The sequence below is a fragment of the Sphingomonas ginsengisoli An et al. 2013 genome (assembly GCF_009363895.1).
In the GTDB taxonomy this organism is placed as follows: domain Bacteria; phylum Pseudomonadota; class Alphaproteobacteria; order Sphingomonadales; family Sphingomonadaceae; genus Sphingomicrobium; species Sphingomicrobium ginsengisoli.
The window spans coordinates 1519361-1573751 of sequence record NZ_CP045434.1 but is presented as its reverse complement, the minus strand read 5'-3'; the positions used below and the strand labels follow the sequence as shown (position 1 = coordinate 1573751).

Here is a 54391-nt window from a genome sequence, read left to right as displayed (position 1 = left end):
ACGTCCAGCGCGCCGTGGCGGAAATCCGTGGGGAAATTAGATCGATGCTTCGCGCACGTATCGAGCGCGATAAGGAAATCGGGAAGATGCCTTCAACAGCGAACGCCTCAGCGCTTGCCGATCTCGTCGTTGCCGTCATTCAAGGCATGTCGGTACTGGCCCGCGATGGTGCCGCTTGTCCCGTCGTTCGCCGAGTAGCTGATGCAGCTCTGGAAGCATGGCCTCGAGCATGACTGTATCGGAAACTCCGGTAGCGTCTTCGGTCGCGGCCCCTGTCGACCCGCTGTCCAGAATGCAACCGAGAAGGAGGCAGATTCTCCGCGTCCTCTTTCAAATAGAAGGTTGGCGCAGTGTTGAAAGGTCCCTTTGCTCACCCCAGCTCGCCGACAAGTTGCTCAGTTGATCAAATGCCTCAACAAGGTGAGTGTCGAAACTGTGCTCGGGGTTGTCGACCCAGCTGGCGTAGGCGTGACCGAACGCCGCCATACCCGCTTCGGTTGCAAGCGCCGCCAGTCGAGCGCCAACGCCGCGTTGCTGCAGTGCCGCCGCCAGGGTTTTAGCCAGATACGCGCTCTTAGCCAGCTCGCGTTCCCTTAAAGCAGGGGCGGCCGATATCACCCGCTGTCTAACTCGCGCGTAGGCTCGATTTGCTTCAAAGAGTGGTTCGGCTGCGCCGAACGCAAGTCTGAGTGCTTCGAAGGGCGTAACGTCCAAACTGATATTCGTGAGCGCTTGAAGCATTACGTCACGCATTGTCGCGGCGCCGTCGAACAAAACCTCACGCTTATCAGGGAAATGCCGGAAAAATGTTCGCTCTGTAACTCCCGCGCGGATGGCGATGTCGGCTGCCGTTACCGCATCATATCCGTGCTCGCTCCAGAGCTCCAACGCCGCGCCTTGCAGTCTGCGCCTGGCATCCGCTCCGCTTCTAGGCACTCACCAACTCCCGTATTGTCAGTCACTGCCACTACGTGTAGTGTCAGCTTCTGACGCATAGACACACAACCGCGAAGCTAAGTCGATTGGGAGCTAATATGAAGCGCATTCAATACAGCCGTTATGGCGGTCCGGAGGAGCTCAGGCTCGACGAAGTAGAGCTTCGAGCGCCTGGTCGCCGCGAAGTCCGTGTTCGCGTTATCGCTGCGTCCGTGAATCCGATGGACTGGGTGATCCGAGGCGGCAACGTGAAGTCGATGAGCGGCAGGACATTTCCGCGTGGTCTTGGCCATGATTTCGCGGGAGTGATCGAAGAAGTTGGACCTGAGGTCACGAGATTGAAAGTGGGTGACGAAGTTTTCGGGGCCACCGACTTGAAAGAGGCAGGTGCTTTCGCCGAAGCCTTGGTGACCGATGAGAAGAATGTTTTCATCAAACCACCGGCTATCCCTTTCGATGTAGCTGGCGCTCTCCCGATCGTGAGTATGACTGCATGGACGGCGCTGTTCGACAAGGCCAAGCTTCGCACAGGTCAGTCAGTCTTCATCACGGGCTGCTTAGGGGGAGTTGGGCGTGCTGCCGTGCAGCTGGCTCTACGCCAAGGAGCTGTGGTTGCGGGAAGCTGTAGCGCGTCAGGGCGAGGCGAAGCGGTCGGCCTGGGTGTAAGCGAGATCTTCGACTATAAAGATTTCAGCGCCGAAGCCATTGGCAAGCGCTTTGATGTGCTCCTCGACACGGCGGGCGCGCTCCCGCTTAGGCAGTGTGAGAAACTTCTAAAGCGAGGAGGGGTGGCTCTGCATATCGTGATTACACCTGCAAAGCTGATACGAAGCCTGGTGTCATCTCGTCATAAGACAGTCTTTGGGACGGCAACTGCCGAGGGAATGGCGAATATTGTCGACGCGGCAGTCCATGGGAAACTCGCACCGAAAATCGCCCAAACCGTTCCGCTTTCGGAAGCAATACCTGCCATCATCAACCTGGAATTGACGGGCTTACCCAAGGGCAAGCTGCTTGTTGTTCCTGACGGTCATCGAAGACCCTAACCACCCTTCGTGAGAATGGCCGGGCGTTGCCCCTCAAGGCTGACTTAGTTCCTCGAGCTCCCAGTCACGCTCGAGGGCTCGTCATCTTAGAGCGCCTGCTTATGCTTCCGGATCAGGTTCTCCGTCTTCTCCGGGAGGTGCCTGCTCTAGGCTGGTGTTGGAAAGCAGCGGAAGGGCGCTGTCAGCCGAAGCAATCGCAAAGCCCGAGCGAATGTCTGCAATGGGTGGAAAGCGGGCATTCGTGCTTTAAGATTGGATAGGATTGATCGACTAGAGGCTTCCTTGGACACCCTCGATCTGATGCTCGTGGCTCCGCCGCTTGCGGCCGTGCCGCTCGCTGTGCTCATCGCCATCATACTTCAGCAGCGCGCGCCTGAGTTGGGGCCAATGAAGATAGCCAAGCGTGCAGCGCTGCCGGGAGCGATCTTTGTTTGCCTAAGTCACTGGGCTGTTTGGCTCATGCTGCCGAAGCCTACTTCAGTAACGGGGCCAGGCGATCAGCCAATGATGATGGCCGCACTGCTGATTGTAGGCGGACCCGTCAACGCATGGATCGTCTTCTACATTTGCTGGGCTTGGGCTCGCGGATCTATCTGGGTGCAGAGCTTTTTTCAGCGCCGTTGAATGTCCGCATTGGGTGGAAAGCGGGCTTTCAGCGGGGAAACCCGAAACTGAATTTAGCGACCAGATTATCCCTCAGCAGCAGGTCCACCTTGAACGACGCTTTGCCGCCGTCCGTACGCAGGCAGTCGTAATCGCCACCGACCTCAGTGAAGTGCCCCGCCAACATATGTACTTCCGGCGGAAGTCCTGCTGGCAGCGGCAGATCGACCATTCCCATCTGCCGCAGGGAGGTCAGGTGACAGGACGGAAGGAACCCTCGCTCGGTCTTTAGTGCCTTGAGAAGGTGCGCATACGGCCCGCCGAAGTCACCCATCACGAAGACAGCGTCTGACGTGACGAGGTGTTCGGTCAGCTGCACATTGCCAGCGAACGCGTCCAAGAACGACCGCGCAACTGGTACGGCATCGTGCGGGCGTTCCGCAGCTGTAGGGCTGCTGACTTGAGAGGCAAGGAGTGCACTGATTGCTAGCAACATGACTTGGTTGTGCACTTGGAGATATATGTCGGCAATGGGTCGAAAGCGGACATTCGGCCATTAACCTTGGATGCGGACACGGTCGGGAGCTTGCTTGCCGTCATCAAGTTGCCCTGAGCCTCTTGCGAAGTGCCGATTGCCACCCTGGAAGATGCGGGATTCTCACGACCGACGGATCGCGACGCCGGATCAATTCGGTCCGACTGAGCTGCGAAAGGGCTTCCCAATCGTCAGCGAAAACGTAGATTGCATTGCCGTACTCAAGGTTCTCGAGGGCCACGATCTTGCTGCCAAACTTGGCGCCGAAATAAGCCGCGAACCGACCTCGACCGACGACAAAGGCATCGGGGTTTAGCCGGTCCAGCGTCGTGAGTCGGCTCTGCGCAACTTCTAGCCGTCTCGGATCTACAAACCTTCGCGAACGGATTTGGGTCAAAACGCGATCGACGGCGCCTGGGGGGAGAAGCTCCCACTCGACGTGCTGCAGACGCGCAAACTCGCTGTCACTTAGGTCGGCCGGATAGATACCGGCCTCACCGACTGCCTCACGAAGCAGACGCAGGTTGAAATTGAGGTCTTGGGCAAAGTTTGCTGTGTGACGATCCAGCGGTTGGTCCACCCGGAAACGGACAATCGCCGCATCCTTGAGGTGTTCTAGGATGCTCGCCGATAAGGCGAGATTCTTGGCGGAGTGATGCGTCACCGGCCACGCCCGCATCGTACGCGATACGGGGTGATAGCCGCCGCCATTCCAGCTCGGCGCGTAGGTGCTAATCTCGCGATCTTCCTTGGGCAGATCCTTCCGCTTCTCATTCCAGCCATCGAGATTGCGAACAGCCCATTTGCCGCACGATCGAGGTGGCGGTGCGGGCATGTTAGCGGCGAACCTGCCATTCGAAACGGTGAGTCCGAGCTGGCTGTAGTTCGCTAACGCATCAATGACGATTGTCTTCACGGCGGCAACGACCACGCGGTCATCAGCGATCGCCTCAAGCTGGCGCAAGACTGCCTTTGTGAGCTTTGGCAATTTCATCGGGGCTGCTCCTCGCGCGAGAAGCCTTCACCATAGCCGCGGTCCTTCAGTTTCTTGCGGTAGCGGCGGGATAAGATGTTGTTGAGCCGATCGTAGCCGGCCTGCGCGCTTTGCCACATGGCCAGCCGGCGGGCTTTCATCTCGGCGTCGGCCTCATCTGCTTCGTGATAGAGCTTGGCGGTAATCGTCACGAAGTCTTGCTGCTCGTCACGGAACTCCAGCATCTCGTCCCAGCGCACCTTGTCCTCGGGCGTCATCGGACCGGCGTAACGCACCTCAGCCTTGCGCACGTCGATGATGACGTCCTCAGGGTGGGGGAGGGGTGTCGGCTCCGGCAAGCCGCGCTCGCGCGCAAGCTCGATGGCCTCTTGCCAGTCTCGCTTATATTCGATGGCCGCCCCCATGTGGTCTGAGCGCAGCTTGCGATCCTCTTCCTCGATGCCGCGGACGAACTCGGCCAGCGTCGCCTGAGCCAGGCGATTACCTTTGAGTGCCGATACTCCGAGCGCGCGAAACACCGCTTTGATCACCGGCAGTTCAATGACGTTGTCGCCTTCACGGACCGAGATCGTGCGATAGGCCTCTTCGAGCAGCATGCGGTTGGCGGGCTGCGTCCCGAAGTCGAGGCCTTGTCCCAGCGGGATGACGTTCTTCGAACCCTTGGGCCGGCCTTTGGGATTGCCAGAGGCGCCCTTCTGAAAGCGGTGCTGGACAGGAGGCTTGGCATAACCAACCTCATAGTCGCCCGTGCGTGCCGGGAGCTTGCTTCCCGCCATCACGCTGCCTCACTCGACAATGCGATACCCAGTCGTGCCTCGCTCGACATCTCGAACGTGTCGCCATTGCCAGCGAGCGTTGCGCACTTGCCGGTGAATTGCTCCCAGCGGCGAACGATGGTGTCGCAGTAGAGCGGGTCGTACTCGATCAGCCGCGCCGATCGCCCGGTCTTTTCTGCGGCGATCAGTGTGGAGCCCGACCCACCAAAAGCGTCGAGGACTATCTCACCCCTGCGCGAGCAGTCGCGAATAGCGTCCGCGATCATCGCGACCGGCTTGACCGTGGGATGCATGGCAAGCTCGTCGGAACGGGCAGCTCCGATGGAACTGATCCCGGCATAGTCCCAGACGTTTGTTCGATAGCGGCCGGTCTGGCCCAGCCCGAAGCTGTTGGTGTGCTCCGCCATACCCTGCTTGAAGACGAAGATCAGCTCGTGCTTGGAACGGTAGAAGGCGCCCATTCCACCGTTCGACTTGTTCCAGACCACGAGGTTCTTGAGCTCACTGAACGCTTCCTCGCCGGCCGCGAGCAGTTCACCCATGTGACGCCAGTCCATGCAGACAAAGGCGATCGCACCGTCGCGCATCACCTTAGCGACGTTACCCAGCGTCTGAGTCAGGAAGTTAATGAATTGAGCGCGGTTCATCTCGCCGCTCGCAAACGCAAACTCTCGGTGCCTGACGGTGCCAAGCCCACAGACGTTGCCGTCGATCTTCACGTTGTAGGGTGGATCGGTGAAAACGAGGTCAGCAGCCTTGCCGTCCAGCAAAGCCGTGAAGTCATCAGCGCTGCGGGCATCGCCGCACAGCAGCCGGTGGCGCCCCAAGAGCCAGATGTCGCCCTGGCGCGAGACAGCTGGACCGCTGGCGAGCTCGACGGCGTCTTCAGGTCCTTCGCTCCCGTCCGGGTCGGCGTCGCTCGCCTCGTCCAGCGCGAAGTCCACCTCGGCCAAGCTGAAGCCGGTCACCTCGATATCGAATTGCAGATCGACCAGCGCCTGCAGCTCGATGGCGAGCATCTCCTTGTCCCAGCCAGCATTGAGCGCGAGCTTGTTGTCAGCGAGGACATAAGCACGGCGCTCGGTCTCCGATAAATGCGACAGCGCAATTGTCGGCACAGCCTTCCAGCCCAGGAGCTTCGCCGCCTCGACCCGGCCGTGGCCCGCAATGATCTCGCCATGGTCTGAAATGAGCACCGGGTTGGTGAACCCGAAACGCTCAATCGATTGGGCGATTTGCTTGATCTGCTTTTTCGAATGTGTCCGGGCGTTACGCTCGTACGGGCGCAGGGACTTGATCGCCCGCTCAATGATCTCAGTCTTGCTCACGCGTCACCCTCCGAATCGCTATGGACGTTATCGGTATAGTAGAGTGAACGGTTGCAAGTCGTCAATCCCGAGAGTATGCGTCCGTCATCCTCAAATGAACGGGTGATCCATGAGCTTCGCCAGCAAGCTTCAGCATCTCCGCCGCCAGCAGGGTCTGTCCCTGCAGGATGTCGCAACAGCGATCGGCGTGACCAAAGCCCACGTGTTCAACTTGGAAAAAGGCAACACCACCAATCCATCGATGGAGCTGGTGATGAAGTTGGCAAAGCTGTTCCGCGTTCGCATTACGGACCTGATGGGCGACAATCCGGATGCGGAGGATCAGTCGGCTGAGATGGTCGCCATGTTCCGGGATCTCAAAAGCTTGAGCGAAACCGATCGCGAGACCATTCGTCTGATGATGGAGACCCTGAAAAGGCAGCGGGAAAAAGCTAGTTGACGCTCAGCCGGATCGAACTTGACGGCTACGATACACCAGAAGCGCTTGCGGAGCGCATCCACGAACTCGCGCCCCACCTCTCGCTGGATTTCTCGATGGAGGACTTGGCGAGGCAGCTGGACATTTCCGAGATCAAATTGACCGACACGGCGGCGTATGAGGCCGCCATCATCATGGACGAGCTTAAGTCGACCGGCGCGATCCTTTTGGCCCGATCAAACAATGCGCGGCGGCGCCGCTTCTCCATCGGCCACGAGCTTGGGCACTTCTTGCTGCCTGATCACCATGCCTGCGGCGATCATGGTTTCACGTGCTCCACAACGGATATGGCGTTCCGGAATGTCGCGGCTAGCAACCAGCGCAAGCGGATCGAAGCTGAAGCTAATCGCTTCGCCGCGCAGCTTCTGATGCCCTCGGCTCGCATCCGTGCCAATCTTCGATCGACTGATCCCGACCTACAAGAGGTCCTCCGCTTGGCTGAGGCATTCAACGTCAGCAAAGCTGCCATGGCCCGCAGCTATATCGATGCCCACGCTGCCACTCTCGCGCTCGTCGTGATTGGTGATGGACTGATCGACCAAGTCTACCGCCCCGCTGGCTTCCCCTGGATCGAACCGAGCATCGGCGAGCCTGCACCGTGGGGTTCCATCACCAGCACTGGCAATCTTCAGGAGGGTACGCTCTCGCTGATGCAGATTTGCGAGCCGGAGACGTGGCTTGCGAAGGCGGCGGCACGCCCTATTCGCACGTTGCGCGAACAGGTCCTCGTCCAGCGCGACGGCTTCATGACGGTCCTACTTTTCGCTGAGTGACCTCGCCGCGAGTGGGCGTTTGCGGGCGAAGGCGCGTCGCGATCGCACCTACCCTGTTAAACCCCCGACTGTTCGCTGTTTGACGCAATTCAATTCGCTGATCGCACCCTGCCTTTTCCCTGTTTCTGGCCTAGGGAATTAAGCAGTAAGACCCCCAGAATTCCGGCGATTTTCACGGTCGGGTCGCGATGATGCGGCCGCAACAAATGCCATCTTCCCTGTAAATACCCCGAAAGCAGGGAAGTTCGGACAGAGATCGGTTCGCGCTCGACTGCTTGGCGCACGGCTAACCAACGGCCACCGTCACCTCGGACTTGATCCGCGGTCCCGCTCTTTTCTCAAGAATTCGATCCCTCAGTCCCACGCCGGGACGGCGGGAGCCGGCGCCTGTCGCTGCGCGTATTTGCCGAAATGGTAAATGCCGCGTTAGGAAGTTGCATGCGTCCACTCGTCCGTCTCGCTGCCCCCGCCCAGTTCGGCCGGGGTCGCGCGTTCATCCTCGCCCTGCCGCGCCCTGAGGCGCCGCTCCTTTCGGCCGATGCCAAGCTGTTCCTGACGGCTTATGCGGCGGCCTTCCTGGTGGTCTCGGCCTGGATCGCCTGACGGCTTAGTGACAGGCGCGGTGGAGCTTCCAGCCGAGCCAGGCGGAAACCACTGTCCCCGCTGACACCAGCAGCAGCGTCCCCGCAATCGAGACGCCGGCGAACGTCAGCCCGACGAACATTAGCGTCCCCGCTACCATCGCCCCGGCATTGACGATGTTGTTGGCGGCCACCGTCCGCGCGGTTTCCGACTGCGGCACGGTGGTGGTGAGGAAGGCGTAGAGCGGGACCACGAACATGCCACCCGCCACCGCTACGCCGAGCAATGCGGCGACCACGAGCCAGGCGCGCTTGTTCTCGAGGAAGCCCTTGATCCCGACCAGATGCTCGCTTGGGCTTGGCCATGACCGCGCGAGCAGGAAGAGGAAGAAGACGAATAGCCCCATCACCAGCGCCGAGGCCGGCGAATAGCGCGCCGAAACTTCGCCCTTGAGCAGACGGTTAATCGCGACCGATCCGACCGCCACCCCGACCGAGAAGATCGCCAGGAACAGCGTCGCCACGCCCTGGTTGCCGCCGAACACGTTCTTCACCAGCGGAGGGAATTGCGCGGCGAGCACCGCCCCCATCGCCCAGAAGAAGCTGATCGCCATGATCGCTAGGAACAGCCGCGGGATGTGCATCGTCGCGCGGACCAGCCGGACCGAGGCGCGCAATATGTGCCAGTCGAGCCCGCGTTCGGGGAAACCCTCGTCGTCGGGGCCGTCGACCGGCGGGGCAGGGGGTACGAATTGGCCCGCGATCCGCCCGAGCACCGCCACCACCAGCACGCCAACTGCCGCCAGCCCCGCATGATAGGTCCCGTCCGCTCGCTCGACGACCAGCAGCCCGCCGAGGATCGTTCCGCCGAGGATCGCGATGTAGGTTCCCGCCTCGACCAGCCCGGTCCCGCCGAGCACTTCGTCCGGCTCGAGGTGCTGGGGCAAAATCGCATATTTGATCGGCCCGAAGAAGGTCGAGTGGACCCCCATCGCGCCCAGCGCCACCAGCATCAGCGGCACGTTGTGGATGAGGAGGCCGAGCGCGCCGACCGCCATGATCCCGATCTCGGCGCTCTTCACGGCGCGGACAATGCGGGTCTTGTCGATCGCGTCGGCCAGCTGGCCCGACAACGCCGACAGGAGGAAGAAGGGGAGGATGAACAACCCGCCGGCGACCGCGCTGAAGGTCGCCTCCTCGGCTTCCGAGCGATAGACCCCGTAGATCACCAGCATGATCATCGCGGTGCGGAAAAGGTTGTCGTTGAAGGCGTTGCAGAACTGCGTGACGAACAGGGGCAGGAACCGTCGCGAGCGCAGCAGATGAGTGACGTTCTGCATCACGGCGGCAAGGTTACTCCAACGCGCGGCCGGGTGGCCGGGCGGTCGGGCATAGCCAGCTTTGCGGGTGCCGCCAAACGCTATAACAGGTGCCCGTGCTCTCGCTGCCCAACCTGCTGACGCTGTCGCGCATCCTGGCGGTGCCGATCCTCGTATTCCTGCTGTGGCGGCCAGAGCCGGTCGATTATCTCATCACCTTCGTGCTCTACTGCATCGTCGGCATCACCGACTATTTCGACGGCTACCTCGCCCGCGCCAACGGGCAGATCAGCCGGCTCGGCCAGTTCCTCGATCCGATCGCCGACAAGATCATGATCGCGGCGGTAATCGTGATGCTGATCTCGACCCGCCACGTCAGCGACGAGCCGCTGATTGCCGGCATCCACATCCTCCCCGCGCTGACCATCCTGCTGCGCGAGATCATCGTCTCGGGCCTGCGCGAGTTCCTCGCCCCGCTCCACGTCTCGGTCCCGGTCAGCCAGCTCGCCAAGTGGAAGACCACCTTCCAGCTCGTCGCCTTGGGCGCGCTGATCCTCGCCGGGGGCGTGCCGCATGCGCCGTGGGTGCACACGGTCGGCCTGTTCAGCTTGTGGGCGGCCGCGCTCCTGACGCTGATCACCGGCTGGGACTATTTGCGGCTCGGCCTCAAGCACATGGATTGAGGTCGGTCGACCTAGCGCAGCTTGGCCAATGCTTCGCGTTCGCCGGCGGCGTCCAGCGGCTCACCCGCCATCCGCTCGCTCACCATATCCATCAATTGCGGATTGCCGCCCGACGCCATGCGATAGTCGCCGCCCTTGTCCTCGCCGCCCCCGCGGAGCAGCGCGTCGACCCGCCAGCGGTCGCCGTCGCGGCAGGCGAGGCCGTCGTGGCCGGCGTCACGGAAGGTGCGGCACAAGGCGCCAGCCTTGTCGCGGAAGGTGAGGACCGGCTGCACGCCGTCATGAAGGTCGGCGCTGGCGAGCTTCTGCGACAAGCCGTCGGCCAGCGCGCCGGCCGCGACGATCTGCCCATGATCGGTCGCGATGGGGCCGGCGGCGGGGGCGATCAGGCGCCCGCCGACCAGCAATCCCAGCGTCAACGAAGCGGCCATCGCTGTCGCCGTTCCCAACCAGCGCGGGCGCTGGCGCTGCTCGCGCACCGCGGCAAGGTCGCTGACGTTCGGGTTTAGCGCGGCCAGCAGTTGCGGGGGAAGCGGCGCTTCGGCGACCGGAGCGAAGGCATTGCGAACCTGCGCGGTCAACGCGCGATGCGCGTCGGCCTGCGCCTGCAGCGCTGGGTCGGCGGCCACCCGCGCCGCGACGCGTGCCGCGTCGGCGGGGGCAAGCTCACCGTCGAGCCAGGCGAAGAATTCGGTCTCGTCGTTCATCACGCCTTACCTTCCCCGAGCAGTTCGAGCAGCGCGGTGCGCCCGCGCACCAATCTGCTCGACACGGTGCCGATCGGCAGGTCGAGCAGCTCGGCGGTTTCGCGATAGCCGAACCCTTCCACCAGGATCAGCGCGACCACTTCGCGTTGCTCGTCGGGCAGGCGGCCCATCGCGGCCATGACCCGCTGCAGATCGAGCGCCGCTTCGAGGCCGGGCCGCGGGTCCACCCCGACGTCGTTGGCGGCGTCGGGCGGGGCTTCCTGGCGCGCCTTGCGTTGGCGGCTGCGAATCTCGTCGATCCACACGTTGCGCGTGATCCGGAACAGCCAGCTGTCGAGCCGCGTGCCCGGCTGCCACTGGGTACGGGCCCGCAGCGCTCGTTCGATCGCCATCGCCGCGAGATCGTCGCCATCCGCCGGATGACGCGTCAGGGCGAAGGCGAAGCGGCGCAGCCGTGGCAGCAGCTGCGCAACCTGCGCCTCGAATGTGGCCTCCCCCGAACTGGTCATGTGTCCTCATGCGGATGAAACGACGACCGCTGCTCGTTTCATCCCTAACCGTTGCTGATTAAGAGGAAGAGTGATGTCCAGACCGTTTGTGCGTGCTGCTTTGGCGACTGCCGCATTGTTTGCGGGCACCGCCACCACTGCGCAATTGCTGCCTTCGCTGCCGAGCCTGCCGGTCGGGAACCTCGGCCATGCGGTCGGTCCGACAGCCACCGGGCTCCCAGTCGTGGGCTCGTTGTTGAGCGAGCGGGAGCGACGCCAGGTGGTGCAACCGACGCTCGACAGCCTCGGCGTGCCACTGGCGGTGGCCGATCTTCCGGCGGCCAGCCTGCTTGAGCTCCGCGGATTACGCCTCAGGCAATTGCTCGCCGATTATCGCGGCGAACTCGAGAGCGATGACCACCACCAGCCGGTGCGGCGCGGTGTCCTTCTCGCCGTCAGTGCGAGCCCAGCTGCGCTCTCGGCCGCGACCCGGCTCGGCTTCCGACCGCTCGGCGCGGTGGCCGAAGCGGGTGAATTGGGCCTGAGCGTCGTTCGTCTGGCCGTCCCGGCCAGGCTGAGCGCGGTCGCGGCCTATCGTGCGCTGCATCGCGCCGTGCCCGACCTCGCGCTCGATTACGACCACGTCTACGAGCCCGCCGGCGGGGCGCTGTTGCCCGTCGCGGGTGCGATTGCGATGCAAGGCGGTGGGAGCGGCCCGGCCATCGCGATGATCGATGGCGGCGTCGCCTCGCACCCGAGCCTCGCGGGGGCCAGCGTCACCCAGCGCGCCTTCGCGGGACCGGCCAAGGCGACGGGCCACGGCACGGCGGTCGCCTCGCTGCTGGTCGGTGACCAGGGCCCCTTTCGCGGCGCGGCGCGCGGCGCCCGCCTGTTCGTCGGCGACGTCTTCGGCGGAAGCCGCGCGGCAGGGTCGGCAAGCACGATCGTGCGCGCGCTCGGCTGGGCGGCGGCACAGCATCCGGCGGTGATCAGCATCAGCCTGGCGGGGCCGCCCAATCTGCTGCTCGCCCAGGCGATGCAGGCGCTCAGCACGCGCGGGATCAGGGTGGTGGCGGCTGTCGGCAACGACGGTCCGGCGGCCCCCGTGCAATATCCGGCCGCCTATCCGGGGGTGGTCGCGGTCACCGCCGTGGACGCGCATGACCGTGCGCTCCCCGAGGCCGGCCGCGCGAGCAAGCTCGATTTCGCGGCCCCCGGGGCCGACATGGCCGCCGCCTTGCCGGGACAAGGCTATGCGCGCGTTCGCGGCACCAGCTTTGCCGTCCCCCTCGTGGCCGCGCGCCTGGCCTTGCGGGGCAGCGCCGCCGCGCTCGTCGGGGAAGCCATGCCCGGCAAGGGCAAGGTCGGCCGCGGCATCGTCTGCCGGTCCTGCCGGACCGATCCGCAGGCCGTCGGCGCAAAATAATTTCGCGTCCGGGATGAAGCGCCCAAGCGCCGTCGTTCCCCTTGAGCAGACCCGGTGAGCGCCGGGTGCAAGACATCAAGGGAGAATATCCATGAAGACCATGTTCCTCCTCTCGGCTGCCCTGCTGGCGACCGCCGCTCCCGCCGAAGCGCAGTTGCTCGGCAACGCCGGCGGAGCCGTCGGCGGCGTCGTCAACGGCGCGCTGAATGGCTCGGGGTCGGTCGGCGGCAGCCTTGGTGGCGTGCTCGGCGGCACCGGCAACCTCACCGGGACTCTGAACGGGGTCACCGGCTCGGTCACCAACAGCGTCACCGGCAGCGTCGATGGCGCCGCCAGCGCCAGCGGCAGCCGCTCGGTCGACACCCGCAGCGGGTCGGCGAGCGGGAGCCTCGGACTCGCCGGCACCGTCACCTCGGCCGCCGATGCGGCGACCAGCGCCAGCGGGCTGGGCCAGACGGCCGGTCTCAACGGCGCTGCCACCGGTAGCGCGTCGGGAAGCAAGAGCGCCACGGTCGGCGCACAGGGGATCGGAACCGACCAGCTCGGCGCCGTTGCCAATGGCGCGGCGGGTGCCGCCGGCAACGCGGCAGGTCAGGTCCGTGGCCAGGCGCAGGGTGCGGCGAGCGGTGCCGGGCAGGCTGCCGGTCAGGCCGAGGCCGCGGGCCAGGGCCGGGCGACCGGGCTGATCGGCGGCCTGCGCGGGACCTCGCTGAGCGGTTCGGGCAGTGGTCCGGGCCAGGGCTCGGCCAGCGCCTCGGCGAACGGTTCGGGTCATGCGTCGGCGCACGGCTCGGCCAACGGGACGGCGTCGGCGGAAGCGTCGCGCGGCAACCAGTAAGCCAGCGCTCCGCCAGCGGCGAGGGCCCGTCGCCGAACCTCCCGGCGGCGGGCCCTCTTTCAATCGGTTTTGTCGCTCACTCCGGCGAAGATTGTTTGTTTCCGTCGATGAGAGAGCCGAGCTAGGGCCAATCTCACAAAACCCATCAGCGAGGAGTGAAAACGATGGACGCGAAGACCGGCGATCTTTCGGGCGGCTGCCCCATCCACCAGCCGGGCAAGGGGCGTTCGCTCCTCGGCCGCCAGAATCAGGATTGGTGGCCCGAGGCGCTGCCGGTCGACATCCTTCACCAGGGCGGCCGCTCGCCCGATCCGCTGGGCTCGGACTTCGATTATGCGGCGGCGTTCAACACCCTCGACTACAAGGCGCTGAAGGCCGACCTCACCGCGCTGATGACCGACAGCCAGCCGTGGTGGCCGGCCGACTACGGCCATTACGGGCCATTTTTCATCCGCATGGCGTGGCACGCCGCGGGCACCTACCGCACCGCCGACGGGCGCGGCGGCGCCAATAGCGGGCAGCAGCGCTTTGCGCCGCTCAACAGCTGGCCGGACAACGGCAACCTCGACAAGGCCCGCCGCCTGCTGTGGCCGATCAAGCAGAAGTACGGCAAGGCGATCAGCTGGGCCGACCTCTTCATTCTTACCGGCAACGTCGCGATCGAGAGCATGGGCGGGCCGGTGTTCGGCTTCGGCGGCGGCCGCCGCGACGTGTTCGAACCCGAGCGCGACATCTATTGGGGCGCCGAGGAGCAGTGGGTCGCGGCGGAAGAGACCCGCATCCAGCCCGACCGCGAGATGGAGCTCGAGAACCCGCTTGCCGCGATCCAGATGGGCCTCATCTACGTCAATCCCGAAGGCCCGGGCGGTAACCCCGACCCGCTCCAGTCGGCGCGCGACATCAAGATCACCTTCGAGCGCATGGCGATGAACCATGAGGAAACCGTTGCGCTAACCGCCGGCGGACACACCTTCGGCAAGGCGCACGGCGCGGGCGACCCCAGCCATGTTGGTGCGGCGCCCGAGGGCGCCGATATCGCGATGATGGGCCTCGGCTGGACCAGCAGCCACGAAACCGGGATGGGCGAGCACACCATCACCAGCGGGATCGAGGGCGCGTGGGTCAACACGCCGACCGAGTGGAGCGAGAACTACTTCCGCCTGCTGCTCGACTATGAATATGAGCTCGTCCGCTCACCCGCCGGCGCGCAGCAGTGGCAGCCGATCAACCAGCGCGAAGAGGATATGGCGCCCGCCGCGCACGATCCGTCGAAGCGCGTGCCGACGATGATGACCACCGCCGACATGGCGCTCAAGGCCGATCCGGAATTCCGCGTCATCAGCGAGAAGTTCCGCAACGACCACGAAGCGTTCAAGGACGCCTTTGCCCGCGCCTGGTTCAAGCTGTGCCACCGCGACATGGGTCCCAAGGTCCGTTACCTCGGTCCGGACGTCCCCGCCGAGGATCTGATCTGGCAGGATCCGGTGCCGCAGGGGTCGAAGCCGTCGGACGCCGACGTCAGCGCCTTCAAGGACAAGATCCTGTCGTCGGGCCTGTCGGTGAGTGAGCTGGTCAAGGCGGCCTGGGCCTCGGCCTCTTCCTACCGGGTCACCGACCACCGCGGCGGCGCCAACGGCGCGCGCATCCGGCTCGAGCCGCAGCGGAACTGGACGGTCAACGAGCCCGAGGAGCTCGGTCGCGTGCTCGCCAAGATCGAGGAGCTCAAGGGCGGGCTGTCGATGGCCGATGCCATCGTTCTCGCCGGCACCGCAGCGGTCGAGAAGGCGGCGCGCGACGGCGGCTTCAACGTCACCGTGCCGTTCACCGGCGGCCGTGGCGATGCGAGACAGGAGCAGACCGACGCCGCCAGCTTCGAGGTGATGGAGCCCGCCGCCGACGGCTTCCGCAACTATCTCAAGACCAAGCACAGCGTGAAGACCGAGGAACTGCTGCTCGACAAGGCGGCGCTGCTCGGCCTTTCGGCGCCCGAGATGACGGTGCTGGTCGGGGGCTTGCGCGTCCTCGGCGCGACCTACGGCAACCGCAAGGAGGGCGTCCTCACCGACCGGGTCGGCCAGCTCACCACCGACTATTTCGTCAACCTGTTCGACAACGACACCTTCTGGGAAGCAGTCGATACGAGCGGCGACGAGGAGTTCGTCGGCTACGTCCGCGGCGGCCGCGAGGAGAAGTGGCGCGCGACCCGCACCGACCTCATCTTCGGCGCCAACAGCCAGTTGCGCGCCACCGCCGAAGTCTACGCCGAGCAGGGCAATGAAGAGCTGTTCGTGAAGCACTTCATCGCCGCCTGGACCAAGGTCATGAACGCCGACCGCTTCGACGTTCTCGGCAAGGCGCAGGTCTCGGCCGACCAGGCCGGCGACGGCTCCTACCGCGGGGCGTAAACGCCTCCGATTGCGAGAAGAGGGCTCGGAGGCACCCGCCTCCGGGCCCTTTTGCTATGCTGCCGCGCGGTCGGCCGGACGTTCGGCCGCATAGCGACGCAGCGCGTCGGCGAGGAGGGTGAACTCCGCCGCCCGGGCCGAGCCGCGCCGCCAGACCAATGCGATGGTCCGGCTGGCATGCTCGGCGGCGAGCGGGCGGACCCGTACCCCGGTGCCTTCGAGCAGTCCGGCGTCGACCGCCATTCGCGGCACCAGCGTCACGCCCAGATCATTGTCGACCATCTGCACCAGCGTGTGCAGCGACGTGCCCAGCATCAGCGCCGAGGAGCGCAGGTCGGGCCGGTTGCAGGCCGACAGCACATGGTCTTTCAGGCAATGTCCGTCCTCGAGCAGCAACAGTCGTCCCGCGGCGATGTCGTCGGGGGCGACGCGCTCGGCGGTTTGCTCGCCCGCCGGGACCGCGACCAGCAGTTCGTCGGCGAACAGCGCGGCCTCCTCGACGTCGCCGCAGCCGTAGGGCGTCGCCAGCAGCACGCAGTCGAGCTGGCCGCGGTGAAGACCGTCGCAGGCCGCCTGGCTGGTCTCCTCGCGCAGATAGAGCTTGAGGCCGGGGAATTCGGCGCGGAGCTGGGGCAACAGGGTCGGCAGCAGGAACGGGGCGATGGTCGGAATCACGCCGAGCCGCAGGTCGCCGGTCAGCGGCGTCCGCTCGGCCTGCGCCAAGTCGGCAAGTTCCTCCGCCTCGCGCAGCACCCGCCGCGCCTTGGCGACGATCCGCAGGCCGAGAGGGGTGAAGCGGGTCACCCGCCGCGTGCGCTCGACCAGCGTGGTGCCGAGCAGGGTCTCGAGCTCGCGCAGCGCGGCGGAGAGGGTCGACTGGGTGATGAAGCAGGCGTCGGCGGCACGACCGAAATGGCCGTGGTCGTTGAGCGCCACCAGATATTGCAGCTGGCGCAGGGTCGGAAGATAGTTGCTCATCGCTTGGCTCAATGAGTAGCAGCGGGTTGAGTGAATTGCACGTCGGCCCGGTCGGCCGATGAGGAGAAACAATGCTGACAGTTGGTGATCGCCTGCCGGCACTGGTCGTCACGGTGCAGCGGGGGATCAAGGCGCCACCCAAGGGAAAGACGATCGACCTCGGCCAGACCGGCGGGCGCTGGCGGGTGCTGTTTTACTGGCCGCGCGATTTCACCTTCGTCTGCCCGACCGAGATCGTCGGCTATGGCGCGCTCAAGGAGGCTTTCGCGGCCCACGGCGCCGCGCTGATCGGCGCCTCGACCGACACTGCCGAAGAGCATTACGCCTGGCGCCGCTCCGACGAGCAATTGGCACTGGCCGATTTCCCATGGATCGCCGATTCCGATCGCGCGCTGGCGCGGGCGCTCGGCATCCTCAGCGGGACTGCGCAGGTCGCTTTACGCGCGACCTTCATCGTCGATCCGGCCGGGATCATCCAGCACGTCGCGGTCAACGGCTTCAACGTCGGCCGTAACCCGCAGGAGACGCTGCGGGTGCTGGCGGCAATCCAGACCGGCGAGCCGTGCGCCGCGGGCTGGCAGGAAGGCGAGCCGACGCTGCCGCGTCCCGCCTAAGGCCGCAACGCCTCGCCGGCGAGCGCTTCGATCTGGCGAATGGCGACGTCGCGCACCGCCTCCCGGTCGATCCCGCAGGCGCGCGCAATCTCCTCGCCCGCCAGGCTGTCGCCGATTGCCAGCAGGGTGAGGCCAAGCGTCATCCGGTCGACCGGGCGCCAGTCACCCGCCGCACGCATGGTGCGGATGATCCGCTCGATCGTATCGATCACCGGCTGCAGCGCCTGGCGCTGGCGGGTCAACGCGATCCACCCGATCAGCTCGCCCGCGCCCTCGCGGCGGAAGGCATCGAACATCGCGTCGATCACGTGCCGCTCGCTCGCCTCGCCCCGGCGGCGCTGCTCGATCGCGCCCTCGATCGAGGCGGCGACGGTGTGGGCGATGTCCTCGGCCATCGCCTGCTGGAGCCCGGCGGCCGAGCCGAAATGGTGGAGCAGATTGGCGTGGGTTCGCCCGACGATCATCGCCACCCGCTGCAGAGTCACCGCCGCCGCGCCGTCGCGGATCAGCAAACTGCGCGCTGCCGCCAGCGCGGCGGCGCGGCTTTCCTCGGGCGAAACTCTTTTGCGGGCGAGGGGTGTTATTGACATATTTGTAAGCAATCGTCAGATACACTTCGGCAGGCTTGGAGTAGGCTAATGACCGTTGCAACCCTGAACCGAACGACGCCGACCCCGGCGGACCTCACGATCACGCCCCGCGACCTGCGCTTCGGGCGCGACGAGTCGACCGCGCGCTGGTGGCTGAACGGCGATCCATACCAGACCGCCATTTACAACGCCCTGTCAGCGACCTTCCCGCTCGGCGAGGCCAATTTCATCGAGACGGTGCGCGCCTTCCGCGACCAGGCCGACGCGCGGCTGGCGGGCGAGATCAAGGCCTTCACGACGCAGGAAGTCATCCACAGCCGCGAGCATGTCGCCTTCAACAAGCGCGCGACCGACGCCGGCTACGACCTCGGCCCGCTCGAGCGCTGCGTCGAGGAGAGCCTTGTCGAGCTGCGCGCCAAGCCGCCGATCGTCGGCCTGATGAGCACAATGTGCCTCGAGCATTTCACGGCGATCATCGCCCACGAGCTGCTCGCCAACCCCAGGCATCTCAAAGGCGCCGACCAGGCCACCGCCGACATGTGGCGCTGGCATGCGGTCGAGGAGATCGAGCACAAGGGCGTCGCCTACGACACCTGGCTGGCGGTGACCGCCAAGCTGCCGCGCTTCAAGCGCTGGAAGCTCAAGAGCATGATGATGCTGCTGGTGACCAAGAACTTCGTGAAGCACCGCACCGCGGGCGCGCTCGAGCTGCTGCGCCAGGACGGGCTGACCGGCCGCAAGGTGTGGTGGACGCTGCAGTGGAAGCTCTGGGGTTCGCCCGGCATCTTCCGCAAGGTCGCCGGTGGCTGGGCCAAATTCTTCCTGCCCGGTTTCCATCCGTGGAATGAGGACGACCGAGCGCTGATCAAGGGCTGGGAACAGACCTATCCCTATCTCCAGGTCCCGCCCAGGAAGCGCGTCCGCGGCGCCATTTAGCCCAACCTTCCCGCCGCGTGGCGACGGGGAGGAGGTTCAAGCCGCCAGCCGCTCCGCCTTCTCGACCAGGCTCAGCGCCAGCTGCCGCGCCGGCGCCTCGGCTCCACGGCCGCAGCTGAAGCGCGGGCCGACCAGCCCGGTGGGGACGAAGCCGAGCTTCTCGAGCACCCGGCCGCTCGCCGGATTATCGAGGAAGTGGAACGCCGCGAGCCGCCGGAGCCCGAGGGTGCGGGCGATCTCGACGAGCTGGGTCGCCGCCTCGGTCGCATAGCCCTGGTTCCAGTGCGGCCGCGCAATCCAATAGCCGAGTTCGACCGCGCCCGAGGGCCGTCGCACCAGCCCGCACGAGCCGATTAGCTCGGGCGCGCTGGCGGTGCGGGCGTAGAGCAAGAAGCTCGGCAGGCACGGATCCTTGGGCGCGCCGAGGAAGGCCTCGGCTTCCTTCAGCCCATAGGGCCAGGGCACGACCGCGAGGTTGCGAACGATCTGCTCGTCGGCGAGCGCCTGGGCGAGAGCCGGGGCGTCCTCGGCCCAGCCGGGTCTCAGCAATAATCTTGTCGTTCTCGCGAACATCGGTCGTCCCTCCACTTGGCCGGCCCTGTGGCGGACCGGCGTGGCAGTTTCGGGAGAAGAAAAAGAAAGGGAGAAGAGGGGCCTTCCCTCTTCTCCCTTTCCTCGATCCGGTTGGATGTTGGTCTGGGCCGGCCCCTCGGGGGGCGGCCTGTCAGTGACCAACCCCTATTCGGCAGCGTCCATCGCCGGCATAAACGCCGCGACGTGGACATACTTTCGGCCAAGCAGGCCGTCGCGGAACTCGACTTGGCCGTCGGTCAGCGCGAACAGCGTGTGGTCCTTGCCCAGGCCAACATTGTTGCCCGGATACCACTTGGTGCCGCGTTGACGCACGATGATGTTGCCGGCGAGCACCTGCTCACCGCCAAACTTCTTCACGCCCAGGCGCTTGCTCTGCGAGTCGCGGCCGTTCCGTGACGAGCCGCCAGCCTTCTTATGTGCCATCGTTGCTTACTTCTCTTCGGTCTTCTTGGCCGCGGGGGCCTTCTTGGTCTTCTTAGCAGGCGCAGCATCGGAAGTCGACACGTCGTGCGTCGCCTTGGTGCCGGCGTCAGCCTTGGCGACACCCTCGCTGCTGACCGCATTCTTCGGCGCCGGCTTGGCCGCTGCCTTGGGCTTGCTCTCGGCCTTGGCGGGCGCCGGAGCAGTCGCGGCCGGAGCGGCGGTCTCGTCGGCGGCCGGCTTGGCCTTCTTCTTGGCGCCCTGCTCGGACTTCTGATCGCCCACCGCGGTGATCCGCAGGATCGTGTGCTGCTGGCGATGGCCCTTCTTGCGGCGATAATTGTGGCGGCGGCGCTTCTTGAAGACGACGACCTTCTCGCCCTTCGCCTGCGCGACGATCTCGGCCGCGACTGTCAGGCCCTCGACGCTCTTGAGGTCCGAACCATCGCCCGCCAGCAGCACGTCACCCAAGGTGATCTTGTCGCCGGCATTACCGTCCATCTTCTCGACGACGATCTTGTCTCCGGGGGCAACGCGATACTGCTTGCCGCCCGTGCGCACGATTGCGAACATTGGCTCTTCTCTTTTCTGTCTTTAAATCTCGCTTCCGCGCGCCGCTAGGCCCGAGGGTCACCCCTCGCGCGGAAAGCGTGCCGCCTAAGGGAGGGTCGGGCGGGTGTCAACCGCGCCGGCCCTTGCCTTAGCCGGTTTAGAAGTCCGCCGACACCCGTCCGTAGACGAAGCGTCCGTTGAACCCGAACGGCGAGAAGATCGAGTAAGGGATATATTCCTGGTTCGCCGGGTACGATCCACCGACGCTGCTCGGCCGCAGCCCGAACGGCGAGCGATCGGGATAGACGTCGAACAGATTGTTGGCGCCGAGCGCGAACTCGATTCCCTTGGCCGGCTTCCAGCGGACCTCGGCGTCGGTCACCCACTTGCGGCCGAGGAAGATATCGTCGGGACCGTAAGCAGTGAGGCTGGTCGGATCGCTGATCGGATTGGTCGCGCCGGGCGAGATGACCTTGCCGTAGCGGGTGGTGCGGGCGGTGATCCCGACCGGGCCTAGGTCGCCGTCGGCGCTGAGCACGATCTTGTCGCGCGGCTGGCCGTCGGTGAAGCGGATGCCCTCGACCCGTCCGAACAGGACGATGTTGGGGATTTGCGCCAGCGCGCCCGGCGCCGCCAGCCGCTTGTCGATGCTGGTCTTGTTGCGGTTGTAGGCGGCGGTCAGCGTCCACTTGCCGAAGTCCCCCGCGCGCCAATTGTAGGCGGCGACCAGATCGATGCCCTTGGTGGTGGTATCGACGCCGTTGATGAAGAAGCGCGCGGCGGCGACCTGCGGGAAGCCGAGCGTCTGCAGCAGGGTAGTGACCTGCGACTGGACCGCGGCGGTGTTGCCGGTGCCGCCATTGCCCAGCGTCTCGGTGAGGACGATCCGGTCCTTGATCTTGATGTGGTAGTAATCGGCGGTGAAGGTCAGCCCGCGCAGCGGGTTGGCGGTCGCGCCGAGGCTCAAATTGACCGACTTCTCGGGCTTCAAGGGCTTGGCACCCAGAGCCACCGCGGCCGGCGCCCCGACCGACAGCGTGGCGATGTCGACCGGTACGCCGTTGATGAAGTTGGTCGAGGTGGTGGTGAAATATTGCTGGTGGAGCGAGGGGGCGCGGAAGCCGTTCGAGATCGCGCCGCGGATCGCATAGCCCGGGATGAACTCCCAGCGCGCGGCGAACTTGCCGTTCACCGTCGAGCCGAAGTCGGAGTAATGCTCGAAGCGGCCCGCCAGCGTGGTCGTGACGCCGGGCAGCGGATCAGTGTCGAGCTCGGCATAGGCCGCCCAGCTGTGGCGCTTGGCGTTGGTCGCGCTCGAGGCCGGGATGCCGGGAAAGCCCTGCGCACCCGCGGCCGCCTGGCGGCCCGGGAAGCTGCAGACACCGGTGGTGGTGTTGTAGACGCCGCCCTGCGTCGCGCAGTTGGCCGAGGTAGTCGTGATCGCCGGGCGGAAATAGGGTCCGAGCGCGTAGGATTCGAGCTGGCCAGGGCGGATCTGGAAGCGCTCGCGGCGATGCTCGGCGCCGAACGCCAGCGTCAGCGGCTTGGCGAAGCCGACATTATAGTCCTGGCTGAAGTCGGCGTTGACCAGCCACTGGCCGTAGCGCAGCCCGCCGGCGTCGAAGTTGCGCGGGCTGGCCGGGCCGAACGAGGTATTGAGCGTGTCGTCGACCGCATAGTCGAACTTGTCGTAACCGCGGCCGAGCGAGAAGTCGGCCTTGAACCCGGCCACCGTGCCGCGCAGTCCGCCGATCGCCGAATAATCGCGCAGCTGCGTCTTGACCAGCGGCAGGAAGCCGTCCGGGGTTAGCGGCACGAAATTGGCCGAGGTCGGCGTGGTCGACGGACTCAGCACCGAGAAGTCGCGGTTCGCCGCGGCCGACTGCTGGCGGTAATTGGCCGCGCTGGTGGCGTTGCGATGTCCGTAGGAGCCGAAGGCGTAGAGCTGCCAGTCGGGGGTGAGGTCGTAGCCCGAGTTGACGAACAGCGTGTAGTCGGTGGTGTCGGGATCGCCGAAGCGGAACTCGAGCCGGTTGAAGTTGACTTCGCGCGGATCGAACGGACCGCTCCCGACCCGGTTGTAATTGGGCCTCAAGTCATAGCCGGCGCGGTTGGTGCGGTCGCGCACGCGCACCTCGCCCGAAACGTTGACGAAGCCGCGGCTGCCGAGCGGCAGGCCAAGGTTGGCAGCGAGCGTCGCCTGGGTGCCGTCGTGGGCGGTGCGGTTGCCGTCGCTGTTGGCGAGGAAATAGCGTGGGTCGGTGCCGAGGATCGGCTGGCCCGACGCATCGGTCTGCAAGCCGGTGATGTTGGCGACATCCTTGAGCGAGGTCCAATATTCGCCGTAGGTCAGGCTGACCCGCCCGCCATGGTCGGCGCTCTTGAGCTGGATGTTGATGACCCCGGCGATCGCGTCCGAGCCATATTGCGCGGCGGCGCCGTCGCGCAGCACCTCGACGCGGCTGATCGCGATTCCCGGGATGAGGTTCAGGTCCACCGCCGCGCTGCCGCGCCCGACCGTCCCATTGACGTTGAGCAGCGCGGAGACGTGGCGGCGCTTGCCGTTGACCAGCACCAGCGTCTGGTCGGGGGCGAGCCCGCGCAAGGTAGCGGGGCGCAGCGAATCCGAGCCGTCGGCGATCGACGGCTGGGGGAAGTTGAAGGAGGGGACCAGCTGGTTGAGGATCCGGTTGGTCTCGGTCTGGCCGGTGTGGACGATCGCGTCCGAGCCGATCACGTCGACCGGCACCGGGCTGTTGGCGACGGTGCGGTTGGCGGTACGGGTGCCGGTCACCACCACCGTATTGTCGGCGGCCGCCCTCTCGTCATTCGCCTGGGTAGCGCCGGTCGCGTCCTGCGCCGCGGGCGAGGTCTGCGTGGTCGATTGCGCCGATGCGGCGGTGGTGAAGGCAAAGGTGCTCAGCGAAGCAAGCAGCACCCGCTTGGTCAGTCCGGTCATGTCGAAATATCCCCCGTGCCCTGGCAGAGCCATGGACACGAACGGATGCCGAATCGGCCAAGATGACAAGTCTTTAACGTGTGATGCGAACGCTAATCCCGGTTATGTTGCGGCGTTGCAACATCCGGGTCACGCGGCACCGCGGACTAGTGGCGGTGCTCGGGCTTCAGGCGGTAGCGCCCCGGCTCGAACGCATCGAACAGGCCGTCGATCGCCGGATGGTCGATCGGCTCATCATCTTCGTCGGCGATCAGATTCTGCTGGCTGACATAGGCGACGTAGCTGCTCTCCGCATTCTCGGCGAGCAGATGGTAGAAGGGCTGGTTCTTGGCCGGCCGGATCTCGGCCGGGATCGATTCGTACCATTCGTCCGAATTGGCGAAGACGGGATCGACGTCGAAAATCACCCCGCGGAAGTCGAGCAGGCGATGCCGCACCACTTCGCCGATCCCGAAGCGGGCGCGCGCGACCGGCGGGGCGGAGGGATCGACAGTCATGATCGGAAAACGTTCAATCGGCGACATGGCTGCAATCTAGTGGCCGGCGCGACTTGCACAAGCGTCATGGCGCGACCCGCCTTCCCGCCCAGTCGAAGCAGCCGCCGCTATCGGCCGGGGTCAGCGCGTCGAGCACCGCGAGCATGCGCTCCGCCGCGTCGGCGGGGGTGAACAGCCGTTCGGGCGCGACCCCGCGCTGGAACGGGCGGCTCATGGCCGTGTCGACCGTGCCGGGGTGGAGGGTGACGCAGAGCGCCGCGGGCCGGGAGTGCGCCCACTCGATGGCGGCGGTGCGGATCAGCTGGTTGAGCGCCGCCTTGGACGCCCGATAGCCGTACCAGCCGCCTAGCCGATTGTCGCCGATGCTCCCGACCCGCGCCGACAGCGCGGCGAAGCGGCCGTCGCGCGCCAACAAAGGCAGGAAGTAGCGCGCGCACAGAGTGGGCCCGATTGCATTTACCGCAAAACTCCGCGCCAGTTTATCGGCGGTCAGCTCGCGCAACGACTTTTCGGGGCCGCTCTCGTCGTCATGAAGTAGCCCGGTGGCGACGATGATCCGGTCGAACGGCGCGTTGGGGCGGACACGCTCGGCGGCGGCGGCAATGCTCGCCTCGTCGGTAAGGTCGATCTCCCCCGCCGAGCGCGAAAGGGTATGCGTCGACTCAACGGCAGCGAGGCGGGCGGCTAGCGCCGCACCAATCCCGCCCGAGGCGCCGATCACCAACGAAGTCATGGCCCGGGCGATGCCGCCGAAAATGCCGCCCGCAAAGCTGGCCTGCGGGCTAGGCAAGCTAGCATGGCCTTGCTAGAGGCCCGCCCGCGACCCGCCCTGGCAGCGCTGGCAATCTCGCGGAGAGGTGGCTGAGTGGTCGAAAGCACCGCACTCGAAATGCGGCGTGCCCTCACGGGTACCGTGGGTTCGAATCCCACCCTCTCCGCCACGCAACAGCGTAACTAGTCTCGTCTCTAGGCGCTCGCCTGCAAGGTCCCGTAACAGGGCCTTTATTCGTCGCGCTTCCGATCCGTGGTGCGACGTCAGCAACTTACCAGGGTAGCGATCGGACGCTTATTGCCACTGCTGTCTCTGAGCGCTCGATGGTCGGTCCGGTTACGCGTGCGAAGCACGGAACAGGGAAAAACGCGCGTTTGGGAGCGCACAACAGGTTCTAGGGAGTACCGAGGAGTAGTTGCTTCGGTCAGGGCTTGGCAGAAATCCGCCACTTACATGACGGAACGGCCGCCGTTCCCTGTTACTCGGCAGAACAGGTGCTTTTATCGACAGAACAGGGGCTTAATTCGGCACAAACAGCCGATTTGATTGCCCGTAACAGGTGACTTTGGCTCAGGCGCTTAGACGCTCAATCAGCATTTCTTGTTTTCTCCAGCACAGGGGCACGGCCGACCTAATCAGATCTTCGAGGCGCAGCCTCGATGGCTGTTTGCCGTCGAGAATCATGGCCTGGATCTTGGGCGAGAGAAACGCGAGGCGCATTAGCCGCACCGAGTAGCGCGACTGCGGTAAGTCCGTGATCGTCGGTAAGCCGTTGTGAGTACGTCCAACAAGCCTATAGGCAGCGCGAAGCGCAGTAATCAGCTTCTCGTCGCGGTTTGGCGTTGCGGTGACTGCTTCCACTCGCGCGCGACCGCCTCGCGGCTTCAGGTTCGCCGCGACTGTCCACGTCAGCAGATCGGGGTTGGCGGGATCGCTGCCGAAGCACTCACCTTCGCCCATAGTTTCAGCGACCCGGCTCTGCAGCTTGGCGGGAAGTACAAGGGTGAGTGAATGCTTGGCGACTTCAGCTCGCACGAGTGGGCAGGGCTGTCCCGGCAACAAACTGAGCCTGCCGATCGCTTGTGAGACGGCCTGATCAACGCGCGTCGCTGAGAAGCGCTCGGTGGTAGACACTGCTTGCCGGCCGAGCTGCAAAGCAGCGGGCACGTAGTAAGCGTATGACTTGCCCCGGGCGCCCCGCGAGTGCGTCCGCACGAGCCCCTGCCCAGCCGCATCGGATAGCTTGCCGGCGTAAGGATGATGCGTGCGAGCATAGGAGCTGCGGACTCGACGATCGCCAGCAAGTTTGGCGTGCACCTTCTCGAACAACTCTCGCGCAACGATCGCGTCGTGCTGTCCCGGGTAGCACTGGTCCTTGTGGACGATTACACCAAGGTACACGCGATTTTGCAGCAGGTGGAACATCGCTCCGCGGCTGAACCGCTGGCCGCCAAGCTTCCGTCCCTTACGGGTGACTCGCAGCTTCGATCGGACGCCTTCGGCCTCTAGCTTGTCGAGCAGGCGGTGCACTGACCCGAGCGCCAGATACTGCTCGAAGATGTAGCGGACGGTCCCGGCCTCCGCCGCATTTACCTTCAGGACTCGCGCGTTATCCGCAGGCAGGTCGTATCCGAGCGGCGCAAGTCCACCCATCCACATGCCTTTGGCCTTCGACGCTGCAATCTTGTCGCGGATGCGCTCGCCGGTGACCTCGCGCTCGAATTGGGCAAACGACAGCAGCACATTGAGCGTCAGCCGGCCCATGCTGCTGGTCGTATTGAACGCCTGAGTCACGCTGACAAAGCTCACGTCCTTCTGATCGAAGCGTTCCACGATCCGCGCAAAGTCGGGCAGGCTGCGGGTCAAGCGATCGATTTTGTAGACCACCACGATGTCGACCAGCCCGCGACCGATATGGTCCAGCAAACGCGTAAGGGCAGGGCGCTCCATGTTGCCGCCGCTGAAACCGCCATCGTCATAGCGGGTGGAGAGGGCGGACCAGCCTTCACCAGCCTGGCTGAGCACGTAAGCCTCGCAAGCTTCACGCTGCGCATCGAGGCTGTTGAAGTGCTGGTCGAGGCCCTCGTCCGAGCTCTTGCGCGTGTAAATGGCGCAGCGCATCACGAGCGTAGTCCGAAGAAGCGGCGACCATTCCACCGTGTGCCGGCAATTGCCGTGGCAACACCCGACAGGCTGCGGAACCTGCGCCCGTTCCAGTCGAAGCTGCCTTCCTGCACGGTGACGACATGCTCTACGCCGTCCCAGGTTCGGCGCAGGGTGGCACCAGCGCCGAGATCCTGACCTTCAGCTACGACCCGGCCGGTTCGCGCCAAAGCATCGCGCATCTCTCGGCTGAGTCCGCCAAGCGCCTGCGCCTGGATGCGCCATGCGAGAGCGAGTCGGACCATTTTTGCCGATCGCGCGGTGGGAGGTGCGCCGAAGCGCAGGTCCCATTCGGCTCGAAGCTGATGCAGGTCCATCTGCTCAAGGGCCGCAACCTGCTCCTCCACACCACTCATTGTTCAGCCGCGACGATGCGGTAACGCCGTACGCCGTCGACCACCTCGTTGGTGGTCTGATGGCCCTTCTTCTTCAAGGTGCCGGCTAGTGCGCCGCGCACGCTGTGGGCCTGCCAGCCAGTCACTTTCATCATTTCGGCGATGCTCGCGCCCGTGGGTCGCTGCAGTTGGGCCAACACCTTGTCGAGCTTGGTGAGTGTTTTCTTGGCTTCCTTTGCCATGCTTGTTCTCCGGTGAGCGACGACCATCCGCCGCTACCGACACAAGCCCGCGAGGCGGGGTTTGTCTGCTTTGCTCGCTTTCCACAGCTTATCCACCGGGAAGTGGCGCCACAGCATTGATTTTTCTGCATGTTCGTGCTATGTTCCGAGAACATGAAGCAGAGTGTCGCGGGGGCGCTACCCACTCGCCAGCTGACAGTCGTTTATCGGCCGATCAGCGATCTTCGTCCTGATCCGCGCAATGCGCGGACGCATCCCAAGCGGCAGATCGAACAGCTATGTTCGTCCATCCGCCAGTTCGGGTTTACCAACCCGGTGCTGGTTGATGAGACGGGCGTGCTGATCGCTGGTCACGGTCGGCTGAGGGCCGCCAAGGAGATCGGCCTCGAGCAGGTGCCGACGATCGTCGTCGAGGACCTTACCGAAGCGCAGAAGAAGGCCTTGCGCCTTGCCGATAACAAGATCGCCTTGAATGCCGGCTGGGATTTGGAGGTCCTGAGGCTCGAGCTTGCCGATCTTTCAACCCTGGACATCGACTTTGACCTCGGCCTCACCGGCTTTTCGGCTGGCGAGATCGACGTCGCGCTGAAAGCTGCGAACGACCCGGACGATGAGGTCATCCCTGCGGTGCCGGTTGAGCCGCGCACCAAGCTTGGCGACATCTGGGTGTTGGGTGAGCATCGCATCGGGTGCGGCGATGGACGCAACGTCGAGTTCCTCAAGAAGATCTTGGGAGAGGGTGCGGCGATCGACGCCGCGTTCTTGGACCCACCGTACAACGTGAAAATCAATGGGCATGCGAACTCAGCCGGTCGCCATCGCGAGTTCGCCATGGCCTCTGGTGAAATGAGCCAGGCGGCTTTCAGACAATTTTTGACTGACACACTCGGCGCCGCTGCTGCCGTGTCGCGGGACGGCGCCGTGCATTTCGTCTGCATGGACTGGCGCCACATGGATGATGTCACGGCAGCCGTGACCGACATCTACAACCAGCTGCTGAACATCTGCGTCTGGAACAAGACCAACGCCGGCATGGGCTCTCTCTACCGCTCCAAACACGAGATGGTGTTTGTTTATCGGATCGGCGCCAGCCCGCACTTCAACGCGGTTGAGCTCGGCAAGCATGGACGCAATCGTACAAACGTGTGGGACTATCCTTCCGTCAACTCAATGGCGGGGAGCCGCCGCGAGGACCTGGCGCTTCACCCAACGGTGAAGCCTGTCGCGCTGGTCTCCGACGCACTGCAGGATGTGACCCGGCGCGGTGACCTGGTGTTCGACATGTTCCTGGGCTCGGGTACGACGCTGATTGCGGCGGAACGGACCGGTCGGAAGTTCCGGGGCTGTGACATCGATCCGGCTTATGTGGACGTAGCCGTCGAACGTTGGGTGCAATCAACTGGCGGTACCCCGATCCTGGAGGCGGCTGCGTGAGCGGCCGCTTCGAAAAAGGCCGGAGCGGTAATCCGGCTGGACGTCCGAAGGCTCGCCGGCCGCACATCTCCGCGTTCGAGGTCGTACTCGATAAGACCTTCACCGTTACACAGAACGGTGTCGATCGAGAGCTTACGGTCGACGAAGCGCTTCAGCTTCAAACCTACCAAGGCGCACTCAAGGGCAGCAAAATGGCTGTGCGAGCCGTCTTGAAAATGATCGAGAAGCGCGAAAAGGCACTGGTCAAAAAGGCTCCCTCACAGAAGGTGCAAGCTTATAAGTTTGGGCAGGAACAGGATCCGCGGAATGCCGACGACGCCATGTTGCTGCTTGGCATTACGGTGCCCGATCCTTGTTGGACTGGTGGGGCCTGTGAATACGGCACACGTATGAAGCTTGCCACCTGGGCAACCCAAGCTGCTCTAAGCCGCCCAGGCCGTCGACAGTTGACGGAAAAGGATAGGGAAGAGGTGGTCAGGCAGACCATCGATGCAGAGGCTCTCAAGTGGCCTCGCCAGCGGGGAGGACATTGACTTGGAGACCAGCCCCGAACCCAACGGCTATGGCAAGCCGCCCACCGCAAGCCGGTTCAAGCCAGGGCAGAGCGGCAATCCTCGCGGCCGCCCAAGGGGACGATCCAAGGACATCCCCTACGACGGATTGCTTGGTCAGATGGTCACCATCAGGGAAGATGGTCGTCAGCGGCGGGTTACAGCCGCCGAAGCCTTTCTGCTCCACCTGACGAAGAAGGGCTTAGCCGGCGACAGTGCCGCGGCACGTGCTTCCCTCGAGGCGATTGAGATCGCACGTGCCAAGCGACAGGTAAGGAACCCGATCCAGATTAGAATTGTATGGAAGGGGTTTTCGCCAGGCTCAGTGGGCTCCAGCATCGAGCCTCTCGGTATCGCAACGCTACTCAACCGGTACTCGGAAGAGAAAGCCAGGTTCGAGCTCAAGCCGTGGATTGTGCAGGTTGCGCTGAACCGCCTTGGCAAGCGCAGGCTCACTGTTGAAGAGCAAAGAACAGTAATCGAGGCCACACGCACTCCTCAGCAGGTGCAATGGCCGGAGTGGTGGACTGTAAGAAGCTAGCCGCGGTTGTTTTCACGGGAGGCGTGTGGGCGAACGGTATGCCATGGATCGTCTTCTGAAGGCTCGAGTGCTGCACCGATCCGGTCAGACCTGCCGAATTGTAAGCCACTGCGGGTTCAAAGCGCTCGCTCCGGAAGCCCAAAAAATTACGTTTGTGGTGGTAAGCAGAACGGCCGCTATCGGGTAGAGACGTACGATTAGCGGACGCTCATTCATAAGAAGCAACACGTCAAATCCAGCGCTTGTACAAAAACGCTTGATGCCTCAGGCGAGCGCCCGTCTAGCGGACACTTGTAAAGCTCGTTGCTAGCCCTTGTCGCTCTTATCTCTTATTCCGCAAAGTCAAGCGCTTCTCGATCCTTCGATCCGGCACCAACCAGATTACTGAGACTGCTAGATAGGCAACCACCGCAGCTAGCGGCACCAAGAAGGCGACGCAGGTCCCTCCCGCATAGAGCAGCAGGGACACTAAACCCTTGGTGTCATTACCAACCGCTTCCTTCAGCAGCGGGGTCTCGTCGTTCGCCGCGATGATGGCTCGCTCGGTCAGAACATAGCTGATCGAGGCCATGAGCAGAGTGAAGCCGTAGGCAGCGGTCGGCAGAGGTGAGATCCCTTGATCGTCGACCCACCGGATCACGAAGGGAACTAGCGACAGCCAGAACAACAGCGACAGATTGGCCCACAGTACGCGTCCATCGACTTTCTCAGTGGCCTGCAACAGGTGATGGTGGTTGGCCCAGAAGATTCCGACGTTGATGAAGCTGAGCGAGTACGCGAGCAGAACCGGGAGTGACGCAATCAACGCCGCCGGCTGGACACTTGCGGGTGGCTTCATTTCTAGCACGGCAATCGTGATCACAATGGCCAGAACGCCGTCGGTGAAGGCTTCAAGCCGCTGTGCTCTCATGAAACGAACTCAGTTGGTACAGCCGAGGTCCTAAGCGAACTCATAACCAGAAACCGCCGTCTCGAGGACAATCTCGCCATAGATCTTTTCTCCCGGCTCGGAGGAGGCGCCGGCGACGACCATCAGAGGAATGAGGTGTTCTGCGGTAGGGTGCGCGGCCTTGCCTCCTGGAGCATGCGTCCGTCTCTGAAGTGTTTCGAAGCGCTCGTTCGCCGGCTGCTCGATTGCCGATGTCAGCCAGTGATCGAATGCAAGCGAGGTATCGGTGAAGCGCTGGTCACCAAACGCCTTCAGATCGTGGAAGCTCATGCCTGAGCCGATGATCAGAACGCCTTCTTCCCTCAGCGCGGCGAGCGCCCGGCCTGCTCGGAGATGCAACTCGGGGTCGAGATCGCGTTCAACCGACATCTCGACTACCGGGATCTGAGCATCGGGGAATGCAACCTTAAGCGGCACGAACGTTCCGTGATCGAAACCGCGACTAGCGTCTACTTCCGCTTGGATCCCGGCTCCACGAAGCGATTGCGCCACTTCTTCTGCCAGCGCCGGCGCACCGGGCGGGCCATAGCGGATCGCATAGGTTTCCGGCGGGAATCCATAATAGTCGTAGATCAATCCCGGACTGTTGCCGCCAGTCAGCTGGAACCCTCGTGTCTCCCAATGCGCCGAGACTAAAAGTATGGCCGCCGGTGCCGCTGGCAAACGGCTCGGTAGGGAGCGGAGGAATGCTTCCATGCCGGTCCAGTGGTTTGCCGGATCGGGGATGAAGAAGCATGGCCCCCCGCCATGGGGGATGTAGAAGGTCGGCTGGCGAGCGGCCATGACTTCCTCAACGACTAACGAGTGATCGGGAACATCGGCCGATGGCTCTTGGTCTGAGCAGCCGGCACATCTTCCTGCATTACGTCCCAATGCTCCACGAGCTTGCCGTTCTTGACGCGGAAGATGTCGACCGTGACGAGCGGCTTGGGTCCCCATCCGGTGTAACGCCCGTGGATCATCACTAGGTCGCCATCCGCCACGATCACGCCCGGCTCATATTTGAAGTTCTTCGGCAGGCTTGCAACGACTTTGGGTAAGTCGTCGGCACCATCAGCTATGGTCGGGTTGTGCTGGAGGTAAGGCTTGCCGAAGTAAAGCCGAACTGCCTTCGTTGCATTGCGCGTGACAAAAAGCTCATGCATTGCACTGCTTACCAAGCGTTTGTTGGCCTCCTGAACGGGACCAGCGCTAGCAGTACTTGGCAGAGCTAAAAAGGCCATTGCAGCAGCAACAAAAGCGATGTTAGAATACTTCACAAAGATGCTCCCTTTCATGTTCGCAATGAACAATAAGAGGAGACATTGGGCGTGATAATGAGGTCATTTCGGCAGTGTGTCTGCCGAATGGCGGGATAATGGTGGGTCGCGGACAAGGTCGGTGTATGGATAAGCTCGCCTCTATCAAGGTGTTCCTGCAGGTGGTTCGCGCCGGTTCGTTCGTGCGCGCAGCCGAGCAGGCTGGGCTTTCCCAGACCAGCGCGTCGCGGATGGTACGCGAACTGGAGGAGTCGGTGGGCACCCGCTTGCTCAACCGATCCACTCGGAGCCTCAGTCTGACCGATGCCGGAGACAAGCTGTTCAATTTCTACAGCCAGGTCGTCGATGACCTCAAAGCGATTGAGGCGGAGGCGTCCGGCGCCAGTCCCACGGCTCCATCGCGCCTCCGGGTCGTCTTTCCCCACACCTTCGCGACCCGCAGACTGAACACTGCGATCTGCCGCTTTCGCGAGGAACATCCGTCCGTCGATCTCGAAATCAGGCTGGATGATGCGCCAACCGACCTGATCCGGGAGGGATTTGACCTCAGCATCCGCATAGCCCCAGCCCTGCGATCGACCTTAGTTGCACGGCGGATCGCCGCCGTTCCCATCATCCTTTGCGCCGCTCCCTCCTACCTGGAACGTCGGGGCGTGCCGACAACACCGGCCGATCTCGCGGGGCACGAGTGCCTGATCTACAGCGATAATGATCCCCCCGACGAATGGGCATTCGAGCGTCAGGGCGAACGCTTCGTGCAACGGGTTCGGGGGTCGATGAAGGCCAACAGTGGTGACCTGCTCCGAGCGCTTGCGGTGGCTGGCCAGGGCATCATCTTCCAGCCGGCCTTTATCGTTGGCACCGAAGTGGCAGCGGGTAAGCTCATCTCGCTGCTTGACGGCTACGAACCGCTGCGTCGCGCGGCTTACGCGCTGTACCCTTCAGGTCGCTTCGTCCCTGCCAAGGTCCGCGCCCTTACCGACATCATCGCCAGGGAACTGGACGGCTCACCGAATGACGATGCAGCGAGATAACCAGACTCGCCAGCGCACCACAGGAGAAAGATATGCGCGCTAGGAGAATGCTTCTGCTGGTCGCGGCTGGGTCAGCTGGCGCTCTGATAGCGGCGGGGCTGCCACGTGAGACAGCCGCCAGCAACTATCCCCCCGTGGGCAAGACGGCTGTCGTGGATTTTGGCGCAGCGAAGTTCAATCTCCACTTCCTCGACGGTCGAACCATGTCGTTCGAAGACGCCTCCGGCGCGTTCAAGAGGGTGAAGGACACCGTTCAGTACCAGGCGGTCGAGATCGGCCCCAAGCTATACATGGTCTACTGGCACGAGCCGAGCACTGGTTCGAACGTCGTCCATGTGCAGGACTGGAATTCCGGCACCGTCTACACGAACATCGCGGCAAAGGATGGTTCCTTCTTGCATCTCAAAGGAACCATTCGTCTCCGGCCTCGAGGCGGACTCTAGCGCGTCCTCTCCGCTCAGATCACGAAAGTTTGGCGATGATCTCCTCGCCCATGATCGTCTGCGCCAATTGACCCGAAGGATCGCCGAAATCATTGACCAGCTCGGTAACGACCTGGTTGATTACGCTGATCTGGGCTCCTTCCGCGCGCAGTCGATCATACGTCAGCGTATCACCGAGAGGGCTGGTGGTGCCGCATGCATCCGCTACCACCAGTACCTCATAACCGAGCGCAAGTGCGGATCGCGCCGCCCAGAACAGGCAGATGTCGGTGGTAAGTCCCGCCAGCACGATCTTCCGTCGGCTGAGCGCTGCGACCGCGTCCCTGAGGCGGTGGTCATCCCAGCAGTTGAGTTGGCCACCTCGCGCGAAGCGCCTGGCGAAGGCGTCTGGCGCAAGGTCTTGCAAGTCGGGAATTGAAAGCCCGACCTGTTCTTCCATGGTGGTCGTCAGCACGATCGGCATGTTGTAGGCGACGGCCATGCGGGCGAGCACACGGCACGAAGTCCGCACCATGTCTTGGGGCAGGCTCTTCACCCACCCGAGTGTGCCCGTCTGATGATCCACGAGCATGACGAGCGCATTTTCGGGCGTGAAGCGTTCAGGACTGGTCATGGGCTGTTCCTCCGTTTGTAGGAGGCTCCTACCTCGCTTGCCGGGGGCAGCGGAACGAGCGCAACCGAGAAGCAGCTTTGCAGTTTTGAATAGCTGCTCAGTAACCCTGAACACGCAATCGCTCACGAGCGAAGTCGTAAAAGGCTCGCGTGCGGGTCGGAAGTAAGCGCGTCGGTGTCACGAAGTAGAAGATCGCTGGCTCAAGAGACCACTCAGCAAGCACCCGCTCGACTGGACAGTGCTCAGCCCCCTCAGCGGCGATCGTCGGATTGAGTGCGGCGATTCCTACTCCATCGCCGCACAGGCGGCGAAGCATCAGAAGGTTGTTGGTCTTCACCGACCCCTGGGTGGTGACTTCAACCGTCTTCGCACCTCGCCGAAACAGCACCGTGTCCCTCATGTGCGGCATGGTCAGGCAGCAATGATCGATGAGTTCTTCAGGATGCGCCGGCCGGCCATGCCGATCGAGATAGGCGGGAGAAGCATAGAGCCCACTCGGGATGCTCGCCAGACGACGGACAGTAAGCTCGGAGTCAATCAACGGGCCTACGCGGATAGCGGCATCAAAGCGCTCAGCGCCGACGTCCAACTGCCTTGGCGTAAGGTCCACTTCGAAATTGACCTTCGGATACGTGACTCTGAACTCCGCGATCAACCGGGCCAGAAAGCCTGCGCCGAAGTCTGGACTGCTGGTAAGCCGAAGCGTTCCGCTGGGTTCGCGCTGCGCGTCGATCACCAGCGCGAACGCTTCGGACAAACCACCGATCGCAGGCTCTAGCGCGGCTAGATAGGATTGCCCCTCTCGCGTCGGCTGAAAGCGCCGCGAGGTGCGATCAATCAGGCGTAAGTCCAGTTTCCGTTCTAGGTCGGCGAGGCGTCTCGATAGTCGAGCAGTCGGAATGCCGCTGGAACGGGATGCTTCTGAGAGCGAGGGCGATCGAGCGATCAGCACGAACAGCGCCAAATCAGGCAGAAGCTCAATCAAGCGCCGGTCCACGGGCCCAATCCTAGGCTAGATGCGATTGTGCGCAACATCTCAGAGACCGATAGTCTCCTACCCAGAGGAACAATTCCGAGCGCGTGTTAGGCAAGACAGTGCGTCCTAGTGCGGCAAGCGAAGCAATTTCAGAGCTCGGGTTCAACTCTTGCCAGCAATTCAGATATCTTTCCGCGCAGCCACCGGCATCCTCGGTCGGCATCGGTCCGGGAGTGCCACAGCATCCGATAGCCGAAGCGTTCGAGTTCAACGGGAGGAAGGACCTGCTTGAGACCGTGGGCGCTTCCGAATGCCTGCGCAACACGTAACGGCACCGTCAGCAGCAAATCAGACTGCGCTGCGACCAAGGCGGCCGTGGCGAAGTACGGCAGCGTGACAGCGATCGAGCGCGACAGGCCGAGCGACGCCATGGCGGTATCGACCACGCCAACGTCGTCCCCGCCGACCGTCACTAGAATGTGTCCGTGGGCCAGAAACTCCGCCATGGAAAGTTGTCCATTAGGCGTATGTTGCATGGTCGCGTGACCTTCTCGAACGAGGCTGACGTAATGCTCGACGAACAGGCTTTCGCTCAGCAGAGGAACTGGCGCGTCGTCATCGGAATATAGAGCAAGGTCGATGTTGGCCGATCCAAGCTCGGTGAATGTCGCCCCGGTCAGCGGTACGACGCTGATTCTGATATCAGGTGCTTCTAGCAGCAGACGACCGATGATCGGAGCCAAGACGGCCAATGCTCCATAATCCGTCGTCGCAATGGTGAAGGTGCGCGCCGAGCGCGAAGGATCAAACTCGGGCTCACCAAGAACCTCACCAAGCTCGGCAAGAAGCGCTTTCATCGGTTTCTGAAGAGACTTCGCGCGTGGAGTCGCGATTACGCCCTTGGCGCCTTTCACGAACAGCGGATCCGCAAAAAGCGATCGCAACCGCGACAGTGCGCGGCTGACTGCCGGCTGGCTCATGTTCAAGCGGCGGGCGGCTGCAGTGACATTCTGCGTCTCGAGAACAGTATGGAGAACGACCAAGAGATTAAGATCGAGGCGACGTAATTCGCGCAATGGTATGATCGCAATCCGTTCAATGCATTGGCATTATGGTAGCGGATGTCGCACCTTGATGTCCATGACCATGGAAATGCTGCAATCCTGATGAGCCCGCTTGTCCCAGCCTTGGGTCGGCGAGCCGTTCTGCAGGTTCTTTCCGCAGCAAGCACAGCGGTCCTTACCCCCACCATCGGTAGAGCCAAGGCGATGAGAAGTAACATGCTGACCAAGGCCGCGCCCGGACCCGGCGAGGCTTACGGCTACACGGTTGAAGAGGTCCGCTTCAACAGCACGGGAGTGCCGCTTGCCGGGCTCCTGTTCTTGCCAGAGCGCACGGGTGCAATGCCGGGCATCGTCGCGCTTGGCCCGTTCGGCTTCGTGAAGGAGCAGGCGCCAATGGGATACGCCAGCAGACTTGCGCGCGATGGCTTTGCAGTTCTCATCTTCGATCCGCGTTATCACGGCGAGAGCGGGGGCACTCCGCGCCGGCTGGAGAGTCCATCGGCCAAGATCGAGGATGTACGGGCGGCGTTGACTTGGCTCACCGCGCGTCCGGAGGTGGACGCGGGCCGGATCGGCGTGTTGGGCATCTGTCAAGGAGCTTCAGAGATGATTGCGGTGGCGGCGGCCGACGACCGGGTCCGGGCGGCGGCGCTCGTATCAGGACAATATCTATTTCGCGAGAACCTGCTCGGCTTCTTCGGCGGTGGCGGCCCCACACTCGACCAAAGGATTGCTCGCGGCCAAGCGGCGCTTGAGCGCTACAGAGCCCAAGCTTCGGTCGACTACACCGCTGTAGTCGCGGCCGAGGACAAGAGCGTCGCCTTGCCGTGGCCTCCGATCAACGACTGGTATCACCCGTGGACGACCGCGAAATGGGGCGAGCCGAGCCGCTGGGAAAACCGTTACGCAACGATGAGCGACGCGGAGGTTTGGACCTTTGACGTCGATGCTCACGCTCGCAAGCTCACGAAGCCGACCTTGCTTGTACATGGCGAGCATTCGGACGGAGGTATAGTCGCGGTGAAACATGTCCAAAACTTGATCGCTGCGACGGACAAGCGGCTGATCATCGTTGACGGTGTCTTTCACACGCGCTTCTACGACGATCCTGTTGTAGTCGGTCCGTGCGCTGCCAACGTCTCAGACTGGTTTGGAACGCACGTCACGTAAGCGCTGGCGTACCCCTATCTTGGGATCTCGTGCCGCAGAATAGAGATTCGGCCTGCGGCCTTTAGCTCATCTGATTTCGTCCGGTACGTCCGGTCACGATTAACCTATCGCCGCCTTCCTCCTCGTAGCCACCTCGCGAGTGCAGAGGACCCTCCTGGGTAAGATGGCGTCCATCTGAGAAGGGGCAGCCCAAGCTTTGGCCCGGAATGGTGGAAAGCGGAATGGCAGCTTTCCGGCTAGGGAAGAAAAAAAGCGGACGCTCGGTCACAAAGCGCGTGCGCCCTACCTAACGAAAAGCCGGGTCGCACGGGAGCGAGGATTCGAGAAGTCCGACTTTTTGTATGCTGATCAAGCGTCGGCGAGTGCGGCAGCGAGGTCTGCTTGGCGGAAAGGCTTCGTCAGCCGGCGATAACTGGTGTCGATACCCTGAACGTCCGCATAGCCGGAGACGATCAAGATCTTGGTGTTGGGGCGTCGCTCACTAACTTGCCGAGCCAGCTCGACCCCCGTCATGCCCGGCATCAAGTGGTCGGTCACCAGGAGGTCGATATTGCGCTCGCCGAAAATTCTTAGCGCATCCTCGGCGGAGGCAGCCTGGATCGTATCGTAACCAAGCTCCGCGAGCATCTCGGCCGTCGAGCAACGAACAAGTTCTTCGTCGTCGATCACGAGCGCAGAGCCGGCGAGCGGCGCGAGGTCCGGCTCCGTAGCTTCCTCCTCCATTGCGGCCCGTGTTTTCGAGACCGGAAGCAGCAACTCGATGCTGGTGCCCGCTCCAGGAGCGCTCTTGATGCTCAAGTCGCCGGACAATTGCGCGGCGAGACCATGAACCATGGACAGTCCAAGACCAGTGCCTTGCCCGATGCCCTTGGTGGAGAAAAAGGGCTCGATGCAGCGGGCCAGTGTCTCGCTGTCCATTCCCCTGCCGGTGTCACGGACCGTGACGCGAACATATTTACCTTCGGCCAGGCGATCGGTCTTGGTCCCGATGTGATGGATTTGCGCGGCGATATGAAGGTGCCCACCACCATCCATCGCGTCCCGCGCATTCACAGTAAGATTGAGCAGCGCCATCTCCAGCTGGTTCGCGTCTGCCAGTGCCGGCGGGAGGTCCTCAGCAAGATCTAAAGCGAGTTCGATCCGCGGGCCCAAGGTGCTAGCAAGAAGGCCTGCCATTTCCTTGATCAGGCGCGGAACGTCGACGGCAGTGGGTTGAAGCGGCTGGCGCCGTGCGAACGCCAGCAGCCTCTGCACCAGTGTCTTCGCACGCTCGGCCGAGGCGAGCGCGGCACCGATGGTACGCTGGGTACGTTCGTCGCCAATTCCTCTGCGTTGGAGGAGATCCAGACCGCCGATGATGGGAGAAAGCAAGTTATTGAAATCGTGCGCTACGCCGCCAGTGAGCTGGCCCATCGCTTCCAACTTCTGCGACTGTCGCAGTGCTTCCTGCGCTTCTTGCAAGCGAGCAGCCGTTGCCTTTTCCGCGCTGATATCTCGCGCAACAGCATGGATGAAATTGGCGTCGGGCACCGCCGTCCAGGACAGCCAGACAAAGTCGCCTGCTCGGGTGCGGTAACGATTCTCGAACCGGAGAGTGGTTAGCCCTTCTTCAAGCCGTTGGGCCTCCCTTACCGTTGCCTGCAAATCGTCAGGATGCACCAGCGAGAGGAAGGGTTTTCCGAGCAGGTCTTCTTCCGACCAGCCCAGCAGCGTCGTCCACGCCGGGTTGATTGCGGTGATCGTCGCGTCGAAGCGGGCGACGAGCATCAGGTCGGTGGAGAGGCGCCACATTCGATCACGGTCGGCGGTTCGCTCGGCTACCTGCGCTTCGAGGCTGGCGTTCAGGGACCGCAGCGCCTCTTCAGCTTCCGCGCGTTCGGCCATCTGGCCGGATCGTTCGGCCACCTCCTGCATCAGAGCGACGTCCTGAGGCGACCAGGCGCGAGGCTCCTTGCTGTTGAGGTAGACGATCGAGCGCAGCCGCTTGCCCCGCATGAAGGGCACCACGAGAATGGCGCGGGTGTCGACGCTGCCCGCGGTCGCGCGAGTTTCGGGTTCATCGCTGAGCGTGTCGGTCAGGAGGTCCTTGATGACGATCGTCTCACCGCTATTCAGCGCTGCGACGATCTTCACGCCGAATGAGCTCGCCGGAAGTTGGCCGAAAATGGGATCGATGGATCCGTCGGTCCAGCAAACGTCATAGTCGAACAGGTCTTCGCTCGCATCTAGGTAAGCGTAGCCCGTTCGGCCGCAAGCGAAGTGCCGGCCAAGGAGCGCCGCCACCTCGTTCAGAGCAGCGCGCCGGTCATCCAGCCGGAGCTTGTCGGTAATTTCGACCAGCAGGCGATCCCGCGCTTCGGCATTCTTTTGTTCGGTAACGTCGATCTTGATCCCGTCCCAGATCCTTGTGCCGTCCGCTTGCCTACGAGCGGCTGAGATGATGCGACCCCATCGAACTTGTCCGTCAGCGCGCCTGAACCGAACGATTTCGTCAAAGGGAGCTTCGGACCGAACCGCTGCTTCCTCCGCCGCCGCAAGGCGGGCTGCATCTTCAGGAAGGATAATCTTGTAGGGCAGAAGCGGATCGTTCTTGAGCAACTCGAGGGAATAGCCCGTCAGCTGCTCGAAGCTCTGCGACAGATAAGCGAAGTGACGCTCCCTGCCGCTCGCGCCGGTACTGATCTGAAAAACCATCCCGCCTGGCAGATTGTCGGTGATGGCCCGCAGCCGCGCTTCGTTCTCATGAATAAGCGCCTCGGCCCGACGCCGATCCGTGACATCAATGCAAACCGCAAGCACGCCGTAGAGTTCGCCGTCGTTCCTGCGCACCACCGATACGGAGTTGTTGACCCACACGATGCCGCCATCGGGGCGAACGTAACGTTTTTCGTGGGAATAAGGTGTACCGTCGCGAACGGCTTTCTCGAACAGCGGCAGGTTGCGTCCAAGGTCCTCAGGATGCGTGATGTCCTGCAGGCGGAGGGTGTACAGCTCTTCGCGCGATCGCCCGGCGATCTCGCAGAAACGATCGTTGACCAGCGTGAAGAGGCCGGTGGTATCGACCTGAGCGAACCCGGCCGTCGCTTGGCTGATGAATGCTGAGAGCTGTCCTTCGCGTTCCTTTAATGCCTCTTCTGTCTGCTTGCGATCGGTAACGTCCATGATGACGCCGACCGAACCGGCAGGCTCACCGGTTGCGGAGCGAAGGAGCTCGGCCCTGACTAGGAGCCAGCGAACGCTGTCGTCGGGCCAGAGATGGCGATATTCCCACTCGGCGAAGCGATCCCCCCTGGCGTAGGCTGCCCCGACGAACTCCTGCACTCGCTCGAGCTCGCCAGGATAGTAACGACTGAGAAGCTCATCGAGTAATGGCTGACGGTCCTGCGGCAATCTCAGCAGGCGACTGAACTCGGGCGAGACCTCGACCGAACCGTCTTGATCGACGCTCCAGATCGCCATGCGCCCGGCATCGAGCGCCAGGCGGAGACGCGCCTCGTCTGAGCTGCCCAGCTGTACGTGCGTGGGGAAAGGTTTGTCGTTCATGAAGATGCGCCTGCACTGGCCGGACTGGGCGATTGATACGGCGGCGGAATAGCACTCTTATTCTGAAGCTGGATAGGCGCGAACGTATGCTTATGCGCGTAAGCGGATGGCCGACCGAAGCGACAGCAGGTGGTGGAAAGCAGACCGTCTGCTCGAGGATGAGCACCGCTGAATCGCAGACGTTCGTTCATTCAAAGGGCTGCGGGCTGCTTAGGACTACTCAAGGCCAGGTCGGCAGGCTCGCAAGAGGGGGTGTTCGCCGCCCATCCGCAGTCGGTGCCGGTCAAGGGGGGAGGCACGACGGCCGAGGCGGCCGAGGCGGCCGAGGCGGCCATTGCTGCCTATTGCTAGAATCGGAACTCAATCGTATGCGAAGTTTTGCGCACGAAGTTTACACTAACTTTACGCCCGCCGCGCCAAGGACATTTGATGACTGGCATTCCGCTCAGGGACGACCCGGCACGTCCACCCTACAAAGGGCGGACGCTTATCGAGCGTGTCGTCGCTAGAATCGCGTTCACGCCTGTCGCGCAGCTCGGGGTGAAAGACAGCGAGTTTGCCGCGTCTTTTCAGGAAGCAATCCGGCGCGATTACCCCCTTTTCGAAGCGGCCGTCGACACTTTCATCAATGTGAAGTTCGAAGGAGGCTCCGTCTCGTCCGCGCCTGAGGAACTGCGCAAATGGTTGTTCCGTGACATCGCCGCGCAGTGGACTGTCGCGTTGACCCAAGACGCTCTCGTCCTCGAAGGAAGCCGAGAAGGTTACTCCTCCTGGACGGATTTCGTTGCGCGCCTAAATGCATTAGTGATTGCCCTTAAGTCGACTGCGGGACCTTCGCATGTTCTGCGGCTGGGCATACGTTACATCAATACTGCGCCGGCTGAAGGCAACGATGATCCGCGACTTGTCTGCGCGCAGCAGCTCACCAGCGTGACAGGCAACGCTGACGTAAAGTTAGCCGACTTATTTTGGGTCATGGAAACCAACGAAGGTGAGCTGCTCTTGCGCAGTGGAGTAATGCCGCCGGCCTCGTCGTACGATCCGGCGATGTTCATGCAGCGCAATCAGAAGACTTGGTACCTCGACATTGACGTCATCAATAGCGATATGATTGAATTTGAGCCCCAAGCTATCGAGGCGCAACTTCGCCGCCAAGCGAGCAGAGCGCATGCGATATACTACTGGGCTGTGCCAGACGGAGAAAGCGCATGACGCCCCAGGTAGCGCGCTATCGACAACCACAGGCGAGGTTTGTTCGAATCAAGGCGCAGGGTAACGAAAGTATCCCGCTGGCTGCGCTTGTCGGCGGCATCACGCTCGCACTTGGCGGAGCCGCCGCCGCCCAAGCTCGTCCTGTTGGTGCCGCATACGAAGCTCAACTCCACCTTGGGCAGACAGCTGTTGCGCGTCAGGAAGACGTCAACCCGGCTGATGCGCTAGAGGAGATGAAGCAGGCGGCTGGGCTAACTTGGGCGCAGTTGGCCCTATTGCTCGAAGTAAGTCGCACGACGCTTCACGATTGGACGAGCGGGGCCAAACTGCGCGCCGGCAGCCAAGCCAAACTGGTCGGCTTGCTCGATCGTGTCCGTGCAATGACTGACGTTCCCAAGTTTAAGAAGCGGAGTTTGCTGCTAGGTCCGACGGGGCCGGCTACTGTCGCGTCGCAGCAAGGGCCGCTCGTAGTCTCCGACAACACCCCGCCGCGGCATCGTCTGCGCCTCGAGGACTCACGCGAAGTTTTGGGATAGAGTTCTTGCAGGAAGATGGGGCGCAACCACCTCTAACGGAATGGCGCCAGGGTGATCTCATCCTGGCGCCTTTTAGTCTGCCAGTCATAAGCGCGCGCGCGGGGGAGCAATCAAGCATCACTCGCCTCATAGCCGAGCACGGGATCGCAATCGTTTCTCAGTCTTGCGATGTCGTCAAGGATACTGCGAATTGCCCATACGTGCAGGTTGCCCCGCTCATCCGTGTCGACGAGGATGAAGCCACTCACATCACCAGGGGAAAGCGGCCGAGGCTGGTCATCATCCCGGGTTTAGTGGGGCGGGGATTGGCGATTGATCTCGATGCCTGCGCAACCGTGCAGAAAGACGCTATCGTCTCCGAAGAGAGGGTGTGCGGGTGCCCCGACGACGGTGCTCAAGCTTACTTTGGTAAGGCACTTGCGCGACATCGAGGCCGGTTTGCTTTCCCAAATGACTTCAATGACGAGGTCGCTGCACCAATTGCAGACTGGATTTCCGAAAAGTCCAAGAAGCAGAGCGCACAAGGCGAACTCATTCAGTCGATTGTTGAGGTTCGGGTCACCACCGACAACTGGACTAAGCCCAGCTTCCTGACTCTCCTCCTGCTACGTGACAGTCCCCTTCCAGCGGTCTGGCCCAGGGAGTGGCGGGACGCGATCGCACGTGTCGCAGAGAAGGCGTCTGCGTCGAAGAAGTATCCCGATGTCGACATTGTACTCACGACCTTCAACGATATCTCGGCAGCTGAGTACCGCAACTCTTTCGAACTTGATTGGGATGGATTGAGTACCGCGCGATGATTGTCCTCGGTTCGTATCCGTGAGGCGAACCGGTCCGGGCTACTGAAGCTGACAGTCCCCCTCCGACTTCAGCACCGGATTGCATGAACGGCAGGATGCTTCCGGGCTCGGCGTGGCGGTCCTACGTGTAAGCAAGTAAGTCTTCGCGGCCGCGAGCCGTCATTTATGAACGAGTGCCTGCGTTTAGGATGCGACAAAGCCGCCCCGAACGTCGGCTTGTGGGTCTTTTCGGACGGTCGAGCCTCTTGATCGAAGGTCCAATATCCGACTTTGCTGCGCGACGAGCCGCCAGTCTGCATCCGGTCGAAGACGATAAAGTGCGAAGCACCCGATGATCCTTGGTGAACCAGGAGCGAAGCGGGCATAGGACAACTACCCCTCCCACCAATGGAAGAGGCAGTCCGGCCCGCTTTCGACTGCATGACCCTTGGAGCCACCCGTCGCTTCGCGTGCTTGCTCGTGCCGAAGGAGGCTGAGCAATCGGCAGTTGCTTACGAGGCCATCCTCCGCCCCGCTGATCCCCGCTCTGCCTTTCGGACTCGGGCTGCGCTGAGATCAGACCCCTTCTGGTAACGCATCAAGCCGGTCGCCAGAGTATCAAGCCAACCCAACCGGCATTAAGCATGTGGTTGCCAGTTTGTTCTCTTTCAAGGGAGGCGCGCAGTTGGCCAGCTTTCGACTTTGGGAAGAGCTCTATCGGCAGCTTGCCGCCAGGATCGCTCCTGTGTCCCAGCGCGGCTTGTAGACCGCCCGCGAGCGCTGGAGCTGGTAGCAGCCGAGGTTCACCGAGCCGGCCCACACCTGAGACACGGCTCGGCCGAACCGATCGCGGGTGATGACCGTGTAGCGCACTTTCCCGAAGCGCAATGCGTTGATCAGGCTCCGGCGAGAAACCGATCCATCACCGCTCACGCAAGTGCGCCAGGAGGGACAACCGTGAAGCTCGGGCGCGTCGATGCCAATCAGGCGAATACGCTCCGAGCCACACCGGATCGTGTCGCCATCAACGACGTAAGCCGATGGGCAATCGATCGGCATCAGTCAGCTTGTGGCTGCTTCTTCGTCTTGCGGGCGCTGCGGGACGCCTTGGTAGCAGTGGCCTGGGCAGGTGCGCCTTCCGCACTACGCGGCTTTCTTCCCAGTCCAATCTGTTTGGCCATCGAGCGGCGAGCTTCCGAATAACTGGGCGCTACCATCGGGTAGTCAGCTTTGAGATTGTACCGAGCGCGATAGTCCTCAGGCGTGAGGCCGTGCCCTGAAAGATGCCGCCGGAGCGTCTTGTACGGCTTGCCGTCGATCATCGAGATGATGTGGTCCTTCGAGGCAAGAGATTTGCGAACCGTCGTTGCCGGTTCGAACTGCTCAGCTGCTTCCGCGGCCTCATGCTCAGAAGTCCGGCGGTCGGCGGCAAGCGACTGGACAGCCTCATGCATCTTACTGAGGAAAGCCGGCACTTCCTCGCTCGACGCGCGAGTGTTGGGATTTCCCAACCAGGCGATCGTCAATTCTGTTGCAAGTTCAACCGCGTTGGAGCGCAGGTCATCATCAGCCACCGAGTATTCTCCTACCGAGCTGGCTCGAACTTAACGTGTAGGAACCTTCGGTCAACATTCCCCAAGTCCAGTGTTCAAGTATCGATACTTCGGCGTTGATTTAGGGGACCGGGAACTCACATCAACTTCCGGCGCCGGTCTGCTACCCTTTCTGCCCATCCGCGCGCCCTAAAATGGACAATCTACTTAGTCCCATGCCCGGCCTTGGAAGTTTGCGGCTGCGAATGTCTGCTTTCGACCCATTGCGGACGTCGCAGGTCAGGCCCAGGATGCTACGAATGTCACTTCGTACAGCGCGCAGCATCATCATCGCCAATTTCATTCTTTTCGTCACACTGACGTTTGCGCTGGGTGGCGACGCTATCAACGGCAAGCGAGAGGCGGGCAGATACTTCCTGGGCTCACACGGCCACTACACGGAAGTGAGTTACGCGACTTACGTCTACAGCTACGCACATACCCTGCTGACCTTCGTGATCATAGCCGTCTTTGTCGGTGTCAATTTGCTCTTCCGTGGTGCCAAGAACTCCGGCTCTTAGCTCTGGCCAACATGGTCCAGCCTTAATGCGAGCAGCTAGGCAATGTCCGCCGCCGACCCCCATCAGACATCCGGAGTGCGACGGCCTGACACCCCGGATACTGGGCCTCATTACTTCTTGGGGGCTGGAGCTTCGGCCTTGTGCATGTCGTCACAGCAACACTTTCTGGCCGCATCGGCGGCATAAGCAGCCGATGAGGCGAAGGCGATCCCAACCAGTCCCAAAACGATCTTTCTCATGATGCTTCCTTTCACGCTGGGTCCTCCGACCTAGCACCCCTGTATGTCTGCTTTCCACCCATTTGCGACATTGCGGCCGGGTGTCTGAGTCCGAACCATTGCGGATGTTAGAGCGCCATGGGAATTACCGTTCATGCTGCCCATTGATTTGGACTGGATATTGTCAGCGCTCCTGGCCGTATGGCTGGGCTTTACCCAACCGCGATCCCGCTCGTTCACGGGCGCTGCAGCCGTTCTGATCGCGCTAACGGCGTGGCTGGCAAGCTATCCTCTCGTTATCGTCGGCACGAGGTTCGGCGGCGATATTTCTTCGGCTGAAGATTACGTCAACGGTGTTGGTTACGGCTCGTCGATGCTTGCCGACGCGGAATTTCCGATCGCCTGGACAGGCCTTTGGTTCACAATCGGAAGCTTGGGCTCCTGGGTCAGGCACAGCTTCCGCAAGTCGGGGTGAATGTCCGCTTCCACCCATTGCAGACAGTCGCTTACGCGCTACTCGTCATCAGATGCGCAGAATTTCCTCAAACCTGTGGTCGGTTCTCGTAAGCTTTGCAGCAGCGATCACCGTCGTTGCTTTTGTGAGCATCGATTGGTGGCACCCATACTGCGATAACCAAGCAGATGGTCCGGGTTCGATGGGATATGGCTTCCCGCTCCCTTACAAGCAGGCGTCTACAATCAGCTCGGTGCAATTCGAAGTTCACGTGCCGGTCTATCTGCTCGACACAGCATTGGTCGTTTTACCTATCTTTGCGCTGCTGCGGATGATGTGGGGCGCGGCATTTGGAATTCGATTGCTATTAAGCGGAGTTTTCGTGGTCTTAGCTGCGTTTGCTCTTTGGCTTACCTTCGCAGTGGACAACTTCTCGAGTTTCAAAACGAGATTTTCAGATCGAGATGCCATAACCTCCTACCGCCCGGCTTTCGCGGTAGACTGGCATCAACACGAACGTTGTGACTGGTGACGTTTACGTCCGCTTTCCACCCATTGTGGACGTCAGACCGGTGAGGCACACAGCGTCGAACTACCAAAGCAGCGCCTGCGGCGCTTGAGCGAATGAAGGGTGAGATAAGTTGGGACTTGGTCATGTCAGACGACATGGCTTTCGCGGAAGGCTGCTACCGGCTCGCTGACGGTGAATGGCAAGTCATCACGGCATACAAAGCAAACGGCTTTCACACCTTGGGTGTGCGCAACGGGGTGCGTTGGGCTAGCGGCGTCACGGGCATGAACATCGTCATGCCTGACGAGAGCAAAATTAACGCGCCAACGCTGCTGGAGATTATGTCTGCGACTCTCGGTGTTGATGACTGGTGCGAAGTTAAGGGGCCAGATTCAATGCATTTGCGGTAATGGCCGGCGCTTAGTTCTGAATGTCTGCCTTCGACCCATTGCGGACATTCGCAGTCGGGGTCACAATGGATCGTGATCTTTGTGTGTCCTTCATGATGCTTGTTGGAGCCTCCTCCTCTCTTGAAGGCTCCATTCGGCAGCAAGCTGCTCGCTGCGGTCTGAAACCAAAGGAGTTGGTCTGGACTGTCGATGGTGAAAGTCGAAAGCGCGCCCTCATCACGCCGAACGGCGACCTCGACAGCTTTCCGTTCTCTTCCCTAAATTGCATGTTGGACTGGGCGCAGCGCACAGGCGCACCGGTCGGCTTCATCTCTGCGCGACCGCCGAAGATCGGAAGCTAAGTTCGCAGGTCTTCTTTCCACCCATCTCGGACACTCGCGACCTCTCGACCGTAGCTCTCTGGCAACCGCTGGAGGCTCACATGCTCAACCTGTCACTGCCACTGCCTGCTCGGCCGGCCGCCAGCCGCAAGACCACTGGCGCTAAGCTGGCGCTAAAGCCGGTGCATGTCTGGGGTATCCGCATCCGCTTGCAGGTGGCGATGAAGGCGAGAGACCTGGCGCTGTTCGACCTGGCGCTCGACAGCAAACTGCGCGGCTGTGACTTGGTGGCGCTGAAGATCTCCGACCTCGTCTCCGCCTCCGGCGTGCGCTCCCGCGTGATGATCCTCCAGCACAAGACTGGCCGACCCGTGCAGTTCGAGGTGACGGAGCAGACCCGCCGCTCGATCGCAGCCTGGCTTACCTACAAGCGCCTGGCGCACGGTGACTGGCTCTTTCCGAGCCGCAGCAAGGCTGGCGCTCACTTGAGCACGCGGCAGTATGCTCGGCTGGTCGACAAGTGGGTGGCGCTGATCGGCCTCGATCCGGCCGCTTATGGCACTCACAGCATGCGCCGTACGAAGGTTTCCTTGCTCTACAAGAAGACGGGCAATCTTCGCGCCTGCCAGCTCCTGCTCGGCCACACGAAGCTGGAGAGCACGGTGCGCTATCTCGGCGTCGAGGTAGACGATGCTCTGGAGCTCTCCGAAAGTCTCGAACTGTAGCTCAGCTAATGAAGCCTCTTGCGCGTTCGTACCGCGTTTGTTCTTCAGCCAGCATGCGCCGACTCGGACCCGCTCAGCTCGAAGCCTTGGCGTTGGATGCGATCGAAGAGGCAGCCGCCGCCTCGCACGCCTCTCCTGTTGAGCGAACAAGAGGTCTGGCGCTCGCCCTGGCTTGGCTCCTGCATTGCAGCCGGCCGAACCAAGACCTGCCCCGATGGCCGTTTGAGAGCTTCTGGGAAGGCCTAGGCTGCGAAAGGGAGCACGACCGCTGGTCTGGCGTGAATGCGGCTGTGAACGCGATCTACGGCGCTCTGAAGGTTAGGCGCGACCTTGACCGCATCAGCCGCCACGAAGCCCGCATGAGCCGTCGACGAGGTCAGACCTATGCTCAGCGAGCAACTCATAGGGCGAACGTCTGAAATGGGTGGAAAGCAGACATTACGGTCAGTGATTACCCGGCAGTTCTGCGCGGGCGCGTCGTCTAAGCGCTCTGGGAAGTTTGCATTCGGTTCACTGCGGTCGTCGCCGCAACATCCATGCTAACAATTCCGGTTGTCGCGATCGCATCGGGAATTACATCGACCGAAAGGAACACCGGCAGAAACCCCAGGGGCGCGCCCACTGCCGCAAACGCGGGTGCCGAAACTGCGAAAAGATTGACTTGATTTGGAAGCCCCGCGGCAGCGAACTCCATCAGCATCGCAATCGCTGCGCACAGAACCATCAAGCCCAATGAAGGTGGCGCGCCCGCCATCGCGGCAGCGTAGACCGCATAAGTGAGTGTCAGGGGCGGTCCGACGAACCGGAAAATGGAAACGGCCAGCGGCAAGGTAACGTTGGCGGTCTCCTCGGAAACGCCCAACGCATCAGCGGACTTCAACATAACGGGCAGTGACGCGACGCTGCTTTGCGTTCCCAGGGCAACCAATTGGCTCGGCGCCACGCCCGCTGCAAATCGGCGAAGGCCGATTCGTCCCCAAAATGCGGCCACAGGATAGGCAAGCGCCAACATCACGAGCAGAACGGTGACCATGTGGCGCAAGTAACCGCCCAGCCCCCACAGCATTCCGACGCCGGTCTTGTGCGCAGTACCCATCGCCAGTCCAAGCACGCCGAGCGGAGCCAGAAGAAGCACCCAGCCGACGATGGTGAACATGATGTCGGCGATCGTATCGATGAGCTTCATGATGTCCGTACGTCGAGGCTCATCGGTCCGCGCCATCGCGAGGCCGAAAAGAACCGCGAACACAACGACGGGCAAAACCGCACCTGCGGCCAGCGCTGCAAAGACATTCGGCGGCACGATGCCGAGGACGATATCGCCGACCAACGGAACTTTCACGTCTACCGACGCCGACCGGACATTCTGAAACGCTGCCAGCGCGGTGGCAGAGACCGGCCACAGCTTCAGCAGCAAGAGATTGAGGACGACGCCGACCGCGAGACCCATCGCATAGAGCGCGGCGAAAACGAGTACCGCGCGCTTGGCGATGCCTCCTCCCCCCGCGCCGGAGCCCGCCCGGGCGAGGCCGGTGGTCAGCAAGGCGAAGACGAGGGGCAGAACGGTCATCTGCAACGACGCCAGCCACAACTGCCCGGCGACCTGACCGGACATTGCCAATGTATCGGCCCACGCCGCCGTTCCTGGTTTCGGGAACAAGAGGCCGACGGCGATGCCCACCAAGACGCCCGCCAGGATCCGCATCCCCAGCGGAACTTGTGTCAATCGCTGCATGGTTTTTCCCCCCGGCAGCGGATACGTCTAGCGGAGCCGAGCGGGAAAGCCACATCGACTGATGTTCACCATCAAGCAGTGCGAAAGCGAGAAGGATTTTGCGAGCGCAGCGGAGCTGGCCGCCGAGCTCGCCGCCTGGGACATTGCCGAAACGCAAAAGCTCGGCATTTTGGCGGATGAGGTGGCTCAGTTCTATTATCCGGAGGGGAGTGAATTACCTGCGATGACGCTGCTTGCATCGGCGTGTTCAACGCCTGCGGCATGCATCGGCTACCGCGAGATGAGCCCGGGAATGTGCGAGGTGAAGCGTCTCTATGTGCGGCCCACATTCCGGGAAACTGGCCTGGGCGCAATGATGATCGCATCGCTCACCGAAAAAGCCGCCGCGGCGGGATATTTGCGCATGTGCCTTGAAACGACCCGCTTCATGAAGGGCGCGCTGCGTTTGTACGAGGAAGCGGGCTTCGTGCCGTGCGAGGCCTATTACGCACTTCCTCAAGTGTTTCGGGACATCAGCATTTTTATGAAGAAAGAAATCGTAGCGCCTTAACCCAATGACGCTGCATGCCCGAAACGGGTGCGCCATTGGCATGAGCCCCATGATAAGCGACAAGGCGCGTCGGGGAGATTTGCCATGAGATACGTGCGCCTGAAATCACCGCACCTGCTCGCCGGACTGGCTCTGCTGTCCGCTACTGGGGCTGCTGCAGCGCCTTGCCCTGCGCCGAAGCTGTCAAGGCAGCAGGATGTCGAGCGATACATCGTGCAGAGCGAAGAGGCTTGGGCCAAATCAGTCGCAACGAACGATGCTTCGGTCGTGAAGCGCATCCTTGCGGAAGACTTTATCTGGGTGCTTGACGGTAAGGTGTACGACAAGAAGGCCGCAGTCGGTTTCGCGGCAGCCGGACCGGGATCATTTCTCAGCAACAATCCGGACTATGTTCATGTCCGCATGTTCGGCGACACCGCGGTTGCGCAAGGAAGCGAGACCTGGACCAAAAAGGGCGGTCGCCGGGGCAAGTTCGTCTGGACAGATACGTGGCTCAAGCGCCACAATTGCTGGCAGATTGTGAACGCCCAGGACAGCGTTGTGCCGCTGTCAGCCCACTAGCGGCGAGCGGATTACTGCTAATGTCTGCAATGGGTCGAAAGCAGACATTCGCGCAGCGAGACCCGCTCCCGTAAAGAACCCCTAGGCGGCCCTGAGCGCGACCTGAAAAGGCTATCCGGAGTTTACGGTTTTGTTCATACGTGAGTGTGGCACTGATCACCTCCGCTCCCCATATCGATCCATAATGGAGAATCGATCCATAATGGAGAGCCACATGGCCGGCGGTTGGACGCGCGACGGCGCGGTGCAGGATCAAATTGACGACACGGTGGCGGACGCGGTGCTGGCTGCCCGGGCGCGCATCCCCAGTGGCGAGAGCGAGCCTTTTTGTAAGCTATGTGGCGAAGTCATCCCGGAGGGTCGCCGCCGCGCGGTGCCTGGGGTGACCACTTGTGTGACGTGCCAAAGCAGCCGCGATCGACCATTGGCGCCCGCGTTCAATCGGCGCGGCAGTAAGGACAGTCAGCTGCGGTGATCAGCTCCGCGTCGGCGACGCTGTTTTGATTGGTCAGACCGTTGAAGCGAGCAAGAAAGTATTTGTCATGGGCGCCCGTGGCCTATCGACCGTGTTGTTTACGTCGGCCTATTGAAAGACGATTTGCCTTGCGCTGGCTCATAGCCGGTCTCACTGCGACCTGACCTGCTCAACGCGCGGGATCGTTGAAGGTAAATCGTGCTAATGACGGTATCCTCGCCCTCGAGGCATTCTAATCACAAGTTTGACGGCGGTAACGTCGAGCAATTGATGCATTCGCACGATTGGGCGACGTCAGCCCTCGGCCGACGGGAAAACTGGCCGATGTCCTTGCAGGTTATTGTGGGCCTTTTGCTAAACTCGCGATTTCCAATGTTTGTCGCGTGGGGTCCCGACCTCACCTTCCTTTACAATGATAACTACGCGGAGATTCTGGGCAGCAAGCATCCCGAGGCCCTCGGCGCGGGCTTCAAGGAGATTTGGTCGGAGATTTGGTCCGACATCTCGCCTCTGATCGAAGCTGCGCTGAGCGGGGAAGCTAGCTTCCGCGAGGATTTGCCGCTCGTGATGAATCGCAAGGGCTATGACGAGAAGACCTGGTTTACCTTCTCCTATTCGCCTGTCTTTGGCGACGATGGCTTGGTCGCAGGCATGTTTTGCACTTGCACTGAGACCACCGAGGCGGTCCTGCTGCGCCAGCGCGAGCAGGAGGAGCGACAACGGCTGGCGCGCATGTTCGAGCAGGCGCCAGGATTTATTACCATTCTGCGCGGTCCCAATCACGAGTTCGAATTCGTCAATTCCACCTACCGCCGATTGTTCGGCGATCGCGACTACGTTGGCCGAGCGGTGCGCGACACGTTCCCCGATCTCGAGGATCAGGCATTCTTCGCGCTGCTGGATCAGGTTTTCTCCAGCGGCGAGAGGGTGGTCGCGGCGGGCGTGCCGATCCGGCTAGAAACTATGCAAGGTGGCGCGCTGGAAGAGCAATTCCTCGACTTCATCTATGAACCGCTGACGGATGAGCGGGGTCAGGTTACCGGCATTTTCGTCGAAGGGCATGACGTAACGACACAGCATGCCGCGATTGAAGCATTGCGCGAGAGTGAGGCTCGCCTGCGCGCCTTGACCGACAATCTGCCGGGGGGCTCGGTCTACCAAATGACCGGCAACGCCGACGGGACCAATCGCCGCTTCAGTTACCTGTCGCAAAGCCACGAAAGGATGAGCGGGCTAACTGTCGAACAGGTAATGGCCGATCCCACGCTGCCATACCAGATGATCGTCGAAGAGGATCGTGAGCGCTTCGCGATCGCATCAGTTCAGGCGATCCGCGACTGCACGATTTTCGACGTCGAGGTCCGGTTCCGGCATGCGAACGGTGAGGTCCGTTGGGCCCATCTGCGGTCCGAGCCACGCCGCCAGCCCGACGGGACAGTCGTATGGGACGGTATCCAGGTCGACATCACGGACCGTAAGCAGGCCGAAGAAAAGTTGCGGGAGCTCAACCAGACACTGGAGCAGCGCGTCGACGATCGCACCGCAGAATTGGAGCGGGCGCACGAGCAGCTCCGGCAAAGCCAGAAGATGGAGGCGATGGGAGCGCTTACCGGGGGCGTGGCGCACGATTTCAATAATCTCCTCAGCCCCATCATTGGTTCACTCGATCTGTTGCAGCGCAAACAGATCGGAAGCGAGCGTGAGCAGCGGTTGATCGACGGTGCCCTTCAGTCAGCCGAACGAGCGCGGGTGTTGGTCCAGCGTTTGCTCGCCTTCGCGCGCCGGCAACCTCTCCAGCCAAAGCCAGTGGACATCGGCGAGCTGGTGCAAAGCATGGCCTATCTGATCGCCAGTACCAGCGGGCCTCAGATCAAGGTCAGCGTCGAAGTGGCGGACGGGCTGCCGTCGGCGATTGCCGACGCCAATCAGATTGAAATGGCGGTTCTGAATCTCAGCGTTAATGCGCGCGACGCGATGCCGGAAGGCGGCACGCTGCGCTTGTCGGTCGACGCCTTTGAGCCGAATGACGCGCTTCCTGCGCCTCTTGTACCCGCGCGCTATATTCGACTGTCCGTTTCGGATACGGGCATTGGCATGGATGAGGCCACGCGTGAGCGAGCCATCGAACCATTCTTCTCCACCAAGGGTGTTGGGCGCGGCACTGGTCTTGGCTTGTCGATGGTTCATGGCCTTGCGTCGCAACTTGGTGGAGCTCTCACCATAAACAGTAGGCCAGGGCTCGGGACCAACGTGGAAGTTTGGCTTCCGACCACCAACGTCGCGGTGGCCAACGAGGTCCGGCTTGGATCCAGTCCGAGCGTCGCAAGCGGTGGACGCGCGCTACTTGTAGATGATGAAGAACTGGTGCGGATCAGTACGGGCGACATGTTGGCGCGATTGGGATACACGATCGTGGAAGCCACTTCCGCTGCCGACGCCTTAGCGATCTTGCACAGTGATGAGCGATTTGACCTACTTGTGACTGACCATCTGATGCCGGGGATGACTGGAAGTGAGCTGGCGCAGGTAGCGCGGGCCGAACATCCTGATCTCAAGGTTCTGTTGGTATCCGGTTACGCGGAAGCCGAAGGGGTGGCGCCAGACCTTGCGCGCCTCGTCAAACCATTCCGACAGCAAGACCTCGCGG

Annotated in this window: 61 protein-coding genes and 1 tRNA gene (2 of these 62 cut by a window edge); 32 read left to right on the top strand and 30 right to left on the bottom strand. The window is 62.5% G+C overall.

Annotated elements, in window-relative coordinates; genetic code table 11:
• Positions 1-233, top strand: the 3' end of a protein-coding gene (locus GCU42_RS07535; protein ID WP_114226950.1) for a TetR/AcrR family transcriptional regulator. The gene continues 391 nt to the left of window position 1, outside the view; 233 of the gene's 624 nt are visible here — the last part of the coding sequence; its start codon lies off the left edge, out of view; its stop codon occupies positions 231-233.
• A gap of 97 nt (positions 234-330) precedes the next feature.
• Here GCU42_RS07535 and GCU42_RS07530 read toward each other — a convergent pair whose 3' ends face one another.
• Positions 331-888, bottom strand: coding sequence for a TetR/AcrR family transcriptional regulator (locus GCU42_RS07530; protein ID WP_240309374.1), 558 nt, complete (start codon positions 886-888; stop codon positions 331-333).
• A gap of 146 nt (positions 889-1034) precedes the next feature.
• Here GCU42_RS07530 and GCU42_RS07525 point away from each other — a divergent pair, with 146 nt between their 5' ends.
• Together GCU42_RS07525 and GCU42_RS07520 are read left to right on the top strand one after the other, a co-directional pair.
• Positions 1035-1982: an NADP-dependent oxidoreductase gene (locus GCU42_RS07525; protein WP_114226948.1), complete on the top strand. Its 948-nt coding sequence runs from the start codon at positions 1035-1037 to the stop codon at positions 1980-1982.
• 282 nt (positions 1983-2264) lie between these two features.
• Complete coding sequence (locus GCU42_RS07520) at positions 2265-2606, top strand: hypothetical protein (protein ID WP_114226947.1); 342 nt, start codon at positions 2265-2267, stop codon at positions 2604-2606.
• Between the two features lie 28 nt (positions 2607-2634).
• Here GCU42_RS07520 and GCU42_RS07515 read toward each other — a convergent pair whose 3' ends face one another.
• From GCU42_RS07515 to GCU42_RS07500, 4 genes are all read right to left on the bottom strand, one after another.
• On the bottom strand, positions 2635-2964 hold the full coding sequence (locus GCU42_RS07515) for a hypothetical protein (RefSeq protein WP_152569494.1): 330 nt from the start codon (positions 2962-2964) through the stop codon (positions 2635-2637).
• Positions 2965-3184: 220 nt separating this feature from the next.
• Positions 3185-4114: a hypothetical protein gene (locus GCU42_RS07510; protein WP_114226945.1), complete on the bottom strand. Its 930-nt coding sequence runs from the start codon at positions 4112-4114 to the stop codon at positions 3185-3187.
• Positions 4111-4890 (bottom strand): DUF5681 domain-containing protein, encoded by a 780-nt coding sequence (locus GCU42_RS07505; RefSeq protein ID WP_114226944.1) that lies wholly within the window; start codon positions 4888-4890, stop codon positions 4111-4113. Before GCU42_RS07505 ends, GCU42_RS07510 begins: the two co-directional genes overlap by 4 nt.
• The gene (locus GCU42_RS07500) at positions 4890-6218 is read right to left on the bottom strand and encodes a site-specific DNA-methyltransferase (RefSeq protein ID WP_114226943.1); all 1329 of its coding nucleotides are present in this window, start codon (positions 6216-6218) and stop codon (positions 4890-4892) included. Before GCU42_RS07500 ends, GCU42_RS07505 begins: the two co-directional genes overlap by 1 nt.
• A gap of 109 nt (positions 6219-6327) precedes the next feature.
• Here GCU42_RS07500 and GCU42_RS07495 point away from each other — a divergent pair, with 109 nt between their 5' ends.
• The 3 genes from GCU42_RS07495 to GCU42_RS15025 all read left to right on the top strand — a co-directional run bounded on the left by GCU42_RS07495 (position 6328) and on the right by GCU42_RS15025 (position 8072).
• Positions 6328-6657, top strand: coding sequence for a helix-turn-helix domain-containing protein (locus tag GCU42_RS07495; RefSeq protein WP_114226942.1), 330 nt, complete (start codon positions 6328-6330; stop codon positions 6655-6657).
• Positions 6654-7469 (top strand): ImmA/IrrE family metallo-endopeptidase, encoded by an 816-nt coding sequence (locus GCU42_RS07490; protein WP_114226941.1) that lies wholly within the window; start codon positions 6654-6656, stop codon positions 7467-7469. Before GCU42_RS07495 ends, GCU42_RS07490 begins: the two co-directional genes overlap by 4 nt.
• Before the next feature lie 438 nt (positions 7470-7907).
• On the top strand, positions 7908-8072 hold the full coding sequence (locus GCU42_RS15025; RefSeq protein ID WP_162789169.1) for a hypothetical protein: 165 nt from the start codon (positions 7908-7910) through the stop codon (positions 8070-8072).
• A 4-nt stretch (positions 8073-8076) separates the two neighbouring features.
• On the opposite strand, the gene GCU42_RS07485 is transcribed toward GCU42_RS15025, so the two are convergent.
• Complete coding sequence (locus tag GCU42_RS07485) at positions 8077-9390, bottom strand: MFS transporter (protein WP_114226940.1); 1314 nt, start codon at positions 9388-9390, stop codon at positions 8077-8079.
• Positions 9391-9485: 95 nt separating this feature from the next.
• On the opposite strand from GCU42_RS07485, the gene pgsA reads away from it, so the two are divergent.
• Positions 9486-10052, top strand: coding sequence for a CDP-diacylglycerol--glycerol-3-phosphate 3-phosphatidyltransferase (gene pgsA, locus GCU42_RS07480; protein ID WP_114226939.1), 567 nt, complete (start codon positions 9486-9488; stop codon positions 10050-10052).
• Between the two features lie 11 nt (positions 10053-10063).
• Here the strand turns inward: pgsA and GCU42_RS07475 are convergent, their stop codons facing one another.
• On the bottom strand, positions 10064-10759 hold the full coding sequence (locus tag GCU42_RS07475; protein ID WP_114226938.1) for an anti-sigma factor family protein: 696 nt from the start codon (positions 10757-10759) through the stop codon (positions 10064-10066).
• Positions 10759-11268, bottom strand: a complete 510-nt coding sequence (locus GCU42_RS07470) for an RNA polymerase sigma factor (protein WP_114226937.1) — start codon at positions 11266-11268, stop codon at positions 10759-10761. Before GCU42_RS07470 ends, GCU42_RS07475 begins: the two co-directional genes overlap by 1 nt.
• Before the next feature lie 73 nt (positions 11269-11341).
• Here GCU42_RS07470 and GCU42_RS07465 point away from each other — a divergent pair, with 73 nt between their 5' ends.
• From GCU42_RS07465 to katG, 3 genes are all read left to right on the top strand, one after another.
• Positions 11342-12673: a S8 family serine peptidase gene (locus tag GCU42_RS07465; protein ID WP_114226936.1), complete on the top strand. Its 1332-nt coding sequence runs from the start codon at positions 11342-11344 to the stop codon at positions 12671-12673.
• 91 nt (positions 12674-12764) lie between these two features.
• On the top strand, positions 12765-13511 hold the full coding sequence (locus tag GCU42_RS07460; protein WP_205214945.1) for a hypothetical protein: 747 nt from the start codon (positions 12765-12767) through the stop codon (positions 13509-13511).
• A gap of 164 nt (positions 13512-13675) precedes the next feature.
• Complete coding sequence (gene katG, locus GCU42_RS07455) at positions 13676-15916, top strand: catalase/peroxidase HPI (protein ID WP_114226935.1); 2241 nt, start codon at positions 13676-13678, stop codon at positions 15914-15916.
• 54 nt (positions 15917-15970) lie between these two features.
• Here katG and GCU42_RS07450 read toward each other — a convergent pair whose 3' ends face one another.
• The gene (locus tag GCU42_RS07450) at positions 15971-16894 is read right to left on the bottom strand and encodes a hydrogen peroxide-inducible genes activator (RefSeq protein ID WP_114226934.1); all 924 of its coding nucleotides are present in this window, start codon (positions 16892-16894) and stop codon (positions 15971-15973) included.
• Between the two features lie 71 nt (positions 16895-16965).
• Here GCU42_RS07450 and GCU42_RS07445 point away from each other — a divergent pair, with 71 nt between their 5' ends.
• On the top strand, positions 16966-17508 hold the full coding sequence (locus GCU42_RS07445) for a peroxiredoxin (protein WP_114226933.1): 543 nt from the start codon (positions 16966-16968) through the stop codon (positions 17506-17508).
• On the opposite strand, the gene GCU42_RS07440 is transcribed toward GCU42_RS07445, so the two are convergent.
• Positions 17505-18098, bottom strand: coding sequence for a TetR/AcrR family transcriptional regulator (locus GCU42_RS07440; protein ID WP_114226932.1), 594 nt, complete (start codon positions 18096-18098; stop codon positions 17505-17507). The two genes, GCU42_RS07445 and GCU42_RS07440, sit on opposite strands and share 4 nt — an antisense overlap.
• Positions 18099-18146: 48 nt before the next feature.
• Between GCU42_RS07440 and GCU42_RS07435 the strand changes: the two genes are divergently transcribed.
• Complete coding sequence (locus GCU42_RS07435) at positions 18147-19034, top strand: metal-dependent hydrolase (RefSeq protein ID WP_114226931.1); 888 nt, start codon at positions 18147-18149, stop codon at positions 19032-19034.
• 36 nt (positions 19035-19070) lie between these two features.
• On the opposite strand, the gene GCU42_RS07430 is transcribed toward GCU42_RS07435, so the two are convergent.
• The 6 genes from GCU42_RS07430 to GCU42_RS07405 form a co-directional block, all read right to left on the bottom strand.
• Entirely contained in the window at positions 19071-19583 is a 513-nt protein-coding gene (locus tag GCU42_RS07430; RefSeq protein WP_335341007.1) for a GNAT family N-acetyltransferase, read from the bottom strand.
• A 189-nt stretch (positions 19584-19772) separates the two neighbouring features.
• Complete coding sequence (gene rpmA / locus GCU42_RS07425; protein WP_114226929.1) at positions 19773-20051, bottom strand: 50S ribosomal protein L27; 279 nt, start codon at positions 20049-20051, stop codon at positions 19773-19775.
• A 6-nt stretch (positions 20052-20057) separates the two neighbouring features.
• The gene (rplU, locus tag GCU42_RS07420) at positions 20058-20621 is read right to left on the bottom strand and encodes a 50S ribosomal protein L21 (RefSeq protein ID WP_114226928.1); all 564 of its coding nucleotides are present in this window, start codon (positions 20619-20621) and stop codon (positions 20058-20060) included.
• Positions 20622-20757: 136 nt separating this feature from the next.
• Positions 20758-23559 carry a TonB-dependent receptor plug domain-containing protein gene (locus GCU42_RS07415; protein WP_114226927.1) on the bottom strand — a complete coding sequence of 934 codons (2802 nt, stop codon included), beginning with the start codon at positions 23557-23559 and terminating at the stop codon, positions 20758-20760.
• A gap of 146 nt (positions 23560-23705) precedes the next feature.
• On the bottom strand, positions 23706-24056 hold the full coding sequence (gene hspQ / locus GCU42_RS07410; protein WP_240309373.1) for a heat shock protein HspQ: 351 nt from the start codon (positions 24054-24056) through the stop codon (positions 23706-23708).
• Between the two features lie 64 nt (positions 24057-24120).
• Positions 24121-24789, bottom strand: a complete 669-nt coding sequence (locus GCU42_RS07405; protein WP_114226925.1) for an SDR family NAD(P)-dependent oxidoreductase — start codon at positions 24787-24789, stop codon at positions 24121-24123.
• Between the two features lie 118 nt (positions 24790-24907).
• Between GCU42_RS07405 and GCU42_RS07400 the strand changes: the two genes are divergently transcribed.
• Positions 24908-24997 (top strand) — tRNA-Ser (locus tag GCU42_RS07400).
• A gap of 401 nt (positions 24998-25398) precedes the next feature.
• Here GCU42_RS07400 and GCU42_RS07395 read toward each other — a convergent pair.
• Genes GCU42_RS07395 through GCU42_RS07385 form a run of 3 tightly spaced genes read right to left on the bottom strand, consistent with a single transcriptional unit; the run spans position 25399 to position 27568 of the window.
• Complete coding sequence (locus tag GCU42_RS07395) at positions 25399-26949, bottom strand: recombinase family protein (protein ID WP_114226924.1); 1551 nt, start codon at positions 26947-26949, stop codon at positions 25399-25401.
• Positions 26949-27338 carry a DUF2924 domain-containing protein gene (locus tag GCU42_RS07390; protein ID WP_168713105.1) on the bottom strand — a complete coding sequence of 130 codons (390 nt, stop codon included), beginning with the start codon at positions 27336-27338 and terminating at the stop codon, positions 26949-26951. Before GCU42_RS07390 ends, GCU42_RS07395 begins: the two co-directional genes overlap by 1 nt.
• A 5-nt stretch (positions 27339-27343) precedes the next feature.
• Positions 27344-27568: a DUF3489 domain-containing protein gene (locus tag GCU42_RS07385; RefSeq protein WP_205214943.1), complete on the bottom strand. Its 225-nt coding sequence runs from the start codon at positions 27566-27568 to the stop codon at positions 27344-27346.
• Between the two features lie 153 nt (positions 27569-27721).
• On the opposite strand from GCU42_RS07385, the gene GCU42_RS07380 reads away from it, so the two are divergent.
• The 3 genes from GCU42_RS07380 to GCU42_RS07370 are packed head-to-tail and all read left to right on the top strand — an operon-like array spanning position 27722 to position 30094.
• Positions 27722-29002: a site-specific DNA-methyltransferase gene (locus GCU42_RS07380; RefSeq protein WP_114226921.1), complete on the top strand. Its 1281-nt coding sequence runs from the start codon at positions 27722-27724 to the stop codon at positions 29000-29002.
• Positions 28999-29535, top strand: a complete 537-nt coding sequence (locus GCU42_RS07375; protein ID WP_152569493.1) for a DUF5681 domain-containing protein — start codon at positions 28999-29001, stop codon at positions 29533-29535. The genes GCU42_RS07380 and GCU42_RS07375 overlap by 4 nt, the downstream gene beginning before the upstream one ends.
• A gap of 1 nt (position 29536) precedes the next feature.
• Positions 29537-30094, top strand: a complete 558-nt coding sequence (locus GCU42_RS07370; protein ID WP_114227772.1) for a DUF5681 domain-containing protein — start codon at positions 29537-29539, stop codon at positions 30092-30094.
• Positions 30095-30416: 322 nt separating this feature from the next.
• Here GCU42_RS07370 and GCU42_RS07365 read toward each other — a convergent pair whose 3' ends face one another.
• From GCU42_RS07365 to GCU42_RS07355, 3 genes are read right to left on the bottom strand one after another with little or no spacing between them, the layout of a single operon-like run.
• Positions 30417-31004, bottom strand: coding sequence for a TMEM175 family protein (locus GCU42_RS07365; RefSeq protein WP_114226920.1), 588 nt, complete (start codon positions 31002-31004; stop codon positions 30417-30419).
• Between the two features lie 30 nt (positions 31005-31034).
• On the bottom strand, positions 31035-31826 hold the full coding sequence (locus tag GCU42_RS07360; protein ID WP_114226919.1) for a DODA-type extradiol aromatic ring-opening family dioxygenase: 792 nt from the start codon (positions 31824-31826) through the stop codon (positions 31035-31037).
• 14 nt (positions 31827-31840) lie between these two features.
• Positions 31841-32320 (bottom strand): nuclear transport factor 2 family protein, encoded by a 480-nt coding sequence (locus GCU42_RS07355; protein ID WP_162789168.1) that lies wholly within the window; start codon positions 32318-32320, stop codon positions 31841-31843.
• 107 nt (positions 32321-32427) lie between these two features.
• On the opposite strand from GCU42_RS07355, the gene GCU42_RS07350 reads away from it, so the two are divergent.
• Positions 32428-33336 (top strand): LysR family transcriptional regulator, encoded by a 909-nt coding sequence (locus GCU42_RS07350; RefSeq protein WP_162789167.1) that lies wholly within the window; start codon positions 32428-32430, stop codon positions 33334-33336.
• A 47-nt stretch (positions 33337-33383) separates the two neighbouring features.
• Positions 33384-33779: a MoaF-related domain-containing protein gene (locus GCU42_RS07345; RefSeq protein WP_152569492.1), complete on the top strand. Its 396-nt coding sequence runs from the start codon at positions 33384-33386 to the stop codon at positions 33777-33779.
• Positions 33780-33798: 19 nt separating this feature from the next.
• Here GCU42_RS07345 and GCU42_RS07340 read toward each other — a convergent pair whose 3' ends face one another.
• The 3 genes from GCU42_RS07340 to GCU42_RS07330 all read right to left on the bottom strand — a co-directional run bounded on the left by GCU42_RS07340 (position 33799) and on the right by GCU42_RS07330 (position 36444).
• The gene (locus GCU42_RS07340; RefSeq protein WP_152569491.1) at positions 33799-34392 is read right to left on the bottom strand and encodes an isochorismatase family protein; all 594 of its coding nucleotides are present in this window, start codon (positions 34390-34392) and stop codon (positions 33799-33801) included.
• 97 nt (positions 34393-34489) lie between these two features.
• Positions 34490-35389, bottom strand: a complete 900-nt coding sequence (locus tag GCU42_RS07335; RefSeq protein WP_114226914.1) for a LysR family transcriptional regulator — start codon at positions 35387-35389, stop codon at positions 34490-34492.
• A gap of 128 nt (positions 35390-35517) precedes the next feature.
• The gene (locus GCU42_RS07330; RefSeq protein WP_114226913.1) at positions 35518-36444 is read right to left on the bottom strand and encodes a LysR family transcriptional regulator; all 927 of its coding nucleotides are present in this window, start codon (positions 36442-36444) and stop codon (positions 35518-35520) included.
• Between the two features lie 204 nt (positions 36445-36648).
• Here GCU42_RS07330 and GCU42_RS07325 point away from each other — a divergent pair, with 204 nt between their 5' ends.
• Positions 36649-37602 (top strand): alpha/beta hydrolase, encoded by a 954-nt coding sequence (locus GCU42_RS07325; RefSeq protein ID WP_162789166.1) that lies wholly within the window; start codon positions 36649-36651, stop codon positions 37600-37602.
• A 348-nt stretch (positions 37603-37950) separates the two neighbouring features.
• On the opposite strand, the gene GCU42_RS07320 is transcribed toward GCU42_RS07325, so the two are convergent.
• Positions 37951-41145: a PAS domain S-box protein gene (locus GCU42_RS07320; protein ID WP_114226911.1), complete on the bottom strand. Its 3195-nt coding sequence runs from the start codon at positions 41143-41145 to the stop codon at positions 37951-37953.
• A gap of 429 nt (positions 41146-41574) precedes the next feature.
• On the opposite strand from GCU42_RS07320, the gene GCU42_RS07315 reads away from it, so the two are divergent.
• The 3 genes from GCU42_RS07315 (at position 41575) to GCU42_RS07305 (ending at position 43693) form a co-directional block, all read left to right on the top strand.
• Positions 41575-42357, top strand: coding sequence for a TIGR04255 family protein (locus tag GCU42_RS07315; protein WP_114226910.1), 783 nt, complete (start codon positions 41575-41577; stop codon positions 42355-42357).
• Positions 42354-42893 carry a hypothetical protein gene (locus tag GCU42_RS07310; RefSeq protein ID WP_152569490.1) on the top strand — a complete coding sequence of 180 codons (540 nt, stop codon included), beginning with the start codon at positions 42354-42356 and terminating at the stop codon, positions 42891-42893. Before GCU42_RS07315 ends, GCU42_RS07310 begins: the two co-directional genes overlap by 4 nt.
• Positions 42894-43093: 200 nt before the next feature.
• On the top strand, positions 43094-43693 hold the full coding sequence (locus GCU42_RS07305; protein ID WP_114226909.1) for a hypothetical protein: 600 nt from the start codon (positions 43094-43096) through the stop codon (positions 43691-43693).
• A gap of 693 nt (positions 43694-44386) precedes the next feature.
• Here the strand turns inward: GCU42_RS07305 and GCU42_RS07300 are convergent.
• Both GCU42_RS07300 and GCU42_RS07295 read right to left on the bottom strand, forming a co-directional pair.
• Complete coding sequence (locus GCU42_RS07300) at positions 44387-44731, bottom strand: thermonuclease family protein (RefSeq protein ID WP_114226908.1); 345 nt, start codon at positions 44729-44731, stop codon at positions 44387-44389.
• Positions 44731-45246, bottom strand: coding sequence for a Ros/MucR family transcriptional regulator (locus GCU42_RS07295; RefSeq protein ID WP_114226907.1), 516 nt, complete (start codon positions 45244-45246; stop codon positions 44731-44733). Before GCU42_RS07295 ends, GCU42_RS07300 begins: the two co-directional genes overlap by 1 nt.
• A 278-nt stretch (positions 45247-45524) precedes the next feature.
• Between GCU42_RS07295 and GCU42_RS07290 the strand changes: the two genes are divergently transcribed.
• Entirely contained in the window at positions 45525-45785 is a 261-nt protein-coding gene (locus GCU42_RS07290) for a hypothetical protein (protein WP_114226906.1), read from the top strand.
• Positions 45786-45895: 110 nt separating this feature from the next.
• Here GCU42_RS07290 and GCU42_RS15525 read toward each other — a convergent pair whose 3' ends face one another.
• Complete coding sequence (locus GCU42_RS15525; RefSeq protein ID WP_275887905.1) at positions 45896-46024, bottom strand: hypothetical protein; 129 nt, start codon at positions 46022-46024, stop codon at positions 45896-45898.
• A gap of 133 nt (positions 46025-46157) precedes the next feature.
• Here GCU42_RS15525 and GCU42_RS07285 point away from each other — a divergent pair, with 133 nt between their 5' ends.
• From GCU42_RS07285 to GCU42_RS07265, 5 genes are all read left to right on the top strand, one after another.
• A complete protein-coding gene (locus GCU42_RS07285) occupies positions 46158-46478 on the top strand; it encodes a hypothetical protein (RefSeq protein WP_114226905.1) in 321 nt (106 codons plus the stop codon).
• Positions 46479-46530: 52 nt separating this feature from the next.
• Positions 46531-46989, top strand: a complete 459-nt coding sequence (locus tag GCU42_RS07280; RefSeq protein ID WP_152569489.1) for a hypothetical protein — start codon at positions 46531-46533, stop codon at positions 46987-46989.
• 122 nt (positions 46990-47111) lie between these two features.
• On the top strand, positions 47112-47378 hold the full coding sequence (locus GCU42_RS07275; RefSeq protein WP_152569488.1) for a hypothetical protein: 267 nt from the start codon (positions 47112-47114) through the stop codon (positions 47376-47378).
• Between the two features lie 65 nt (positions 47379-47443).
• A complete protein-coding gene (locus GCU42_RS07270) occupies positions 47444-47719 on the top strand; it encodes a hypothetical protein (RefSeq protein WP_152569487.1) in 276 nt (91 codons plus the stop codon).
• Between the two features lie 80 nt (positions 47720-47799).
• Positions 47800-48423: a tyrosine-type recombinase/integrase gene (locus GCU42_RS07265; protein ID WP_114226903.1), complete on the top strand. Its 624-nt coding sequence runs from the start codon at positions 47800-47802 to the stop codon at positions 48421-48423.
• A 481-nt stretch (positions 48424-48904) separates the two neighbouring features.
• On the opposite strand, the gene GCU42_RS07260 is transcribed toward GCU42_RS07265, so the two are convergent.
• Positions 48905-50158, bottom strand: coding sequence for a dicarboxylate/amino acid:cation symporter (locus GCU42_RS07260; RefSeq protein ID WP_114226902.1), 1254 nt, complete (start codon positions 50156-50158; stop codon positions 48905-48907).
• Between the two features lie 61 nt (positions 50159-50219).
• Between GCU42_RS07260 and GCU42_RS07255 the strand changes: the two genes are divergently transcribed.
• The 4 genes from GCU42_RS07255 to GCU42_RS07240 form a co-directional block, all read left to right on the top strand.
• Positions 50220-50708, top strand: a complete 489-nt coding sequence (locus GCU42_RS07255) for a GNAT family N-acetyltransferase (protein ID WP_114226901.1) — start codon at positions 50220-50222, stop codon at positions 50706-50708.
• A gap of 84 nt (positions 50709-50792) precedes the next feature.
• Positions 50793-51269, top strand: a complete 477-nt coding sequence (locus GCU42_RS07250; RefSeq protein ID WP_114226900.1) for a nuclear transport factor 2 family protein — start codon at positions 50793-50795, stop codon at positions 51267-51269.
• A gap of 214 nt (positions 51270-51483) precedes the next feature.
• Positions 51484-51744: a DksA/TraR family C4-type zinc finger protein gene (locus tag GCU42_RS07245; RefSeq protein ID WP_114227771.1), complete on the top strand. Its 261-nt coding sequence runs from the start codon at positions 51484-51486 to the stop codon at positions 51742-51744.
• 372 nt (positions 51745-52116) lie between these two features.
• Positions 52117-54391: the 5' portion of a PAS domain-containing protein gene (locus GCU42_RS07240; protein WP_168713104.1), read on the top strand. 53 nt of this gene lie beyond the right edge of the window; 2275 of the gene's 2328 nt are visible here — the first part of the coding sequence; its start codon is at positions 52117-52119; its stop codon lies beyond the right edge, outside the window.

Excerpts from the sequence above, each read along its gene's own strand:
- GCU42_RS07445 (WP_114226933.1), top strand. The coding sequence starts at position 16,966 with ATGCTGACAGTTGGTGATCGCCTGCCGGCACTGGTCGTCACGGTGCAG.
- GCU42_RS07350 (WP_162789167.1), top strand. The coding sequence starts at position 32,428 with ATGGATAAGCTCGCCTCTATCAAGGTGTTCCTGCAGGTGGTTCGCGCC.
- GCU42_RS07265 (WP_114226903.1), top strand. The coding sequence starts at position 47,800 with ATGCTCAACCTGTCACTGCCACTGCCTGCTCGGCCGGCCGCCAGCCGC.
- hspQ (WP_240309373.1), bottom strand. The coding sequence starts at position 24,056 with ATGACTGTCGATCCCTCCGCCCCGCCGGTCGCGCGCGCCCGCTTCGGG.
- GCU42_RS07275 (WP_152569488.1), top strand. The coding sequence starts at position 47,112 with ATGTCAGACGACATGGCTTTCGCGGAAGGCTGCTACCGGCTCGCTGAC.
- GCU42_RS07380 (WP_114226921.1), top strand. The coding sequence starts at position 27,722 with ATGAAGCAGAGTGTCGCGGGGGCGCTACCCACTCGCCAGCTGACAGTC.
- GCU42_RS07290 (WP_114226906.1), top strand. The coding sequence starts at position 45,525 with ATGTCACTTCGTACAGCGCGCAGCATCATCATCGCCAATTTCATTCTT.
- GCU42_RS07405 (WP_114226925.1), bottom strand. The coding sequence starts at position 24,789 with ATGACTTCGTTGGTGATCGGCGCCTCGGGCGGGATTGGTGCGGCGCTA.
- GCU42_RS07255 (WP_114226901.1), top strand. The coding sequence starts at position 50,220 with ATGTTCACCATCAAGCAGTGCGAAAGCGAGAAGGATTTTGCGAGCGCA.
- GCU42_RS07260 (WP_114226902.1), bottom strand. The coding sequence starts at position 50,158 with ATGCAGCGATTGACACAAGTTCCGCTGGGGATGCGGATCCTGGCGGGC.
- GCU42_RS07285 (WP_114226905.1), top strand. The coding sequence starts at position 46,158 with ATGCTGCCCATTGATTTGGACTGGATATTGTCAGCGCTCCTGGCCGTA.
- GCU42_RS07280 (WP_152569489.1), top strand. The coding sequence starts at position 46,531 with ATGCGCAGAATTTCCTCAAACCTGTGGTCGGTTCTCGTAAGCTTTGCA.
- GCU42_RS07300 (WP_114226908.1), bottom strand. The coding sequence starts at position 44,731 with ATGCCGATCGATTGCCCATCGGCTTACGTCGTTGATGGCGACACGATC.
- GCU42_RS07485 (WP_114226940.1), bottom strand. The coding sequence starts at position 9,390 with ATGCAGAACGTCACTCATCTGCTGCGCTCGCGACGGTTCCTGCCCCTG.
- GCU42_RS07315 (WP_114226910.1), top strand. The coding sequence starts at position 41,575 with ATGACTGGCATTCCGCTCAGGGACGACCCGGCACGTCCACCCTACAAA.
- GCU42_RS07510 (WP_114226945.1), bottom strand. The coding sequence starts at position 4,114 with ATGAAATTGCCAAAGCTCACAAAGGCAGTCTTGCGCCAGCTTGAGGCG.
- GCU42_RS07460 (WP_205214945.1), top strand. The coding sequence starts at position 12,765 with ATGAAGACCATGTTCCTCCTCTCGGCTGCCCTGCTGGCGACCGCCGCT.
- GCU42_RS07270 (WP_152569487.1), top strand. The coding sequence starts at position 47,444 with ATGGATCGTGATCTTTGTGTGTCCTTCATGATGCTTGTTGGAGCCTCC.
- GCU42_RS07450 (WP_114226934.1), bottom strand. The coding sequence starts at position 16,894 with ATGAGCAACTATCTTCCGACCCTGCGCCAGCTGCAATATCTGGTGGCG.
- GCU42_RS07435 (WP_114226931.1), top strand. The coding sequence starts at position 18,147 with ATGACCGTTGCAACCCTGAACCGAACGACGCCGACCCCGGCGGACCTC.
- GCU42_RS07365 (WP_114226920.1), bottom strand. The coding sequence starts at position 31,004 with ATGAGAGCACAGCGGCTTGAAGCCTTCACCGACGGCGTTCTGGCCATT.
- GCU42_RS07245 (WP_114227771.1), top strand. The coding sequence starts at position 51,484 with ATGGCCGGCGGTTGGACGCGCGACGGCGCGGTGCAGGATCAAATTGAC.
- GCU42_RS07505 (WP_114226944.1), bottom strand. The coding sequence starts at position 4,890 with ATGGCGGGAAGCAAGCTCCCGGCACGCACGGGCGACTATGAGGTTGGT.
- rpmA (WP_114226929.1), bottom strand. The coding sequence starts at position 20,051 with ATGGCACATAAGAAGGCTGGCGGCTCGTCACGGAACGGCCGCGACTCG.
- GCU42_RS15025 (WP_162789169.1), top strand. The coding sequence starts at position 7,908 with ATGCGTCCACTCGTCCGTCTCGCTGCCCCCGCCCAGTTCGGCCGGGGT.
- GCU42_RS07385 (WP_205214943.1), bottom strand. The coding sequence starts at position 27,568 with ATGGCAAAGGAAGCCAAGAAAACACTCACCAAGCTCGACAAGGTGTTG.
- GCU42_RS07415 (WP_114226927.1), bottom strand. The coding sequence starts at position 23,559 with ATGACCGGACTGACCAAGCGGGTGCTGCTTGCTTCGCTGAGCACCTTT.
- GCU42_RS07395 (WP_114226924.1), bottom strand. The coding sequence starts at position 26,949 with ATGCGCTGCGCCATTTACACGCGCAAGAGCTCGGACGAGGGCCTCGAC.
- GCU42_RS07465 (WP_114226936.1), top strand. The coding sequence starts at position 11,342 with ATGTCCAGACCGTTTGTGCGTGCTGCTTTGGCGACTGCCGCATTGTTT.
- GCU42_RS07470 (WP_114226937.1), bottom strand. The coding sequence starts at position 11,268 with ATGACCAGTTCGGGGGAGGCCACATTCGAGGCGCAGGTTGCGCAGCTG.
- GCU42_RS07360 (WP_114226919.1), bottom strand. The coding sequence starts at position 31,826 with ATGGCCGCTCGCCAGCCGACCTTCTACATCCCCCATGGCGGGGGGCCA.
- GCU42_RS07340 (WP_152569491.1), bottom strand. The coding sequence starts at position 34,392 with ATGACCAGTCCTGAACGCTTCACGCCCGAAAATGCGCTCGTCATGCTC.
- GCU42_RS07250 (WP_114226900.1), top strand. The coding sequence starts at position 50,793 with ATGAGATACGTGCGCCTGAAATCACCGCACCTGCTCGCCGGACTGGCT.
- GCU42_RS07310 (WP_152569490.1), top strand. The coding sequence starts at position 42,354 with ATGACGCCCCAGGTAGCGCGCTATCGACAACCACAGGCGAGGTTTGTT.
- GCU42_RS07325 (WP_162789166.1), top strand. The coding sequence starts at position 36,649 with ATGCTGACCAAGGCCGCGCCCGGACCCGGCGAGGCTTACGGCTACACG.
- GCU42_RS07440 (WP_114226932.1), bottom strand. The coding sequence starts at position 18,098 with ATGTCAATAACACCCCTCGCCCGCAAAAGAGTTTCGCCCGAGGAAAGC.
- GCU42_RS07355 (WP_162789168.1), bottom strand. The coding sequence starts at position 32,320 with ATGAAAGGGAGCATCTTTGTGAAGTATTCTAACATCGCTTTTGTTGCT.
- GCU42_RS15525 (WP_275887905.1), bottom strand. The coding sequence starts at position 46,024 with ATGAGAAAGATCGTTTTGGGACTGGTTGGGATCGCCTTCGCCTCATCG.
- katG (WP_114226935.1), top strand. The coding sequence starts at position 13,676 with ATGGACGCGAAGACCGGCGATCTTTCGGGCGGCTGCCCCATCCACCAG.
- GCU42_RS07345 (WP_152569492.1), top strand. The coding sequence starts at position 33,384 with ATGCTTCTGCTGGTCGCGGCTGGGTCAGCTGGCGCTCTGATAGCGGCG.
- rplU (WP_114226928.1), bottom strand. The coding sequence starts at position 20,621 with ATGTTCGCAATCGTGCGCACGGGCGGCAAGCAGTATCGCGTTGCCCCC.
- GCU42_RS07320 (WP_114226911.1), bottom strand. The coding sequence starts at position 41,145 with ATGAACGACAAACCTTTCCCCACGCACGTACAGCTGGGCAGCTCAGAC.
- GCU42_RS07525 (WP_114226948.1), top strand. The coding sequence starts at position 1,035 with ATGAAGCGCATTCAATACAGCCGTTATGGCGGTCCGGAGGAGCTCAGG.
- GCU42_RS07495 (WP_114226942.1), top strand. The coding sequence starts at position 6,328 with ATGAGCTTCGCCAGCAAGCTTCAGCATCTCCGCCGCCAGCAGGGTCTG.
- GCU42_RS07475 (WP_114226938.1), bottom strand. The coding sequence starts at position 10,759 with ATGAACGACGAGACCGAATTCTTCGCCTGGCTCGACGGTGAGCTTGCC.